Origin of the sequence: Nocardia caishijiensis NBRC 108228 (assembly GCF_001612825.1) — a bacterium.
GTDB lineage: Bacteria > Actinomycetota > Actinomycetes > Mycobacteriales > Mycobacteriaceae > Nocardia > Nocardia caishijiensis.
In genome coordinates, this window is record NZ_BDBE01000030.1 from 513,770 (window position 1) to 571,440 (window position 57,671).

Sequence of the window (57,671 nt, forward strand, 5' to 3'; positions counted from 1 at the left end):
GAACGAAGAACTCCACGACCGGGTTCTGCTCGGGTACGCGCAGCGAGTAGTAGCGGCTCGGCATCCACCAGCGTGGCGAGGCGGCGTGGTAGGCCACCTCGTGGTTCCCGCGTGGCAGCCAGCCGCCGTCGCCGGGGAATACCGAGCTGGTGTCGTGATTGCCGAGCACCATCGCCCACGGGAAGTCCAGGCCCGTGTTGGGGTCTTCGAACTTCGTCGCGAACTGGACGTCGTCGGGTCCGTTCGGGCCGGAGTCGTAGATGTTGTCCCCGAGCCCAACGGCCAGCGAAAACGGTTCGCGCGCATGGAATTCGCGCGCCGCGTCGGCCACCGCCCACTGGGTGCGCGTTCCGGTCCCGGCGTCACCGGTGACCAGCACCCGCACACCGCGCCCCGGCGTGGGCGCGAACTTCGCGACCTCGGCGGGCACCGCACCGGCCGGGGTGAGCCCGACCAGCGTGAGACCGGCGACGACACCGGCCGCTCCCGCGAGAACCTCGCGCCTTCCGAGACCGTTCGACCGCACGTTGAGCTGCTCGTCCATGCTCACCTTTCCGACTCGGGGCGAAACCGCCTAGATCGAAGCACAGCCGGTCCGCCGAACCGACACCAACCTAGGGCGACACGCACCGGTGGCGCAGCCACTCGCCGATGAACAACAGATCAATTTGGACAAACGCCCAGTTGACCCGTCGGATTCGCGGCGGCCTCACACCCGCTCGAAGATCAGCAACTCGCGGGCTCCGGCTTGGAACTCGTAGTCCACCTCGTCGAGGCGGCTCACCCATCCGAGGGTCGTCGTGTCACCGATCAGATCGTCCAGGCGCTCGTACCGCTCCTCGGACCCGATCGGTACGAGCGGAAACAATCGCACCTGCCCGCTCGTCACCCGCATCAGTTCGATGATCGCGGCGCGATGGAATTCATAGCTCAGATCGTCGGCGTAGCTGAACAACAGATGCGAGCTCAGCACGAGGTCGAACCCGCCGTCCGGGAACGGCAGTTCCGGCAAGGCGGCGGCGACATACCGGTGCGGCGCCGTCCGGGCGTCGGCGGCGAACAACTCGGCCGCCGCGCATCGAGCACGCCGATGTTCCTCGGGATCGGCGAAGTAGTCCCAGCGATAGTCGCCCGCGTGTTCACGGACGTAGCGATTGCCTCGCTCAGCCTCCTCGACCGCGGTCGTGGCCACCGCGGCGAGCCCGTCCGCGAAATAGGCGACATCACAGGCGGTGACATCCCCGCCCCTCGCGCAGACCTCGGCGGCGAAACTCGCCGCACCCCCGGGACAATCGAGAATCCGCCGTCGCACATCCTCCTCGGTGAGCGCGAACATCGCCCGATACTCGTCCAGCGACCTGGAACTGACCAGAATGTCCCCGAACCCACCGGTACCCGAACCATGGGCACTGCCGATCATCCATCGACCCTTCCATTCAGGGCCACCCTGAACGGACCAGATGTCGTCACAACAGCACCCGACCGCCCACGAGGCGGCCGACGACACCGCCGACCGCTACTGAACCGGCCACCACTGCCGCGCGAACAACATCACGACCCGAGCACACCATCAAGACCCGGCCGCGCGCAACGGAATTCGACACGTCCCGGTCCTGTGATCATTCCCGACACCGGCCCACCCGAATCGACAGCTCGACATGGGCCGGTGCTCAGCGCTCGACTCGCGTGGCGCGTCGAGCGATTTCATCCGATCGGGTCGTGTCCCAGCAGGACTCGGCCCGTGAAGCGGGTCTGTTTGGGGCGGGGCAGGGGGTGGAATTGGGCACCGAGGATGTCTCGGTAGAGGCGTTCGAGATCGCAGGTGCGGGAGTAACCGGCGCCGCCGGTGGTTTCGATGGCCAGGCTAACGGTGGTGATGAGGGCTTCGGCGGCGACGGTCTTGCGGCTGAGCGCTCGGGCGGCGTAGGCGTCGGTGTTGGGGAAGGTGAGGTCGGCGGAGTCGGTGAACATGGCGGTGACGAGGTCGTCGGCGGTGGTGTGGGCGTTGAGCATCTCGCCGGCGGTCTGCAGGGTGTGGTCGTCGGCTCGGCCGCGCAGCAGGTGGGCGGTGAGGTCGACGGCCGCGTCGGCGATGCCGAGGTAGGCGGCCAGGATGAGCGGCAGCGCGGCGCCCATCACGACGTTCAGCACTGCGGGCCAGGCACCGGCGGGGCGGATCAACGACACCGCGGCGTCGGGCACGAAGACGTCCTCGAGCACCACGGTGTGTGACCCGCTGGCCCGCAAACCCAGTGTGTCCCAGGTCTTCTCGATCCGTACCCCGTCCGCCGATATCGGGATCGCGCAGTGCAGCACCTGCTCGCCCGCGAGTCGGACGCTGGTGACGAGCACATCCCCCACCTCGCATCCGCTCGCGGGCGCTTTGCGCGCGCTCACCCGGTACCCGCCGTCCACCGGCACAGCCATCCCGTTGGAATCCACCCAGTCCGAGGCTCCGGTGCTGACGAGGATCGCCCCGCCGACAACTTTGGCGAACACCCCGGAGGCGTCGATGCCGTGCTTGTGCCGCCACACCTGCGCGGCGACCAGATGCGAGTGCATCGCGAACGCCACCGCTGTCGACGGATCGTGGGCGCCGAGCTCGCGCAGCACGGCACCCATCTCGGCATGCCCGGCTCCGCCGCCGCCGAATTCGACGGGAACGAGCGCGGCCGACAGCCCGGAGGACCGCAGCAGGTCGAAGGCGGCGACCGAGATCTCGCCGGTGCGGTCGCGCTCGGCGACCTCGGTGCGCAGGGTTTCACCGATCGTCCGGGCCAGGGCCACTCGGTCGGTGTCGGAAGTAATCGTGGAAGTCATGTTTCGAAAGGTAGGGACGGACGCGATAACCGGATAGTCCAGAAAGTGGACTCCCCCGGTCCAGTATCTGGACCCCGTCGGTGAGGTGATGATGACGAGCACAGCCCCCAGCTACGCCCAGTACTGCCCCATTTCGCGTGCCCTCGACGTGCTCGGTGAACGCTGGTCGCTGCTCATCGCCCGCGACCTGTTCCTCGGTACCTCCCGGTTCAACGATCTGGCCCGCGGCCTGCCCGGCCTGTCGCGCAGCCTGCTGGCCAAACGGTTGCGCCAGTTCGAACGCGCGGGCCTGGTCGACAAACTCGGCACCGAGTACGTGCTCACCGAAGCGGGCCGCGACTTGGAACCGATCCTGTTCGGCCTCGGTGAGTGGGGTGCGCGCTGGACCTTCGGCGAACCGCGCCCGGACGAACGCGACGCGGCCCTACTGGTGTGGTGGATGCACAACCGCCTCGACACCACGCAACTACCGGGTCGCCGTCAGGTGCTCGCGGTCCGGTTCACCGACGATCCGCGGCGGTTCTGGATCGTGGTCGAGGCAGGAGGGGCGTCGGTGTGCGAGACGGATCCGGGGTATCCGGTCGATGTCACGATCAGCGCCGACGTGACGGGCTTGTACGAGGTGTGGCTGGGTCGGTTGCCGTTGGCACACGCCCAGCACACCGGACGGGTGCGGTTCATCGGCCCCCACGCGGTGACCCGCCGGATGCCCGATGTGCTGCGGTTGAGCCCGGTCGCCGGGTACGTGCGCGCGACCGTCCAGCAGGCCCGAGCCTCCTGAAACCGGACTTATTACGCAAAACCGAACAAAACGTGTCTGTTATCACTCCGTGGCCCATCGTGTTGGCAACGGCCGTGACCACACCGTTATTGTTCGAGTCATGGTACGTACCGGAGCAGAGCAGACAGAACCGGACGAACCGTATGTTCCTCTCCCCCAGCAGCATCCGGCACGTCTCGAACTGGTCGACGATACCGACACCCCAGAACCCTCGGCATCATCGGACGACGGGTTCCCTCGCCTCGGCGACACCAGCTTCCTCACCGGCGCGGCCAAGCACCGCCTCGCCGCGTTCATCCACACCAAGCTCGCCGAACTCGAGGAACTGCCCTGACCCGGATTAAGCTGGGCGCGCCGTAGAACAGCGGCGACGACGCGGGCGAGGAGGGCTGCGATGAGCGAAGCGGTCGTGCTACCCGAACGGGTCCGCACCGAACTACGCCGCGGGGTACGCAGCGTCCTGATCGACACCGCCGCACTACGGCTCGTCGGTGAACGCTTCGACGACGACCAAGCAGATGCGCTACGCCGCTATCTCGAGGCGTCCCAGTCGACCAACACCCTGCGCGCGTACCGCACCGACTGGATCGCGTGGGCGGGCTGGTGCGCGAGCGAACACCGCCAGGCGCTGCCCGCCGACCCCCTGGACGTGGCGGTGTATCTGGCCGCGGCCGCCGACGCCCGCCGCGACAACGGCACATGGGCCTTCAGCCCCGCCACCCTCGACCGCAAATCCGCCGCTGTCGCCGCCGTGCACGCGGCCAACGGTCTGCCGTCCCCGACCAGATCCGACGTCGTGCGCCTCACCCTGCGTGGCATCCGGCGCACGCGCCGCACCCCACCGACCCGCAAACGCCCGGTCCTGCTGCACACCCTCGAACAGCTCCTCGCCGAACTCCCCGCCCCCGGTTGGCCCACCGAACCGGCCCGCCGCCGCGACGCCCTCGCCCTGCTGGTCGGTTTCGCCGGTGCCCTGCGACGCAGCGAACTGGCCGCCCTGCGCATCGGCGATGTCCAGGTGCGCACCGACCACCACACCGGTGAACCACTGCTGATCGTGCACCTGCCGACCACCAAAACCGACCCGACCGGCGCGGGCGAACAGCGCGTCGCCCTGCCACGCGGCAAACACCCGCACACCTGCCCCGTCTGCGCCTTCGCCGACTGGGTCCAGCTTCTCGAAAACCATTCCAGCACAGCCGCTCTGCGCGCGTGGGTCATCGCGAACCCGCTCACAGACACCACCATCCACCGCTGCCACGGCTGCACCGGAACCACCCTGAGCAGCGACCCCGACCTCCCTTTGTTCCCCGCTGTCAACCGGCACGGCACCATCGCCCCCACCGCCCTGTCCGGCCGCGCCGTCGCCGAACTGGTCAAACGCTACGCCGCCCGCGCAGGCCTCGACCCCGACCTCTTCTCCGGCCACTCCCTGCGCGCCGGTTTCGCCACCCAAGCCGCCCTCGGCGGCGCCAGCGACCGCGAAATCATGCGCCAGGGCCGCTGGTCCAACCCCCGCACCGTCCACGGTTACATCCGCACCGCCAACCCCCTCGAAGACAACGCCGTCACCAAACTCGGTCTCTGACCCGCCGACGCCCCGGCCGCGCAGCTGCTCACTTGCCCGGCCGGGCCTTCGTCATCGTGCCGTGGTCGCGCCCGAGGAGAGTATGGCCATGAGGTCTTCCGGGATCGGCATCGGCGTGAACGGGCCGACATCCGACCGGCCGTTGTTGCCCAGTGGTGCCCGCCCGGTCGCGGACGCGATGCCGCCGAAGGCGAGCCGCAGTACCTGGCCGACGACTTCGCGGCGGTCGCGGGATCGGATCGCGAGCCGGAGCATCTCCCAGTGGGCGCGCGTGTGCGGCCACGCCCACTCCTGCGACAGGATGTGGGCCCGTTCGAGCGCGTGCCACCTCTCTTCGATATCAGTGGCCAGGCGGGCGCGGTTCAGTTCGGCTTCGAACGCGGATCGGACGCCGACAGGCATGCGGGACATGGGACCTCCTGAGTTGAATTGCCTCCCAACAGCGTTGCTGTCCACGTCGACGCCTGCTTGAACAAACCTGCTACGGTCCGTCGAGTTCGTCCACCAACCGCAGCCGCCCGAAGTGCGACGGGGCAGCGCCGAACATGCTGTGGCAGACGCGGTTCAGGTGGGCGCTGTCGGCGAATCCGGCACCATGAGCGGCCTCGGTGAGGGTCCGGCCCGCGGCGAACAGCCGGACCGCGTGCTGCATCCGCACCCAACGCACGTACGCCCGGAACGGGAGTCCCACTTCGGCCGAGAACAGGTGCGCCAGTCGGCTCTCCGACAGCCCCGCCCGCTGTGCCAGTTCACCGAGCCGCACCGGGCCCTCGGCGAGGAGCGCGGGCAAATCGGCCAAGGAACGGCGCACCGCCGGGTGCCAGGCGCTACGGTCGGGCTCGGTCGCGCCGGTGACAAGGGCAGCCATCCCGATCGGGCCACAGCTGAACATCGCCCCGTGACGCACCCACACATCGACCACATCCGCACGATCGGGACACAGCACGCTCGCCACCGCCGCTTCGGGCGCCAAGTGGATCAATGTCGCCGAGGCGGTGCCCTCGACCACTCGGTGGCCGGTGTTCGGCGGAATCACCGCGGTGCGGCAGCTCGCGGTAGATCCATGTGCGTCACCGATACGGAACGCGGACTCGCTCTGCATGATCTGCACCGTGTGGTGCGCATGTAGCGCCGTGATTCCGAACTCGCCGGTCAGCACCATCAACCCGGGCCGCAGCAGCATCGTCCCGGTCCATCCGGTCATGTGTTCTGCCCAGGAACGGCCCGACGCGCTGGGCCACCGACTGCACGGTGCGAAGACTGCATGGTCGAAGTATCAGGCCAGCGCCTCCGCGTGGTGTGCCTGCTGGCGTAGATCGTTGCGGTCGAGCCAGTCGGCGATGGCGGACGCCAGCAGATCCGGCTGATCCTCGGGAGTGTGGTGACCGGCGACCTCGTCGTACTGCTGAATACGCAGGGCGGAAACGGTTTTCGCGCACCAGTCGATGACGGCGGGCTCGGTCATCGCACCGTAGGCGGGCGTGAAGTGCACCATCAGCTTCGGCACGTCCGGGCTCGACGCGAGCCATTCGTCGTACGCTTCGGCGCGGGCGACGACGTCGGTCGGCGTTCCGTCCAGCGGCATCGAGCGGGCGAAGCGCAGCACCGGAAGCCTGCTCTCCCGTGTCGGGAACGGGCGCTGATACACCGCCAGGTCGGCGGGCTCGAGCCGATCCGAGATAGTGGCGAGCCCGTCGTGGACGAACGAATCCTCGAGGAAGATGGACTCACCCACGCCGTCGGTCCGGATCGCACGCCACAGATCCCGACCGGCCTCGGGGAACTCCTCCCAGCTCATGGGCTTGATGATGGTCTCGGTGAACGCGACCCCGCGCACCCGATCCGGGTGCCGTGCCGCCCAGTCGAAGGCGAGTGCGCCACCCCAGTCGTGGCCGACCAGCACCACACTGTCCAACCCCATCGCCTCGATCCAGGCATCCAGGTAGCGCGCATGGTCGTCGAAGCTGTAGTCGATCGCGGGCTTTCCCGACTCGCCCATGCCGATCAGGTCAGGAGCGAGCAGCCGACCGGCGCCGACACCGGGCAGAACGTTGCGCCACAGGTATGAGGAGGTGGGGTTGCCGTGCAGGAACACGATCGGTGCGCCGGTGCCGGTTTCACGGTGGTGGATGGTCGAGTCGAGTACACGGGTGACAGGCATGGTGGTCCCTTCAGCGGTGGAGTCAGCGGGCGATCCCGATCGACAGAGTCGGGCAGAACCGGTTATCAGTTAGTTGCCTAACTAATTCAAGAGATTAGCGAGCACCCCGGCGCTTGTCCAGAGTTAGTTGGACAACTCACCCAGAAGGGCGGGCGGGTCCGTCAAAGCCCTGTATGCAACGAGAAGTACTCCGACTGCCGCGGCGGCTGGGCGGCGGTGGCCAGGATGCGTGCCACGTCGTCGATGTCGTCCCGCAACGGCGCGACGGTCACACGCACCGCCTGCGGCTGACCCGCCTCCTCACCCACCAGGAAAGGACCGCCCGGAGCCACCCGAATGCCGTTGGCCGCCAGATGAACCAGCGCCGAGCGTTCATCCGTCACCGGCACCCAGGCGTTGAGTCCATCCCCGTCGGCGACCGCCACGCCGTGTCGGCTCAAAGCACAGGTGAGTGCGCGTCGCCGGTCGGCGTATTCCATACGCGCTTGCGAGACAGTGCTGTTCGCAGTGTCGTCACGCAGGAGTTCGTACAGCAGACGTTGCAGGATGCGCGGTGTCCAGCCGGGACCGAGCATCCTGGTGGCGACGATGCGGTCGATCACGTCCTCGGGACCCGAGAGGGCGGCGATGCGCAGATCGGGGCCGTGGGATTTGGAGAAGCTGCGCACATGCAGCACCTGGTCGGGCAACCAGCGGCCGAGACTGATGTCCGGCGCGGCGACGATAGCCCCCGAGTGATCGTCCTCCACGACCATGCACCGATGCTCGCTGCGGCCGAGGATACGGGCGAGCGTCTCGGCGCGCTCGGCGGTCATCGACGCCCCGGTCGGATTCTGGGCGCGGGGTTGCAGAACAGCCGCGGCAGGCGAGAGCGCGAGGGCGCGGGCCAATTCGTCCGGCAGCACACCGTTCTCGTCCATCGCGACCGGCACGGCGTGCACGCCGATGGTCTCCAGATAGTCGAGGAAATGCGGAAAGGTCGGGTTCTCCACGATCACCCGATCGCCGAAGCGCACCACGGCGGCCAGGCTGCGTGCCACCGCGTCCATCGCCCCGTCGACGACGGTCAGCCCACCCGAGCCGGTCGGCCAATCGGCCTGCAGCAGACGGCCGAGCTCGGGAACCACCGGCGGCTGGTGATAATCGGTGCTCTCCGCACGCGAGGCCACCTGCGCCAGCAGCGAACCGATCTCGGGAAGTAGCGCCGGATCGGGTGTACCGAGCGACAGATCCAGCCGCGCCGCCTCGGCCCCACCAGCCATCCCGCCCGCGCGCGTCGGAGCCGCCCGCGGCACCCCGCTGACAAAAGTTCCGCTGCGCCCCCTGGACACAACGAGCCCCGCCTGGGCCAGCGCCCGCCACCCGTGGCTGACCGTCGCCGGACTCACTCCCAGCTGCGCGGACAGTTCGCGCACCGTGGGGAGCCGATCGCCCGGGCGCAATTCACCGCTGGTGATGAGCCGGGCGATCGCCCCGGCGATACCAGCGGGCGTCGGATCATCGATCCGAATCTTCTTGTCCACTTTTCCCTCGCCGTCCGCCCCTCGAGATTTACACTTCCCGGCATTGGGTGAAACATTCAAGAAATGTTTAGTACTGACGATAACATAACCCAACTCCGAGGTAGGAGATCGACCGGTGACGATCATCAAAGCAGCCATCACACAGGCCACCTGGACCGGCGACAAAGAATCAATGCTCGCCAAACATGAGAAGTTCGTCGAGCAGGCAGCCGCCGACGGTGTGCAGGTGATCTGCTTCCAAGAACTGTTCTACGGGCCGTATTTCGGCAACGTGCAGGACAAGAAGTACTACGAATACGCCGAATCGGTGCCGGGCCCGACGACCGAACGGTTCGCCGCACTCGCCCGGGAGCACAGCATCGTGATCGTGCTCCCGGTATACGAGGAAGACCAGCCCGGCGTGCTCTACAACACCGCGGCCGTGATCGACGCCGACGGCAGCTACCTCGGCAAATACCGCAAGCACCACATCCCCCACCTGCCGAGTTTCTGGGAGAAGTTCTACTTCCGCCCCGGCAATCTGGGCTATCCCGTGTTCGACACCGCCGTCGGCAGAATCGGCGTCTACATCTGCTACGACCGCCACTTCCCCGAGGGCTGGCGCGCCTACGGCCTGGCCGGTGCCGAACTCGTCTTCAACCCCTCGGCCACCAAACCCGGTCTGTCGAATCGACTCTGGGAACTCGAGCAGCCCGCCGCGGCGGCCGCCAACCAGTACTTCATCGCCGCCAACAACCGGATCGGCACCGAGAGCGACGAATTCGGCGACGACGCGGTGACCTTCTACGGCAGCTCCTATTTCGTCGATCCACGCGGCAATTACGTCGGTGAGGTCGCCTCCACCGGCACCGAGGAACTCGTGATCCGCGAAATCGACCTGGATCTGGTACGCGAGGTGCGCGGCGACTGGCAGTTCTACCGCGACCGACGCCCTGACTCCTACTCCTCGATCGTCGCGCCGTAGAACCGGAAAGGATCACCGTGGCAACAACATTGATCACCGGCGGCACCGTCGTCTCGGCCACCGGGCGCGGCGCGGCCGACCTGCTCATCGACGGTGAACGCATCGTCGCCCTCATCGAACCCGGCGCTACCGTGCTCGGCGCGAACCTCACCGAAACGGTCGACACCGTCATCGACGCGACCGGCAAGTACGTCATCCCCGGCGGCATCGACGCCCACACCCACATGTCGATGCCCTTCGGCGGCACCACCGCCGCCGACACCTTCGAAACCGGCACCCGCGCCGCCGCCTGGGGCGGCACCACCACCATCATCGACTTCGCCGTCCAGAAATTCGGCGAACGCGTCCAGGACAGCCTGCAGACCTGGCACGACATGGCCGCGGGCGAATGCGCCATCGACTACTCGTTCCACCAGATCATCGGCGACGTCAACGACGAATCCCTGCGCGCCATGCGGGAACTGCCCGGCGAAGGTATCAGCAGCTTCAAGCTGTTCATGGCCTACCCCGGCGTGTTCTACAGCGACGACGCCCAGATCCTGCGCGCCATGCAGACCGGCGCCGACACCGGCCTGCTCACCATGATGCATGCCGAGAACGGTCCCGCCATCGACGTGCTCGTCGGCCAGCTGCTCGCCCAGGGCAAGACCGACCCCTACTACCACGGCATCGCCCGCGCCTGGGAACTCGAGGAAGAGGCCACCCACCGGGCAATCATGCTCGCCAAACTCACCGGTGCGCCGCTGTACGTGGTGCACGTGTCGGCCAAGCAGGCCGTCGCCCAGCTCGCCGCCGCCCGCGATCGCGGCCAGAACGTCTTCGGCGAAACCTGCCCGCAGTACCTGTACCTGTCGCTGGAGGACCAGCTGGGCGCGCCCGGCTTCGAAGGCGCCAAGTGGGTGTGCTCCACACCCCTGCGTTCCAAGCACGACCACCACCAGGACGAAGCATGGCAGGCGTTGCGCACCAACGACCTGCAGATGGTGTCCACCGACCACTGCCCCTTCTGCATGAAGGGGCAAAAGGACATGGGCATCGGCGACTTCTCCAAGATCCCCAACGGCATCGGCTCCGTCGAACACCGCATGGACCTCATGTACCAGGGCGTGGTCGACGGCAAGATCAGCCTCGAACGGTGGGTGGAGATCACCGCCACCACGCCCGCCCGAATGTTCGGCCTCTACGGCCGCAAGGGCGTCCTCGCTCCCGGTGCCGACGCCGACGTGGTGATCTACGACCCGAACGGCCACACCTCCATCGGCGTCGAGGCCACCCACCACATGAACATGGACCACTCCGCGTGGGAGGGCTACGAGATCGACGGCCACGTCGACACCGTGCTCTCCCGAGGCAAGGTCGTCGTCGACGACAACACCTACCTCGGCCGCAAAGGCGACGGGCGTTTCGTCCGCCGCGACCCCTGCCAATACCTCACCTAGGGAGCCACCATGCAATTCGGAGCGGTCCTACAATGCGACCCGCCTGCGGCGCGCACGGTGCACCTGGCCAAGCTCGCCGAAGCACACGGCTTCAGCCACCTGTGGACCTTCGACTCCCACATCCTGTGGCAGGAACCGTACGTGCTCTACAGCCAGATCCTCAACGAGACCAAACGCATCACCGTCGGCCCTATGGTGACCAACCCCGCCACCCGCGACTGGACCGTCACCGCCTCCACCTACGCCACCCTCAACGAGGCCTACGGCAACCGCACCATCTGCGGAATCGGCCGCGGCGACTCGGCGGTCCGGGTGGGCGGCGGCAAACCGACGACCCTGGCGACCCTGCGCGAGTCCGTCCGCGTCATCAAGGAACTCGCCAACTCCCGGCCCGTCGAGGTCGACGGACGCGTGCTCCAGTTCCCGTGGAGCACCGGCTCGACCCTGGACGTGTGGGTCGCCGCCTACGGCCCCAAAGCCCTCCAGCTCACCGGCGAGGTGGCCGACGGCTTCATCCTCCAACTCGCCGACCTCGACATCGCCGAATGGATGATCCGCACCGTCAAGGACGCGGCCACCGCCGCCGGACGCGACCCCGACGCGGTCAAGATCTGCGTCGCCGCACCCATGTACATCGGCACCGACCGAGCGCACATGCGTGACCAGTGCCGCTGGTTCGGCGGCATGGTCGGCAACCACGTCGCCGACATCGTCGCCCGATACGGCGAAACCGGATCCGTCCCAGCGGCATTGACCGACTACATCGCCGGTCGCGAAGGCTACGACTACAACCAGCACGGTCGCGCGGGCAACACCCACTCATCCTTCGTCACCGACGACATCGTCGACCGATTCTGTGTCCTCGGCACCGCCGAAGACCACCTGAACAAGCTGCAGCGCCTCGCCGAACTCGGTGTCGACCAGTTCGCGGGCTATCTCCAACACGACAACAAGGAGGAGACCATGCGCGTCTACGGCGAAACCGTCATCCCCGGCATGACCCGACACATCACCGCGATGAAGGCCGCGTCATGACCGCCGCCGACACCACGACCGACCTCGACGCGCTCGCCTACCAGCTCGACCGCGATCACGTCTTCCACTCCTGGTCCGCCCAGGCCGCACTGCAACCGCTCGTCATCGCGGGCGGGCGCGGCTGCCGGGTCTGGGACCACGCGGGCCGTGAATACCTCGATCTGTCCAGCCAACTCGTCAACGTCAACATCGGCCACCAGCACCCGGCCGTCACCCGAGCCATCGCCGAGCAGGCCGCCCAACTCGCCACCGCCTCTCCCGCCACCGCGAACCTCACCAGAGGACAAGCGGCGCAACGCATCTGCGCACTCGCCCCGGCGGGGCTCGACAAGGTGTTCTTCACCAACGGCGGCGCCGACGCCGTCGAGAACGCCATCCGGATGGCCCGCCTGCACACCGGCCGCGACAAGGTGCTCTCCACCTACCGCTCCTACCACGGCAACACCGGCGCCGCCGTGGTCGCCACCGGCGACTGGCGGCGCGTACCCAACGAATTCGCCCGCGGCCACGTCCACTTCTTCGGCCCCTACCTGTACCGCAGCGAATTCTGGTCGACCACAGCCGAACAGGAATGCGAACGTGCACTGCACCACCTCGAACGGGTGATCCAGTGCGAAGGCCCCACCTCCATCGCGGCCATCCTGCTCGAAAGCCTCCCCGGCACCGCGGGCATCCTCGTGCCCCCGCCGGGCTACCTCACCGGTGTCCGCGAGATCGCCGACCGTTACGGCATCCTGCTCATTCTCGACGAGGTGATGGCGGGCTTCGGCCGCACCGGCGCCTGGTTCGCGTTCTCCCGCCACGATGTGGTGCCCGACCTCATCACCTTCGCCAAGGGCGTGAATTCCGGGTACGTACCGGTCGGCGGAGTCATCATCTCCGACACCGTCGCGCACACCTTCGACGACACCGTCTTCCCCGGCGGACTCACCTACAGCGGCCACCCCCTGGCCGCCGCATCCATCGTGGCCGCCCTCGATGCCATGGAATCCGAGGGCATCGTCGCCAACGCCGAACGGATCGGCCGCGAAACGCTCGGCCCCGCGCTACGAGCCCTCGCCGACGACTTCCCCATCATCGGCGAGGTGCGCGGCGAAGGCGTGTTCTGGGCACTCGAACTCGTCGCCGACCCACACACCCGAACCCCCGTCCCCGCCGCCACCATGGGCGCGCTCAGAACCGCTCTGCTCGAACGCGGCGTGCTCCCACTCATCGCCGACAACCGCCTGCACGTGGTGCCACCCTGCGTCATCACCGACGCCGAGGCCACCGCGGGCGTGGCCGCGATCCGCGACGCACTCGCCGGACTCTGAAGACAAGGAAAACGACCATGACACAGATTCTCGAGCACTGGATCGACGGCAAGCCCTGGCCAGGCGAATCCACCCGCACCGCACCGGTTTTCGACCCCGCCCTCGGTACGCCGCAACGTGAGGTGCGGATGGCGACCGCCACCGACGTCGGCACCGCCGTCGCCGCGGCCGTCGCCGCCCTGCCCCAGTGGCGCGACAGCTCGATCGCCACGCGCAGCCGGTTCCTGCTCACTTTCCGCGAACTGCTCAACGCCCGTAAAGACGACCTCGCCCAGATCCTCACCGCTGAACACGGCAAAGTCCTCAGCGACGCGGGCGGCGAGATCGCCCGGGGACTCGAAGTCGTCGAATTCGCCCTCGCCATGCCACAACTGCTCAAAGGCGAGTTCAGCCAGAACGTCTCCACCGATGTCGACGTGTACTCGGTGCGTGAGCCGGTGGGGGTGGTCGGGATCATCAGCCCGTTCAACTTCCCCGCCATGGTTCCGCTCTGGTTCTTCCCGATCGCCATCGCCGCGGGCAACACCGTCGTCCTCAAGCCCAGCGAGAAGGACCCCTCAGCCGCGAACTGGCTCGCCGAACTCGCCGCCGAAGCGGGCCTGCCCGCAGGCGTACTCAATGTGGTGCACGGCGACAAAGAAGCCGTCGACGCCCTGCTCGTCCACCCCGACGTGGCCGCGATCTCCTTCGTGGGCTCCACGCCGATCGCGCGCTACGTCTATCAGACCGCCGCCGCCAACGACAAACGAGTGCAGGCGCTCGGTGGGGCCAAGAACCATATGCTCGTGCTGCCCGACGCCGATCTCGACCTCGCCGCCGACGCCGCCGTCAACGCGGGCTTCGGCTCGGCGGGCGAACGCTGCATGGCGGTGAGCGCATTGCTCGCCGTCGACAGCATCGCCGACGAACTCGTCGCCAAGATCGCTGAACGCATGGGCAGATTGCGCATCGGCGACGGTCGCCGAGGCTGCGACATGGGACCGCTGATCACCCGCGAACACCGCGACAAGGTGGCCGACTACCTCGACGTGGCCGCCACCGACGGCGCCACCATCGTCGTCGACGGCCGCGAAACCACTGTCGACGGTGCGGCCGAAGGCTTCTGGCTCGGACCGACCCTGATCGACAACGTCCCGACCAGCTCCGCCGTGTACCAGGACGAGATCTTCGGCCCGGTACTCTCCGTCGTCCGGGTGGACGGCTTCGACGAGGGCATCGACCTCATCAACAGCTCCCCCTACGGCAACGGGGTCGCGATCTTCACCAACGACGGTGGGGCCGCACGGCAATTCCAGCGCCGGGTCACCGTCGGCATGATCGGCATCAACGTCCCGATCCCGGTGCCGGTGGCCTACCACAGCTTCGGCGGTCACAAGGCTTCGATCTTCGGTGACGCGAAAGCCTACGGACCGCAGGGCTTCTCGTTCTTCACCCAGGAGAAGGCGATCACGTCGCGCTGGCTCGACCCTAGCCACGGCGGCATCAACCTCGGGTTCCCCCAGCACAGTTAGCAGTAGTAGAGAGATAGTGCGATGACAGAAACACAGGTCCACGCGCCCGAGGGCGCGGGACGACACTCGCAGCTGGTCAACGACGACTTGGCGCCAACTACCAAGGACACGGCGACCTGGCGCACCTGGGACCTGTTCTGTCTCTGGATGACCTCGGCCCACAGCATCGCCAGCTACGGTTTCGCCGTCGGCATGCTCGCCCTCGGCATGACCGGCTGGCAGACCATGCTCGCCCTGTTCGCCGGTGTACTCATGCTGTGGCTCGGAAGCAACCTCGTCGGTGTCGCGGGTCAGAAGGTCGGGGTTCCGTTCCCGGTCTTCGCCCGCGCCACCTTCGGCGTTTTCGGCGCCAACATTCCCGCCCTGCTCCGCGCGCTCGTCGCGATCTTCTGGTACGGCATCCAGACCTATCTCGCGTCCACCGCGGTGATCGTGCTGGTCCTGCGGGTGTCGCCCGGCCTCGAATCGTGGACCGAACCCAGCTTCCTCGGCCTGTCCGCGCTCGGCTGGATCGCGTTCCTCGTGCTGTGGGCCGTGCAGCTCATGATCATCAGCTACGGCATGGAGATCGTGCGCAAGGCCTCCGACTTCGCCGGGCCGGTCGTGTGGATCGGCATGATCGCCCTCGCCGTGTGGATCATGAGCAAGGCCGACTGGAGCATCGACCTCGGTGCCCGAGCCGGTGAGGCGCTCACCAGCGGGCAGACCGTGTCGGCCTTCATCGGAGTCGCGTTCCTGATGGTCGCGTTCATGGCCGGACCGCTCGTCAACTACGCCGACTTCGCCCGGTTCTCACCGAGCCAGAAGGCCATCCGGCGCGGCAACGCCTGGGGCATCCCCTTCAACGAGACCGCGTTCGTCGTCCTGTCCATCATCATCTCCCTGGCCACCCTGAAGGTGTACGGGGAAGTACTGTCCGACCCGGTGGAACTGGTCGCCCACATCGACAACGACGCCATTGTCATCATCTCGGCCGTGCTGTTCGCCATCGCGACCGTCGGCATCAACGTGGTACTCAACTTCGTCTCGCCCGCCTACGACATCTCCAATGCCGCACCGAAGTACATCTCGTTCCGCACCGGCGGCGTCATCACCGCCGTCCTGTCGATCGTCGTGCTCCCCTGGAAGCTCTGGGCCAATCAGGACTTCATCGTCTACTTCCTCGGCGGCGTCGGCGCCCTGATGGGCCCGGTGTTCGGCATTCTCGTCGTCGACTACTACCTGGTCCGCAAGCAACGGACCGAAGTGCCGGAGCTCTACTCCGGCGCCGCCGACGGTGCCTACTTCTACACCCGAGGCTTCAACCCCCGAGCGCTCGCCGCGCTGCTCGTCGCGGGCGTTGTCAGCGTCGTCGTGGCTCTCGTCCCGGATTCCGCCTCGGTCACGGCCCTGTCCTGGCCCGTCGGTGCGGCGCTCGGCGCGGCCGTCATGTACGGCCTGAGTCGCAAACCCGCGCGAGCCTGAACGCGACTGTGCCCCGGCGACAGCGACTGTCGTCGGGGCACAGCTGTCAGACGATCCGGTCCAGCCGGAAGATTCGGAACTCCCGTCCCCCGGCGAGCTGATACTCCATCTCGTAACCCGGCCAGAACTCGACGACTTGATCCCAGACCCGCTTACGCTCCGCGTCGGTGATCTCCGTGACCGACACCGGGAATGCCGCGCTGCCGTTGAACCGCACCGACGCCGTGCGCGCGGCCCGCAGATTCGCCGACCAGGCCGGATGCTCGGGCTTACCCCAGTTGGAACCGACGAGGAAGAACCCGTCGCCGTCGGGAACGCACAGCAGCGAGGTCGTCCTCGGTACGCCGGACTTCCGGCCGACCACCGTCACCTCGATCGACGGCAGCCCCGCCAGATCCAGCACGCCCCACCGACCACCGGAGAAGCGGCGAACCATCCGCTCGGCGGGCAGCACCACACTCGCACCCCGCATCACCCAGGCTTGTGTTCCGAACACGCGCGCCACACGGGGCAAGGGATTCCAGACCATCTCCGAATCCTGGCTCGAGCTCAGTCGATTCACGAACCGACAGGGTGCGCTCGAGACGCATGTCACTCCCCTCCTCCTTGAAGCCGGTTTGTTCGTATGTACATGTTCGAGAGTTGGTAGATGTGTCATTGTCGAGGCAACATATAGTTAGATGCGCATATCCGCGTAATCTAATGTTATAAATGGTCGTTCGCCTCGCTGGCTGAATCGCCGGATTTCCGCCGGTCAACGTTGCACACTGGACTCCCCTCCCCCCAGCCGCCAGGAGTGCCATGCCCTCCCCCAGTCGCCGCCGGATTCTCGTCACGATCGCCCTCGTCCTCGCCTTCGCGGGCGGCACCTCCCCCACTGCCGCTCGACCACCGGCGCCCACTCACCTGGCACCCATGGGCCCCGATTTCCTCTGGGGCGTGGCCGCTTCCGGGTTCCAAGCCGAGGGCGACGCCCCGGACAGCAACTGGCGCCGCTACGCCGAATCAGGTGGCACCGAGCACCCCTATCTGAACTCCGTCGACTTCCGCCACCGCTTCCGTTCCGATATCGCCTCAGCCGCTGATCTCGGGGTGCGCGTGTACCGCATCGGCCTGGAATGGGCACGGGCGCAGCCTCGCCCCGGGGTCCGGGACGACGTGGAGCTCGCGTTCTACGACGAGGTCGTCGGCGCGATCGTCGCTGCGGGCATGCGACCGATGCTCACGCTCGATCACTGGGTCTATCCGGGCTGGGTGGCGGATCGCGGCGGCTGGCGGAACCCGCGCATCGTGGCCGACTGGCTGACGAACGCGCGGGCCCTCGTCGACCGCTTCGCCCACGCGGACCCACTGTGGGTGACGTTCAACGAACCGATGGTGTACCTGGCCAACGAACTACGCCACGGCGGCCTCGACCCGGTCGACGCATCGAGCATGATCGATCGGATCGCCCAGGCCCACAACAGCATCTACGAGCACATCCACGCCGTGCAGCCGGGAGCCATGGTCACGAGCAATGTCGCACATCTGCCTGCCGTCGACGATCCGGTCAACGGCCCACTGCTCGACCGCATCTCGGCACGCCTGGACTTCATCGGGATCGACTACTACTACAGCTTCTCCCCCGCCGACCCACGTGTCCCCGATCCGGGCAAGCTCTGGACCCTGCCGCTGCATCCCGAAGGGATCTACTACGCCCTCGAGCACTATGCCCGCCAGTTCCCCGGTCGCCCGCTCTACATCGTCGAGAACGGCATGCCCACCGAGAACGGGCTGCCACGCCCCGACGGGTACGGACGCGCGGATTCGTTGCGCGACACTGCGTATTGGCTGCAACGAGCCGTGGCCGACGGCATTCCGCTCATCGGCTACAACTACTGGAGCCTCACCGACAACTACGAATGGGGTTCCTACACACCGCGGTTCGGGCTCTACACCGTCGACGTGCTGACCGACCCGACACTCACCCGTAAGCCGACCGACGCCGTGGCGGCGTACCGGGAGATCACAGCGGCGGGCGGCGTCGGCGACACCTATCGGCCCACGCGCTCGCCGGTCCCCTGTTCGGTGGTGAGCGGGGTGACCAGTTGCACCGATCCGGTGACAGTCCCTCGGTAACAGTTCTATACCGGATCGTGTGCTTTACACTCAGGCGGTGTCGAGCGCAACGTCACGACCAACCCGCGCCGTGAGCGGCAGACAAGCCCGGTGGCAGCCGCACAACGACAGCCGCCGGGAACGGATCGTGCAGTCGGCGGTCGAGCTGATCGAGCAGGCGCCACCGGGCGTCGAGGTGCCGATCGTCCAGATCGCCGAGCACGCGGGACTCGCCAAATCCGTTGTGTACCGGCAGTTCGCGGGTCGCGACGAGCTCGACCGGCGCATCCGCAGCGACATCACCGACCGTTTCGTCGGTGATATCGAAGACGCGCTCGACATCGGTGACGGATCCATCCATCAGATCCTCGTTCGCACCGTCGACGCGGTCGTCACCTGGGTCACCGAGCATCCGCGCCTGCGCGAATTCCTGCGCACCGGACCGTCGGAGGCCGACCCCGATATCGACGCGATGAGCTCGCTGATCGCGACGCTCGCCGCATCGACCCGCGCGCTGGTCACCGGGCTGGCCGGGGTGGTCGGCGTCGCCGACGACGGCTCGGCCGACACGATGACCTTCGCGATCGTGTCGATGACCGAGGCGACGGTGACCCGCTGGGCCAACGACCCCGCGCCGGTCCTGTCGAGACAGCAGCTGATCGAGGAAGTCGCGTCCTACGCCTGGCACGTCGTCGACGGCGTCGCCCGGCGCCACGGGCTCACCCTCGACGCCGAACAACCCCTCACCACGGTGCTCAACCAACTGATGACCCACACCGACTGAGAACGACTCACGCGGCCTTGCGCGCACTCCGCTCCGGCTCGCTGCGGTACCGCGACAGCGGCCCATCGATGCCGAGCGTTTTCCACACCTGCTTGGCGATCGGGTTCATCATGCCGAGTTCGTCGGCCAGCTTGCGGACATCGCCGAAGTAGCCCGCCAGAACCCGCTGCGAATGCTCCGACTTCCAGAAGGCCTCGCGAATCACCTCGCGCGGGATGTCGAATCGTGTCGCGAACGACCGTGGCGGAGCCATGATCTCCCCGGCCAGCCAGCGCATGGCGATCGGGAACGCCACCGAACACACGCCACGATTGACCCTGCCCATTCGGCCGATGTGCGCGGCGAGGAAATCGTGGGCGAAGGAGATGTGGCGCGCCTCCTCGGCGATGTGGATCTCCATGGTGCGCACCACCATCGGCGGCAGATTCGCGCCCGCGCGCAGCATGGCCTTCTGATAATGATCGATCGGTTCCTCGCCGCCGAGGATGCCGATGAACAGAATCGTGTGCGCGTAGCCGCCCGCCACGCCGATGAACGGCGAGAGCGCCTTGAACAGTGGTCGCATGCCGGGCACGTCGACACCGATGCGGTTCACCAGTTCCTGGAACATCTGGATGTGGTTGCACTCTTCGGTCATCTCGTGCAGGCAGTACCGGAATTCGGGTGAGCCGTTCGGCAGCTTCATGATGTACTGCATCATCCCGCGGATCAGGATGCTCTCGAATGCCGCGCCGACCTTGATCGCGTTCGCGGTGCGCCACTTGCCGATCTCGATCCGCCGTTCCAGCGGCTGCTCCCGGTACCACTGCGTGGCACCGAGCGGATCGTATTCGGGCGACAACACCCAGCGCGGGTCGTTCGGGTCCAGAGCCAGTTCCGGCGAATCCCAGTCGATATCGAGGTAGGGGTCGAAATGCCGGTCGACAGACCCCTGAGACAGGGTCGCCAGGGCATCTCGGTATTCCTCGGTGATGAGTCCGCCACGGCTCGATTCGGTCAGCGTCATCGGTGCCTCCTCGGTTCGCGTCGACGCGCACGGCAGTGTCGGCCGTCACATCGTCGTACTCAGAGTAACTGAGACTCGAGGTCTCACACAACCCTGGTGGACGGCGCGTCCGAACCGAGATCGGCGATCTACTCGACCAGCAGAACCACCAGTTGACGGGCCAGTTCGGCATCGGCGGGACCGCCACGCCAGATCAGCGGCCGACGCGGATCCAGGCGGTCCAGCGCGTCGGGCAGGGAGCCGAAGACGCGGTCGGCGCGCACCACGCACACCTGCGGCATGTCCTCCGACACGGCGGGCCCGCCGTCCACCTCCAGCGCGAGCGAACCGGTCGAGGCGTCGCCCGCGACGGCGTCACGCACCACGGCGTCGCCGCTGCCTACCGACGCGGCACCGTGCACCACGGCGTGCCCCGGCGCACCTGCCCAGTGATCGAGCCATGCCGGGCCGGGTTCCACGGCGGCGAGGACGGTCCGCACGCTCATCCCGTAGAGCACATCGGCCACCGCGGCGGGCAGGCCGACGGTGTCGACCTGGCGCACCAGCGAGCCCTGCTCGCGCAGGCGCTCCACGAACCGGGTCAGCACGGCGGCGCGTTCGGCCGGGTCGACGTCGGCCGTGCGGCCCCCGGAGCGGCGAACTGTCACTCGTCGCGCGTCGTCGGGTAGGTCGAGCAGCCCGTCGCGGACGCGGCGCAAGATCTCCTCGCGAGAATTCACTCGGGCACTCCCCGTTCGTCGGCGGCACCGGTGGGCCCGCCGTTCACACATCTCTCACCCCACATACCGCAGGAATCACCTCCTTCGCTACCGTACCGACCGGTCCCTCGGAAGTTGCGACGGCGCCACGTGGGGAAACTCATGTCGATCGCCGACCGGGGGCGAGCCCGCCGTCTCGCGGCGTGCCTCGGCCGCCTCCTCGGCGGCCCGGTTCACCTCGGCGGCCAAGGTGGCACCGCCGACCTCCCAGGCCATCGCGAGCAGTCGTTCGCGGAAGCGGGCGAGATCCACGCCGAGGTCCTCGCCGACGTATCCGTCGGCCGTGTCGCGCACCGCGCGGACCACCTCGTCGGCGAGCGCCGCGATGCGCGAGCGGATCATGGTGCGCAGTTCACCGCTGAGCGGGATGTCGATGCCGACGTCGTAGAGCACGAGCGCCCCCTTGAGCATGGGGCGATCCGGCACGTACCACCGGTCGGCGCGTCGCTCGAGATAGCCCACGGCGATCAGTTCGGTCAGCACGTCGGAACCGCGATCACCGAGTAGGGCGCCGAGTTCGGTGTCGTCGATCTCCGCGCCGCGCTGGGCAGCCTGGGCCGAGCGCGGGTCGAACAGCGCGCGCCAGTCGCCGCTGGCCGGTTCGGCGTCGAAGACCTCGCGGATGGCATCGAGCCGCAGGCCTCGGCTCTGCATGGCGACGATGTCACGCAATCGATCCAGGTGCTCGTCGGAATACACCACCTCTTTGCCCGCGCGCCCGGGCTTGGGCAGGACACCGAGTGAGTGGTAATAGCGGATCGTGCGCGCCGCGACGCCGCTGGCGTCGGCGAGTTCCGCGCGGGTGTATCGAGGCACGCGACCAGCATAGGGGCCGACCGCCGTCGAACTTTGACAGTGCTGGCTGTCGGCGTTAGCGTTACCGGCGTCACTGTCGACACCATCGAGGAGCTCTTCTATGTCCGAGCGAACCACCGACTTCGACGTCTTGATCGTCGGTTCCGGATTCGGTGGCAGTGTCACCGCGCTGCGACTGGTGGAGAAGGGCTACAAGGTCGGCGTGCTGGAGGCGGGCCGCCGCTTCGCCGACGACGAGCTGCCCAAGACCAGCTGGGACCTGCGCAAATTCGTGTGGGCGCCCAAGCTCGGTTGCTACGGCATCCAGCGCATCCACCCGCTGCGCGATGTGCTCATCCTCGGCGGTGCCGGTGTCGGTGGCGGTTCACTGAACTACGCCAACACCCTCTACGTTCCGCCGGAGCCGTTCTTCCAGGACGCGCAGTGGCGCGACATCACCGATTGGCGCGCCGAGCTCACGCCGTACTACGAGCGGGCCAAGAAGATGCTCGGTGTGGTGCAGAACCCGCACATGACGCCCGCCGACGAGATCTTCAAGGCCGTCGCCGAGGACATGGGCGTGGGTGACACCTTCGTGCAGACGCCGGTCGGTGTCTTCTTCGGTGAGCCGGGCAAGACCGTCGCCGACCCGTACTTCGGCGGGGCAGGACCGGAGCGCACCGGCTGCATCGAATGTGGCGACTGCATGGTGGGCTGCAAGTTCGGCGCCAAGAACACACTGGTGAAGAACTACCTCTATCTCGCGGAAAAGGCGGGCGCGCAGGTCATTCCGATGACCACCGTGTCGGCGCTGCGTCCGCTGCCAGACGGCACGTGGGACGTCGCCACCGAGCGCACCGGCGCCTGGGTGCGCAAGAACCCCAAGACCTACACCGCCAAGCAGGTGGTGCTCGCCGCTGGCACGCTCGGCACCCAGAAGCTGCTGCACGCGATGCGCGACGAGGGCGCGCTGCCCAAGATCTCCGACCAACTCGGCCTGCTGACACGCACCAACTCCGAGTCCATCGTCGGTGCGGCGACCAAGACGCTCGCGCCCGGCCAGGACTTCACCAAGGGTGTCGCGATCACCTCCTCGATCCACCCCACCCCCGACACCCACGTCGAGCCGGTCCGCTACGGCAAGGGCTCCAACTCGATGGGCATGCTGCAGACCCTGATGGTCGACGGCGGCGGGCGCGTGCCGAGGTGGCTGCGGTTCCTGTGGTTGGTGATCACCCATCCGCTCACGTTCTTCGGCTTCATGAGCGTGCGGAACTGGAGCGAGCGCACCATCATCTCGCTGGTCATGCAGCACCTGGACAACTCCATCACCACCTACACCAAGCGCGGACTGTTCGGGCGCAAGCTCACGTCCAAACAGGGCCACGGGCAACCGAATCCGACGTGGATCCCGGCGGGCAACGAGGTGACGCGCCGGGTGGCGGACAAGATCGGCGGCGTCGCGGGCGGTACCTGGGGCGATGTGTTCAATGTGCCGATGACGGCGCACTTCCTCGGGGGTGCGGCAATCGGCGCCGATCCGGAGCACGGCGTGATCGACGCCTACCACCGTGTGTTCGGCTACCCGACGCTCAGCGTTGTCGACGGTGCGGCCGTCTCGGCCAACCTCGGCGTGAATCCCTCGCTGACCATCACCGCGCAGGCCGAGCGGGCCGCCGCCTACTGGCCCAACAAGGGCGAGGTCGACACCCGTCCCGAGCAGGACGCGGGATACCGCCGAATCGAGCCGGTGGCGCCGAAGCAGCCGGTGGTCCCGGCGGGTGCGCCCGCCGCGCTGGTGCTGCCGATCGTCGAGATCCGCAACCCGGAGAAGACAGCGGGCTGACAGTCGAAACAGGCCCCGGACAAGTGGGTTCGCACTATCTGTCCGGGGCTTCGTTCGTTCAGAGTGCGTTGATGCGTGCCAACGCCTCGAACGCCAGATCGGCGGCCTGCCACAGCGCGGCGACCTCGGCCCGGATCGTCGGCGCCAGCGCGGGGTCTTGCAGCGCGAGGCCGTTGCCGAAGATCACCACGTTCGCACCGAGGTCGGCGGCGATCAGCATCTGATCGGTGGCCACACCCGCGCCGAACAGCTGATCGAGGCCCTCCCCCACGAAATAGAACCGCCACAGCGGCCCGAGGTCGGCACCGTAGACAGCTTTGGTCCGGTCGACGATCACCTCACCGACCGAGGCGATGCCCGCGACGATCTTGAAATAGTCCGGTGCGTGCTCGGGACGGCTCCCGACCGCGGCCACCGAATACGTCAGGTCGACTGTCAGATGCGCGTTGTATCCGGCCATCGCCGTGCGCGCCCGCGAGGCGCCACAGTCCTTGGCGAGGGCGAAATAGTGCGCCCACTGCGGTTCGACGACGCCGCCGGAGAATTCGGCGTGCAGATTGTCGAGGAAGCGGCGCAACAGTTCGAGGCTGATGGAGTGCGCGTATTCGCGGTCGAGGAAGGCCGCCGGATCTCGTTGCATCGGCATCACCGCGGTGGATTCCACGCCGTCGAGGCCGATCGCGAACAGCCCACGCAGATCCCGGTGCTCGATGAGGATCTCGGTGATGCGGTGATGCCTGTCGACGGCGTCCTCCAGCCGGGCCAGGGTATCGCCGCCCGCGATCTGGGACGTATCCGCCAGCCGCGCGATCTCGGCAATGTTCCCGGTCGACAGTGTCGACCCACACGCGGTATCGGTCACCGCGCCTGCCGGTACCGCGACCAACCCGGGCAACGCCATGATCCCGACCGTGACAGCCGCGACTATTCCAATCCCGATACGCATCCTGCGATTCCACCACCTCACACCCCGATCCGCTGTCCGACGCACCCGGCGCGGCAGCCCGGCGAGGTGTGCGAGTGCCCCGCGGTGGGCGCCGACCAGCGGACCGTTCGGCGGCTCGATCAGCCGCGCGGATCGGGCGGCGGCCAGGCGTTCGCGACGGTCAGATCAGGCGGATGCTCGCGATCATCTTCTTGGCATCGTCGGCGGACAGCTCGCCGGTGGTACCCCGGTCGACCAGGATCGCCATGACCATCGGCAGACCGGCCGCCTTCTCGAAGGCGAAGGTGTACACCGAGTACGTGGTCGTGGTGCAGCCCGGGCGTGCCGGTGTCCACGAGCCCGAGCTCTCGACGAACTGCCCGGTCAAGCCGCTCTTGGTGGTGAGCGACGTGGGGGCGGTGATTTTGCCACCTGTCGAATCGGAGTAGCCGCCCTCGGCCGCGATCCTTGCCGCGGTGGTCGCGGCCTCAGGCAGTGTGTTTTCCGTACTGAGAGCGACCCCCGCCAGTCCTCGGTAGGCCGAACCGGGACAGTAGTTCTCGCCGTCGGAGGCCTTTCCGGTACCCGCGAACATTCCGCTCAGACCGAGGATCACCACCGAGTCCGACTCCGAGGCGATCTGCCAACTCGACGGCACGTCGTAAGCGACGCGCTCGTCAGCGAGCAGCACCCCCTTCCACCCCGGCGTCACCGGTGCGGTGCTGGTACCGGTGGGCGGGACCGTCTGCGTGGTCGTCGTCGGCGCGGCAACAGCCTGCTCGTCGTTGCCTCCGGTTCCGATCACCACGGCGGTGACGATCACCACCGCGAGCACCACGACGACCGCCCCGATCCCGATCAGCAGACCTGCATTTCCCTTTCGCGGCGGCTGCGGCGCATACCCATACGTCTGCCCGTGCTGCGGAAACGGCAACGACATGCTCGGCCCGAACCCCTGCTGCCCGGATGCCTGCGGGAAGGCCTGCGGCGCACCGGGCTGCGGAAACACGCCCGATCCCTGCGGCGCACCCGATTGAGGGAAGACCCCCAAGCCGTGCGGTTGCTGAAACGGACCAGGCCCCTGTGAAGCGAGGATCGTCGGATCCCCGTGCGGTGGTTGCCGAATCGCGGGCTGAGAAGTAGACCCGGACGACGCCGGATACTCGCCCGGCGGCGGCGCGAACGCACCCGGCTGCCCGCCCACACCCTCCGGCGGATCCGCGGGTGCCCCCTCTGACGCACCCGCCGACTCCCACCAGCGATCGACGTTGTCTGCCACGTCCCAGTCCTTCCTCACACCCGCCTCGCTGATCTCTCTCGAGCAGGCGTCCCGCTCAGCGTAACGGCGCGACCCCAGCGGCGAGACCCGTGCGCTCCAACGGTGAGCACCGGCAGTCGAGCAAGCCCGGTCATGGACAGCCGATCACCACGCGCTCATGGCACGACTTCGGCTGAAATACCGCCACGAGCGCGTGGTGATCTTGGTCGGGGTTCGCATGTCTGCCCCGGCGTGCGAGAGACAGGGAGGAGCCGCTCGGGTGACTATCCCGTCGCGGCCGCGATGTGCTCGGCGGCGGTGGTCGTGGCGGTTCCCAGGGCCGTGACCTGTGCGGCGGTCAGGCGGGAATCTGGGCAGGCGACGACCGAGGCGATGACGGTGCCGGTGGAATCGCGGATGGGGGCGGCGACGGTGAGGACGGCGTTGTCGGGTCCGAGCTCGCCGGGCAGGTAGTCGATCGTGATGAGTTCGGTGATCACGGAGCCGAGCTGGGCGCGCAGTGCGGCGGTGATCGGTGTATTACGCAGGGCCGCAAGGGCTTCCAGCATCGGCGTCGAATCGTCGACCAGGCGCTCGACGGAATAGCCGCGGGCACGGATCTCAGTGAGGACGTGCGCGAGGCGCTCACGGTGCGTGGGGTCGGCGCCGCTGAGCCAGGCGCGTTGCTCGGATCCCGGTGCCCAGGCGACGAATTCGCGGCAGACGGGCGGGGCGAGCGGCAGTCGGCGACCGGGCCGTATCCAGGTCGCCGACGGGTCGCCGACGAGTTCGGTGACCACGATGTTCGCCCCGTCGCGTTCGGCCAGGAAGACCGGTGCCGACACCTGGTCCGACAGCGCGCGCAGGACCGGGGCGGCGCTGCGGCGCAGCGGGAACGCGGCTTCGGCGCGACGGGCGACGGTGAGCAGCCGCAGACCGATGCCGTAGCAGCCGTCGCCGTCGCGCACGGTCCATCCGTCGGCGGTGAGCTGGGTGAGCACGGCGTGGGCGGTGGCGCGGGAGATCCCGGCTTCGCGCACGATGCGGGCCAGCGTGAGCCGCTCGGTGGCGTGGCGCGAGAGCAGCTCGAGCACCTTCACCACCCGCTGGGTCGGGGCCGAGACGACGCTCGAATCCGGTTCGGCCGACGCCGGATCCGACGTCACCTCTTGACCGGCGCTCTGGGCCCGGCTTATCGTCGGTGTCACAATACCGAACGATAGCGTCGATTATTCGACAGCGCAACCCCGGGCGTGAGCCGCCGGGAAGGTGGACAGTGCAGACGGGATACGAGTTGACGCACCTGGCGGCCCTGGAGGCCGAAGCGGTGCACATCCTGCGCGAGGTCGCGGCCACCTTCGAACGGCCGGTGCTGCTGTTCTCCGGCGGGAAGGATTCGGCGGTGCTGCTGCATCTGGCGCGGCGCGCGTTCTGGCCCGCGCCGCTGCCGTTCCCGCTGCTACACGTGGACACCGGCCACAATTTCGACGAGGTGCTCGCGTTCCGCGACCGCACCGCCGAGCGCACCGGCGCCCGCCTGCTCGTCGCGAAGGTCCAGGACGACATCGACGCGGGCCGCGTGGTCGAACGCCCCGGCGGCACCCGCAACCCCTTGCAGACCACCACCCTGCTGCGCGCGATCGGCGAGCACCGTTTCGACGCCGTGTTCGGTGGCGCCCGCCGCGACGAGGAGAAGGCACGCGCCAAGGAGCGAGTGTTCAGCTTCCGCAATCGTTTCGGCGAGTGGGAGCCGCGCGCCCAGCGTCCGGAGGTGTGGAACCTCTACAACGGCAGACATCAGCCGGGTGAGCACATCCGGGTGTTCCCACTGTCGAACTGGACCGAGCTCGACGTGTGGGAGTACATCGATCAGGCGGCCGTCGAACTGCCCTCGCTGTACTACGCGCACCGCAGGCGGGTGATCGAGCGCGACGGAATGCTGTTGTCCGCGACCCGTTTCGTCACCGAAGCACCCGGCGAGCGCGCCTTCGAGGCCACTGTGCGTTTCCGCACCGTCGGCGATGCCACGTGTACCGGCTGTGTCGAGAGCACCGCCACCACCCCGGCACAGGTGATCGCGGAGGTCGCGGCCACCCGGCTCACCGAGCGCGGCGCCACCCGCGCCGATGACCGGATCTCCGAGACCGGGATGGAAGACCGCAAGCGAGAGGGCTACTTCTGATGCGCCGCAACCTGTTGCGCCTGGCCACCGCGGGCAGCGTGGACGACGGGAAGTCCACCCTCATCGGTCGCCTGCTCTACGACTCGAAATCCCTCTTCGACGACCAGCTCGCCAACATCGAGCGCCTGAGCACCGAAAGGGGCAGTGCCACCACCGATCTCGCGCTGCTCACCGACGGCTTGCGGGCCGAACGCGAGCAGGGCATCACCATCGATGTCGCCTACCGCTATGTGACCACCCCGCGCCGCAAGTTCGTCATCGCCGACACGCCGGGCCATGTGCAGTACACCCGCAATATGGTGACCGGCGCGTCCACCGCCGATCTCGCCCTGATCCTGGTCGACGCCCGCACCGGCGTCAGCGAGCAGACCCGCCGCCATGCCTTCCTCGCCACCCTGCTCGGCGTCCCGCACCTGGTGGTGTGCGTGAACAAGATGGACCTGGTCGACTGGTCGGAGGAGCGTTTCACCGAGATCAGGGAGGAATTCTCCGCGTTCGCCGCGAAATTGACCGTCGGAGACCTCAGTTTCGTACCCGTCTCGGCCCTGCACGGCGACAACGTGGTCGACAGTTCACCGCATCTGGCCTGGTATCCGGGTCCGCCGTTGCTGCGTCACCTCGAGGACGTGCACATCGCCTCGGACCGCAACCTCATCGACGCACGGCTCCCCATCCAGTACGTGATCCGCGCCGAGCAGGGGTCGGCGCAGCGCAGTTACGCGGGCACCGTGGCGGGCGGCATCTTCAAACCGGGCGACGAGGTGGTGGTCCTGCCCGCCGGTCACGCCTCGCAGGTGCGCGAGATCTGGGGGCCGGGCGGTACCAAGGTCGAGGAGGCGTTCACGGGGATGGCGATCTCGCTGACCCTCGACGACGACATCGATATCGGCCGGGGCGACCTGCTCGCCCGCCCGGGCAACTCCCCGCACCAGAGCATCGAACTCGACGCCATGCTGTGCTGGTTCTCCGAAACCGCGCCGCTACGCGCAGGCGACAGCCTGCTCGTCCGCACAGCCGCGCAGACCGCGCAGGCCGAGGTCGTCGCCATCGACTACCGGCTCGACGTGAACACCCTGCACCGCGTGTCTGAGGTGGAGGCGTTGTCGCTCAACGACATCGCAAGGGTTCGGTTGCGCGCCCGTCGCCCGCTGCTGTCGGATCCGTACCGGGAGAATCGGCGCACGGGCAGCTTCATCCTCATCGATCCGCGCACCGACGAGACGGTCGCGGCGGGAATGGTGACGGGCCGCGAAACGGTCGAGGTGTCGGGCCCACGCACCGGTCCGGTGATGTGGCATCGCTCGGCGGTGACACGTGCCGAACGCACGAACCTCGGGGCGACGATCTGGCTGACCGGCCTGTCGGGTTCGGGGAAGTCGACCGTCGCCGTGGAGCTCGAACGCCTGCTCGTCGAAGCCGAGCGCCCCGCCTACCTGCTCGACGGTGACAATCTGCGCCACGGCCTCAACTTCGGACTCGGCTTCTCCCCCGCTGATCGGGACGAGAACGTGCGCCGGGTCGCCGAGGTCGCCGCCCTGTTCGCCGACTCCGGAACCGTCGCGGTCGTGTCGGTCATCAGCCCGTTCGCCACGCAACGCGACCACGCCCGCACCGCGCACACCGACCGGGATCTGCCGTTCCACGAGGTGTTCGTCGACACCCCGCTGGCCGAATGCGAACGCCGCGACCCGAAGGGCCTCTACGCCAAAGCCCGTGCGGGCGAGCTGCCCGGTTTCACTGGCATCGGTTCCCCCTACGAGCGGCCCGCGCAACCCGACTTGGTCATCACCCCCGACCTCGGCTCCCCCGCCGAGATCGCCGCCCATATCCTCCGAGAGCTAGGGATCACAGTCCGTTGAACCGACCGAGTACCACCACCGCCGACACGGGCGCACCGCCCGATTCGCTCACCGCCCCGTTTCTCGCCGCGGTCGCGCAGGCCGAAACGCTCATCGCCGGTGCGGAATTCGTGCGCAGCGACGCCGACCGCGCCGAAGGCTACGACTATCTGGCCGCCGGTATCGCCGCCTGCCTTCGCCTCTCGGGTGCCCACGGCACCTCGCACCCCTACTTCGTGTCTTCCACCGGGCCGTACGCCAAGATGGGCCTGGACAACCCGGACACCCTCTACTACCACGCGAATATCGAGCCGACGGCCGAGTATGTGGTGAGCGGGGTGCGTGGCAGCACCGTCGACCTGAGTTTCCAGGTACTCAAGGGTGACTACACGGCCACCGACGTGCCCGGTGGGGCCGATGCCTTCGACGACCGTCGGATCCCGATCGCCCCGGACGGCAGCTTCTCGATCCGGTTCGGTCCGGCGAAAGCCGATGCGGGCGAGGACTATTTCCCGCTCGGCGAGGGCGCCTCGATGCTCGCGGTCCGCGAGGTCTACAGCGACTGGACCGAACGCAAGGGCTCCATCCGCATCGAACGCGTCGACACCGTCGGCACCGCACCGGACGAACCGGATCTGGCCCGGTTGCGCAAGCGCTACCGGGCCGCCGGGAACATGCTGCTCACCAGGGTGCACACCTGGTTCAACTTCCCCAAGTGGTTCTATCTCGACCTGCCGGTGAACACTCTCACCGCACCGCGGCTCACGCCGGGCGGTCTCAGCACCCAGTACTCCTCGGTGGGACATTTCGACCTCGCCGACGATCAAGCCCTGGTGATCACGGTGCCGAAATCCGACGCGCCCTATCAGGGGTTCCAGCTGGGCAGCCTCTGGTACATCTCGCTGGACTACGTGAACCATCAGACGAGCCTCAATCATGCCCAGGCACAGGTGGATCCGGACGGCATGATCCGCATGGTGGTGAGCAACCGCGATCCCGGCATCACGAACTGGATCGAGACCACCGGCCGCACGCGGGGCATCCTGCAGTTCCGATGGCAGCGCACCGACCGACCGATGACCGAAACCGACGGCCCGGGTGTGGAACTGATCGACATCGCCGATGTTCCCGCGCACCTGCCGTACTACGACAACAACCGGATCGACGCCGCCGCGTGGCGTGACCGGATCGCCGCCCGACAGCGGGCTTTCGCCGAGAGGATGCTGGGATGAGCCTGCTGGACGGGAAGGTTGTCGTCGTCTCCGGTGTGGGACCGGGGCTCGGCCGGTCGATCTGCACGGAAGCCGCGGCGGCGGGTGCGAAGGTGGTCCTCGCGGCTCGCACCGAATCGCGGCTGCAGGAGGTGGCCGCCGAGATCGATGGCGAAACGCTCTGTGTGCCTACCGATATCACCGACGACACCGCGGTGAAGCACCTCGTGTCGCGCACGGTCGAGAAGTTCGGCCGAGTCGACGCGCTGGTGAACAACGCGTTCTCCGTGCCGTCGATGAAGCCGCTCGAACGCACGGACTACGACCAGATCCGCGACAGCCTCGATCTCACCGTGCTCGGTGGTCTGCGGATGACGCAGGCGTTCACCCCCGCCCTGTCGGAGTCCAACGGCGCCGTGGTGATGATCAATTCGGCGGTGGTACGCCACAGCGAACCCCGCTACGGCAGCTACAAGCTCACCAAGGCCGCGCTGCTCGCGATGTCGCAGACCCTCGCCACCGAACTGGGCGGCAAGGGCATCCGGGTGAACAGTGTGCTGCCCGGCTACATCTGGAGCGACCAGTTGAAGTGGTACTTCGGCCAGATCGCCGAGAAGTACGGCATCACCGTCGACCAGGTCTACGAACAGACCGCTGCCCGCTCCGATCTGAAGCGGCTGCCCGAGCCCGCCGAGATCGCCCGTGCGGTGGTGTTCCTCGCCTCGGACTGGGCGAACGCGATCACCGGCCAGACCCTCGACGTCAACTGCGGCGAATACCACAACTGATCAGGAGTTTCTCTCGATGACTGTGCGAACCGATGTCGGCACTGTAGCCGACCTGCACGCCTCGGCAACCAAACTCACCGGCCTCACCGAGTTCGGCTCCGACGATTACACCGAAGCCCTCGGGGTGCTGCTCGATTCCTATCGCGACGAGGCCGGACTCACCGAGCTCGGGTCCAAGATGTCGCGGTTCTTCCTGCGCGGCACCTTGATCGCTCGCGCCCTGAGCGAGGCAGCGTGGGCAGCGAATCCGGGTTTTGCCGAAACACCGGTCACCCGGCCGATTTTCGTCACCGGGCTACCACGCACCGGCACCACCGCACTGCACCGCCTGCTGGCGGCCGACCCCGCCAACCAGGGGCTGGAGATGTGGCTGACGGACTTCCCGCAGCCCCGGCCACCGCAGGAGAGTTGGGCGGACAATCCCGCCTATCAACAGATCGACGCGGGGCTGCGTCAGCATCAGGTGCAGAACCCGGAGTTCATGGGCCTGCACTACATGAGCGCGGCCGACGTCGAGGAATGTTGGCAATTGCTCCGCCAGTCGGTGATGTCGCACTCCTACGAGTGCCTGGCGTACCTGCCGAGCTATTCGCAATGGCTCACCACCCAGGACTGGACGCCCGCCTATACCCGGCACCGGCGCAACCTGCAGCTCATCGGGATGAACGACGCCCGTCGCTGGGTGCTCAAGAATCCCAGTCATCTGTTCTGTCTGGACGCCCTGCTCGCCGTCTACCCCGACGCCGTCGTCATCCAGACCCATCGCGACCCCGCGACCGTGATCCCTTCGGTCTGCAGCCTCAACGAGCACGCCACTCGTGGCTGGTCGACCGTCTTCACCCCGGAGGTCATCGGCCGCACCCAACTCGACCTGTGGTCGCGCGGGTTGCGCGAGTTCACCGCCGCACGCGCCCGCCACCCCGAGGCCCACTTCATCGATATCGACTTCGATGACCTGCGCTCCGACCCGGTCGGGACCGTCGAGACGATCTACCGGTCGATCGGCATCGACCTCACCCCGCAGGCCCGCGCGGCCGTCCTCGCTCTGGACGCCGAAAGCCGCACGGGCGCACGCAAACCCACTCACCACTACTCGCTCGCCGACTACGGACTCACCGAGGACACGGTCGCCGAGCACTTCTCCGGCTGATCGGGGATGCCGTGGTCGAGGGCCTGATCGGCGATCTGCTTGTCCACCGATGGTGTTCGCACATACCCCCGGCTCACGGGTTGCAGGTGACACCGTGCGGGCCGCCCTCGAGCGCCGTCACCTTCGACAGGCCCTCGAGCCCGTGCCAGGCCGTGACGTGGGCGACCTCGAACCGGGAGGCGCGCAACCCGGCGCCGACAACCGGAACGCGACCCGTTAACCCCAGGCAGGAACGTCGCCGCGCCGACGAGCACGAGACTCGTCCACAGCAGCTTCTTACACCCGTATCGGTCACCGAAACAGCCGAAGGCGATGCCGCCGAGTGGGCGCGCCGGGGAACGCATTCCCCCGCACCGGTCGCTCAGGCGGAGTAGTAGCGAGCGACGAGGACGGTGCGTGTCGGTGCCGGATCGACCTCGGAGGCGACCAGTGGGGTCGTGTGGTGTTCCAGCCGGGTCGCTTCGAAAAGGACCGCGTCGCCAGGAGAAAGGAACAGCTCCGCACCCTCGAGGATCAGCGACCCACCCTGACTGCTCGTGAGTGGGGACTTCAGGCAGAGGAGCAGCTGTGCTGTTCCGCCGCGGTCGCGGTGCGGATTGATGTACTCGCCGACGCTGTAGCACGAGGTCCAACACACCGGCGGGCCGACCGTGGTGCCGACCAGCATCCGAATCAGCTGGGTGAGCCGAGGGCTGCGACAGAATTCGTAGCCGGGGTCGCCGACTACGAGTTCTTGTTCATCCCAGGAAACATTCTCCAGTCCGCATTCCACGCGTCGGCGGGCGAGGCCTTCCGTCGATTCCAACAACCGGGCCGCGCGCTCCGCCCGGACCAATCCCGGCAGATGAACGTAACGCCGCCTGGTGAAATGCGAGGCCAGCCGGTGGATGTCGACGGATCGCGTGTAGGCCCGGTCGAGAATGTCCTCGTTCATTTCATTTGAACGGATTGCAGATCAAGCCGGGCGCGCAGCGAGGCCCACAACCGGGATGACAACCCGGATTACAGGTGGGGTTGCAGTCCCGACTGTTTTCCGTCGCATTCCGAATAGCGGCCCGCGCCGTCACCAATTCCTGACTTTCGATGACATCGCGCAAGCTGGATGTCAGAACATCACCCACTTCGAGTGTGCGGGTGAAGACACAGGGACGGACCGCACCGTCCGGATACACCGCGAGAACATCGCCCGCGCATTGTCCGCACAGTTCTTCCAGCTTCACGTCCGCGTCCGCATTGGCGCGACCAGCGCGGCGAACGTGGTCGACCTCGATGTCCTCGACGCCCAGATCGGTGAGCAGCCGACGCGCTTGCTCGACCCGCTGGTCCGCGAGCACGGTCACGATCCCGACCCGGATCGGCACGCCGAGCCGAACTGCCTTACCGATGTTCGCGGTGGTCCGCTCCAGCGCCCGAGCGTTTCCGGTGATCATCCTGTGCTGCTCGGCCTGATCGGAGTAGAAACTGGTGGCCAGGCGCACGCGGCACTCGACCAGCAGATCCCAGATATCGGCGCGGATATGGACCAGATTCGAGTAGACCTCGGTGGCGATCCCCCGCGCGGACGCGTGCCGGATCAGCTCCGGGAGCGCGGGATGCAACGTCGGCTCGCCACCGATGAACTGGATGACTCCGACACCGATGGCGGCAGCGTCATCGATGACCGCCAGCCAGTCGCCGGTCGTCATGGTGCCGTGCGACTTCGTCGGTCCGCTGTCGGCATAGCAGTGCGTGCAGTTCAGTTGACACTTTTCGGTGAGTTCCAGCCAGAGAAAGGACGCGCCGTGCCTGGTCACGTCGTATCCGGTTCGAACTGTCATCTTTTCCCCATTCTCAGTATCGGTGGAGTCGGCTACCGGCCGAGGTTCTGGATGATGTAGAGCAGATTCGCCAGCGCGGCGGTACCGTTGGCTGCCAGTGAGGAACCGAGGTTGAGAAGGTCGAGGCCGAGAAACAGTCCGTACATCTGACGTCCCTTTTCTGTTCGTCCGCATTCTCGATGTCGAAATGCGTTGTACCAAAAGAGATGCGACGGACGGCGGATCCGGTTCGTCTCCGGGACAATCATTTTCGCCGCAGCGTCGTCAATCGATCAGCAAGGCCGCGATCGTCAACGCTGCGACGGCTGTCCAGACGAGGTAATCGAGACGAATCCGTGCGTCCCGGATGGCTTCATCGAGGCTCCTCGCCGCGGTGATACGACCGGTGAACTGCGGGGGTGCCGCATCGAGCGCGTCGTCGAGACTCTCGGCGGCGACGATCACCCGCAGCGAGTTCCGTTGTGCGGCACGCAGTTTTCCTCGGTATCCGCCGACAGCGGTCAACCGATCGCCGACCAGACCTGCGGTGATGGCGCAGGACGGGTCGATCCGGCGGCGGATCACTCGCCCTCGGCGCAGCAGGTAGGCGAGGGCGACGGCGAATGCCGCACCGGAGGACGCGCCGCTGATGTCGTTGGCCGGAGCACCACCTTCCAAGGTGAGTGACCACAGCACGCTCACACCGGTGCCGGTGAGTCCGCTGACGTCCCAGGCATCGGCCAGCGCGCCACGGAAGTCCGCGTCGGCCTGCAGGAAACTCATGCGTGCCGGATCCGGATGCAAGCCGCTCGGACCATTCTCGACCTGCGTCAATCGCAGGACGGCGACGTGTCCCTCGCCGTAGGCATCGACGAACAGCACGCGCACCTCACTGGTGCGGGTGGTGGTCGGTCGACGCCCGGCCAACTCGAGTGCGGTGAGCAGAGCGAAGTCCCGCGCAGGGTGGTCGCGATGTGCGGACAGTTCGTCCAGCACCGAGGCGAGTTCAGCGTCGCCGGTGTCGAAAAGTGCGTCATCGCCACCGGACCGGGAGCCCGCGGAGCCCAAGCCCGCACGTTCGGCGTGCGCGAGGAAGCGCACGACGGCGGGACCGGCATCGCTCACCCCGGCCAGAGCGCAGGCCAGCGCACCGAGCGCACGCGCGGCCGAGAGTTCGGCGGTGTCGCGCCTGTCGTCGCCCTCGGGTGACTCCGCTTCCTCGACGAGCAACTCGTCCTCGTCGAGGCTCTTCCAGCGCGCCAGCGACGCACGCGCCAGCACCTCGGTCTCCCGTCGGGGCGCGAACAGCGCCCGCGCCGCGTCCGCCCCTGCGGCGACGGCGGATCGACAGCACCGCAACCATCGCTGTTCGGCTCCGACCAGCATGTCGAGAACAACGTGGTCACGCAGACCGCTCAGATCGTCCGACGTGGCGGTGGGTCCGTACGCGGTGTTCGACGAGCCAGGGAGACCGACGGTATCGGTCGAAAGTCCGAGCATGTGTGCGCTCCTTTTCGAGCCGGGCTGAGATCCCGCGAGCGGGCGAACTCAGTGTCGCGCCGCAGCAGGACCGCGCCACAGTCCGTCAGTGCCAAAGCTCTGACGTCCAGTGCCAAACTCCGCCCATCGGAAGCAGCGTCAACACGCACCCGTGCGAGGAATCCGCGCGAGGTAACGTCGCCATTCCTCGTCATCGATCGTCGCGGTACCCGAGTCGCAGATGCTGTGGGCCGCCGCGTCCGGGTCCGTCGCCCACACCGACAACGTGCCGCTGCGTTCCGCGAAACCGCTGACCGCCACGAACCGACTGTCCTCGGTGAAGCTCACCCCGAGTTCCCGGCCACCGCCCGAGTCGAGCACCGCGTGCACAGTGGGGTTTCCGCGATCGGTGACACGCCATAGCTGGATGATGCCACTTTTCGAGCCCGTGCTCGCCAACAGCGAGCCGTCTGGACTGAACGCGAGCGACCGAACAGCGTCCCACTGGCTGGGACCGGTCAGCCGTACCCCGAGGTCGCGCGGCACCGACGGATCGGTGGTGTCGAACAGCGCGATCCGGGCGCCACCGGTGACCGCCAGAAGCCCGGTACTACCCGAGAACGCGACCGCTGCAGCGTGGTCGGAGATCGACAACGTCGCGAGCTGTGGCAATGTCCCTCGGCGCCCGGTGTCGAAGAGATGCACGACTCCGCTGGCTGTACCGACCGCGAGCAGACCGCGGGGATCGAAGGCCAAGGTCGTGGTCGACACCGGCATGGGCAGGCTTGCGGCGGCGTACGGTCGGGGCGCGCGCGGATCGCTGATGTCCCAGACGCCGATCGATGATTGCCCGAGAAGAACCGCCAGAAGCCTTCCGTCAGCGCTGATCCGGAACGACCCGACAGCGTTGCGGGATATCGCCGTCGACATCCTCGAATACACCTGCGGATGAACAGAGTCACTCGTATCGACCAACTCCATGTTGCCCCAGCCGTCGCGTGTCACGGCCAGTGCCTCCGTCGAGAACTCGACACTGCGCAACACCACGCCCGGCGATCGCCGCAGCCAATCCATCCCGGTCGCGCTGTGCGGCGGCAACACCGGAATACTGCCCGAGATCGCCGGATTCTGATAGTAGTCGCCGGGTATGCCGCGCTGAATCGGCCGTTGTGTCGGCCACAAGCGCAGATAGCCGTCGGCTGCCCCTGTCGCCACGAAGGAATCGGCGGCGGTGAACGAGATCGCGTCCACATCCACCGGTGCGCGCAGCACCATCGGTTCCGAGGTGTCGGCGAGGCGCCACACCCTGGTCGACCGGTCACTGCCCGCCCCGGCCAGTCGCCGCCCGTCCGAGGAGAAGGCGAGGCCGCGCACTCTGTTGTCGTTGTCACCCGCGCCGACCAGGCGGGTGGATTCCCACTCCCCGGCCCGACGGTCGATGATCTCGACCCCCGCGACCTGGCTGGAAATGGCCAGCAGGTCGGCGTGCGGGGCGAAAGTCACGGCGAGGATCCATTCGCCTTCGAACGGCTGGGGTGCGCGGTCGAGAAGCACCGGTGGCTGTGCCGTGTTCGCGTCGACGTCCCAGACCCGCAGGCCGCCGCGATGACCGCCTGCCGCAAGGCTTTTCCCGTCATGGTTGTAGGAGACCTCGAGGTAGGCGATCTGGAGCGGGAGGGCGGTTTCGGTCACCGGGCGGCGCCGATCGGTGACATCCCATCGGAGTACACCCATCTGCGTGAATTGGTCCCCTTTCAAACCGGCGGCCAGATGTCTGCTGTCGGGGCTGAATCCGAGGCTTTCCACCCGGCCGTCGCTCAGGTCGGCGAGTTTCGATATCCGTCCCGGATCCGCGATGTCCCAGAGTTCGAGACCCCGAGCGCCCGCCACCGCGACCGTCTTCTCGTCGGGGCTCAGCGCGATGTCACCACTGACGGCATAGCCGACGTCGAATTCCGCGACCTTCTCCGGCCCGGCGCCGGTGACTCTGATCAGCGTGACGACACCGCGCGAACCAGCGGTGACCACCAGCGAACCCGTCTGGTTCGACGCGATGAGCAACCTGCCCGGGTCGGCGCGCACCCGGATCGGCGCGTCGAGTGCCGTGGTTTCGAGCAATCGCGAACGTGTGTCGACGGTGTCGTCGGTGCGGTAGGCCGCCACCGCGAGCTGTTGCGCCAAGGCCGAATCGGTGTGCTGCAGCCCGGCGGCCGCAGCGGCCATCATCTGGGCCTGGGAGGCGGTTCGCTCGGCGCGCAGCCGTGATTCGGCGGCCCAGGCCTCGATGCCCGCGAAGACCGTCGATGCCGCCAAGGCGACGACCAGGGCCACGGTCGCGTACAGGCGGCGATTCACTTTCGAGCGTGCCTCGCGGATGGCCTCGCCGACCGTCGCGGCTGGCCGCAGACCGGGGTATCGTTCTTCGCCTTGACGACCGGCTTCCTCGTAGGCATCGGCCGCGACCACGACCCGCATCCGCCGTTCGCGCGCGGCCGCGACTTTGGCCGGATAGCCGCGCACCACCGTCAGGTCGCGACCCGACAAACCGGCGCTGACAACACAGTTCGGGTCGATTCGCCATGGGCGCAGCGAACGGAAACGGCGGCGGCGCGGTGCGAGATCGTCGAGTGCCACCGCGAGCGCGGCCGCCAGCGAGCCACCGCGCACCCCGTTGGCGGGCGCACCGTTGTCGAGCTCGATCGACCAGACCACACACGACCCAGTGCGCTCGAGTGACGAGACCGCCCAGGCAGCGGCCAGACCGTCGGTGAAGGCGGCGTCGGTGTGCAGGAAATGCATGCGCGCGGGATCGGGATGTAGTCCGCTCGGGCCGTCGGCGAGCAGCTCGAGCCGGAGTGTGCCGATCTCTCCGACATGCCCGTCTGCCAAGAAGGTGGAGAACGCGACCCGGATGCGGGATTCGGCCAGCCGTGCGGGACGCCGCCCACCGAGTTCCAGCACCATCAGCACTGCGTAGCCGCGCGCGGGGGATTCGCCCCGACGCAACAGCTCGAGTACCACCTCGGTCGATCGCCCCGGGTCTGCGGTGGCCGGGGTGCCCGCCCCCATCAGCAACGAGCCGACCGACGACAGCCCGGCCCGATCGGTGTGTGCGAGGAACTCACCGCACGCGGTGTGGATCTCGGCGGCACCGGTCAGCCCACGGGCGAGCGCGGCCAGCGCTCGCGCCGCGGAGTATTCCGGGTTGGCGACCCCGTTCGCCGCTGTCGGCTCGGGTTCGTCGGCCAGCAGGTCGTCGGGGTCGTCGAGGACGGCGGCCGGTTCGGTCTCCGCCCAGCTCGATCGCGACTGCTCGATGAGAACACGAGCCTCCCGGCTGCCGTCGGCGAGTAGGGCACCCGCGGACCCCGACCCGACACTGCTACGGCACAGTGCCAGCCAGTGCTGGGACGCACCGGTCAGCTGCCGCAGGAACTGTTCGTCGGATGTCGTGCTCGAACGCACTCAGACCCCCTTTTCGAGCATCACACCGTCATCCTGGCAGTCGCCGCGCTACAACGGTTTTCGTCCCAGCCCGGCCAGTACCGCCGCGCGCACCGGATGTTCGGTCGGCAGTGCGCGGGCGACTCGTCGCCACGCGTTCCGCCCGGCCGTCGTCGACGCGCGGACCGCGTGTTCGACCGAGACCGCCGCCTCCTCGGTGAGCGCGGCGGCACGGCCGACCGTGATCTCCAGGTCGTCGTTCATCCGCAACAGCGGCGTGATGATCTGGCCACCGAATGTGCCGTCGTCACCGCGATGGATGAGGACGAGGAACTGCGGTGAGTCCGTGGCGGCGGACAGTCGGATGACGAGGACGTCGTCGGCCGAGAGCACCGAACCGTCGCTGGTGACCACTACTTGCGTCTCCCGCCCGTCGGTGGTCGACCGGGTGATCTCGATTCCGAATTGTTCGTCGCCGACATGCTGCACGGGCGACCTCGCCGCGGTCGCGGCGGCGCGAATCTCCGAACGCCAGCCGGGGATCGAGCGACGGTATCCGCTCAGCGACACGGCCTCCGCCTCCGCCGACGACCTCGACAGCGCCCGCAGGGCGCCCGCGACAACGCGTCCGGCGGCCGCGTCGACCTCCGGATCGTCGATCGACTCGAGCGCGGTAGTGACGGAATCGACCGTCGTTGGCCAGGAATGGCGGTCGACAGCTCTCTCTCGTGCCATCACAGGACTCCCATCTGGTCGACATCGTTCTGAAGCAGTTCTCTGAGTCGTCGCGTTCCCGCGCTGCGCAACCGTTTCACCTTCGACACGTGCACACCGAGGATGTCGGCGACTTCGCGCGTGGTGCGCAAGTCGAAGCCGTGCTCATCCATCGCGAAGGTCGCGCGCAGCACCGCTCGCTCCGCTGCGTCGGGCAACTCCGCCAACGCCTCTTCGAGCCGATCCCTGGTGACGAGGTCGTCCACGAAATCGGTGCCCGCGGCCGCCGTGTTCCCCTGTTCGCCGACCTCGTCGAGCGAGCTGAGCAGACGCTCGTCGTTCTTCTGCCTGGTCCGGCTCGCACGTGATTCCTGGATCTTCCACCTCGTCCGTCGCAGCAGGTAGGCGCGCCAGGCGGTGAGCCGGAATTCCGGGATCCCCTTGTCGAACAGGGAGACCAACACCTCCTGCGCCAGATCCTCGTAGGTCTGATAAGCGGACGGGTCGGACTTGCGCAGCTCGTACCTCGCGGTGACGACCAGATACCGCGCGACCTCGACCAGCGATTCGCCGACCACGTACTCCATCACGGCGAGCCGGTCGGACTCGGGCACTTCCGACAGTGTTCGGCCGAGCCACTTCTCCAGTCCCTTGTCGTCTTCGGTCATGCCACCCAGCCCTCCGGCATTCTCGCTATGCCACCTCGATGGTGCGGTCGCCACTAGAGAAGCGAAGCGAGGCTCCGGTGGTTCGCCACTCACCCGAAAGGGCAGGCTTCGACGAACGCGCGGCCGGGCAGGGTGTGTGACCACTCCGGTCGGGTGATCGGCGCGGTGCCGGAGGCACAGATGCGGGCCGCTTCGGTGGCGGCGTCCGTGCGCCAGCGGCGCACCGTGCCGTCGGTGGCGGATTCGACGAGTACGGTTCCGGCGCCCGCGAAGGCGAGCATCGTTTTCTGCCAGTGTCTCGCGCGGCGGTCGAGGGTGGCGTAGACGGTGGGGGCCGCGGGGTCGGTGTAGTCCCAGAGGTCGATGCGACCGTGGGTGCGGTCGTCGACGGCGAGTCGCGTGCCCGTGTGGTCGAAGGCGACCGAACCGACCGGGCCACGCGCGGTGACGGGGATCGGCAGGGGCCGGGGGCCGCCTGGTTCGCCGAGACGGTAGACGAAGGCTCCGGCGCGGGTTCCGACGGCAAGGGTGTCGTGTGCGGTGACGGCCAGCGACATGTCCTGCCCGGCGGTCGGCAGCCCGGACAGTTCGGCGACGGACGGGGTGCCGTGAGCACGCAGGTCGAAGACCGTGACGTGCCCGGTGCGGTGACTGCCGACGGCCAGCCGGGAGCCGTCGGGGCTGAGGGCGAGGGCGGTCGGATAGCCGTGCCCGAATCGCAGCGTCGACCGCAGCTCGGGGCCACCGGGCCGGGTCAAATCCCACAGTTCCACCGAGGATGTCAGGCCACGCCCGACCGCCAGGGTGCCGTCCGGGGCGAAGACGACACCTCGGGTGTCGACCAGGCTCTGGTCGATCGGCCGACCGAACGGCGTCGGAGTGGATTCGCTGAGATCCCAGACCTGGATTCCGCGTTCGTTCAGGGTGGCGGCTCGCGTCCCGTCCGGCCCGATCACGACCGTGTCGAACAAGCCTGACGGGTCACCGTCCGCCAGGTTGTCGAGAGCGCCCGCTCTCGACAGCGCGCGAAGACGCGGCAGCAGCGCATCGGGCAGCACGCCAGGCGAAGGCACTGATCGGTCCTGGGGAAGTCTGAACAGCGTGCGCTGTCCGAGTTCGGCGGACGGGCTCGCGAGGTCGAAAACATGGACCGCACCGTCGAATCCGGAGGTCACCAGTGCGCGTCCGCCACGGAACACCTCGGTCCGCGCCACCGATCCTCCGGGAAATCGGGCGAGCACCGCACCGGTGTCGAGATCGAGCAGCCGCGCACGGGCATCACCACCGACCGCCACTGCCGCGCGCCCGTCGCCGACCAGCGCGACATCGAAGTACTCGTTGGCACCGCGCGCTGTGCCAGGGAGCGGTTCCGGCCGGGTGAGGTCGGCACCGATGCGCCATCGCGCGATCTCACCGGGGTTGAGTCCCACCGCGAGCATGTCGCCGTCGAAGTCGACCGACCTGATCTCGGCGCCACCCGACCGGTCGACGCGCACGTCGAAAGCGGGGCGGTGCGGATCCGCTGTGTGCCAACCCCGTACAGTCGTCGTCCACGTCCCGCCGACGATCCGGGCACCGGCCGCCACGAGGACCCGATCGTGCACCGCCACGAACGCGTGGTTTCCGGGAACCGTCACCGCGGGCAGTGGTACCGGGTGCGCGGGGTCGGCGCCCAAGCGCCAGGACAGCACCGTTCCCCCGTGGGTACCGATCGCCAGCAGGTCGCTGCCCGGGGCGAACGCCAGCGACCAGGGCAGATGCTCGGCAAGCGCGAATTCGGTTGTGCGCGACGGGTTCTCGGCGATATCCCACAGCAGGACCGACCGTTCACCGGCGACCGCGAGCCAGCGCTGGTCCGTACTGACGGCCAGGGCTCGCACCGGACCGGTCATCGCCGGGAACGGCGGCATTCTGGTCACCCCGGCATCACCGACGCGCACGAGCTGCACGAAGCCGTCGTCACCACCGATCGCGATCAGGTCGCCGCCCAGGCTCGTCGCCAGGCGCGGCGCGTCGGCACCAGCGGATACCTTGTCGCCGGTGGTACCGGGCCGGATCCGGATCGGTGTGCCGAGAGCCGAGAATTCCAGCAGTGCCGAGCGGGCGTCGACCGTGTCGCTCGTGCGCACCGCGGCCACGGCGACCAGTTGCGCCAGCGCGGGGTCGAAGTCGGCGCCACCACGGGCAACACCAGCGAACAAGCGTGAATTCGATTCGGCTCTGGCAGCGGCGTTCTCGGCCCGAACACCGTTCAGGCCGGTCACCGAGACCACGGCCGACAGCACGGCGAGCATTCCGGCGACGGAGACGAGCCACAGCGCCAGGTTCGGTCGGCTGCGGGTCCGCGACACCGCTTCGGAGACCGTGGCGGCCGCCGCGACCCGGTCGAGGTAGTCCTCGGGCGCCTGTCGCCGCGCCTCGTCGAAACCGGTTTCGGCGACCACCACCCGCAGCGAGGCCCGTTGCGCGGCAGCGAGTTTGCCCGCATATCCACCGACCGTGGTCAGCTCCGTGTTCGACAGTCCCGCCGTCACCGCGCAGGCCGGGTCGAGCCGACGCACCCGCAGCCACCGCACCATCTGGTGGCGCGGTGCCAGGTCGTCGAGCGCGACGGCCATCGCGGCCGCCATCGACGCACCGTTGATGTCGTTCTCGGGCGCGCGCCCCACACCGGTCACCGACCACAGCACGCAGGCGTTCGTCGCGGCCGGTCTACTGACCTCCCACGCCCGTGCGAGACTGTCGGTGAAATCGCGATCCGCCTGCAGGAACGACATGGCGGACGGGTCCGGGTGCAGTCCGCTCGGCCCCTCGCGCAGCTGCTCCAACCGCAGCACGCCGACTCGTCCGGCACCCCCGATGTCGACGAACAGCACGCTCACCCGAGTGGTCCGCACTGTCGGCGGGCGTCGTCCGGCCAGCTCCAGCGCCGTGAGGATGGCGTAACCACGCGACGGTCTGCCGCCCTGGCCGAGCAGATGCAGCACCATCTCGGCCACGGGGTCCTCGCCGCCGGTGATCGGACCGGCGGGCAGCAATTGCGTACCGGCCGAATGCAATCCGGCCCGTTCGGTGTGCCGCAGAAAGACCTCGCACGCGGCGGCGATGTCGAGAGCGCCGGTCAGAGCTCGGGCGAGGGCGGCCAGCGCGTGCGCCGCCGACACATCGGCGGTGACGCGCTCGCCCTCGAGGTCGGGGTTCTCGGATTCCTCCTCCAGCGGATCGTCGTCGGCGTCGAGACGTTTCCACCGCGCGAGCGAATGCCGAGCCAGCACACCGGTTTCGCGCCGCAGCTCGAGCAGCCCGCGTGTGGCGTCCGGCCCGTGGGCGACCGCGGCACGACACAACGCCAGCCACCGCTGGGGCGCCCCGGTGAGCTCGGACAACAGCGCGTCGTCGCGCTGGAACTCCGACGTCCCGCTCACCTGACTCCCTCGGCGGCCCGGGGACGGACGCTGCTCACCGCGGCCGGATAAACTCGACACCGACGCGTATCAACGACCTTCCCGGGGGAACCATCTTGTCGGAATCACTCCTTGTCGGTGCTGCGCTGTCCAGTCTCACGGTCGCCGCCCTGCTCACCGCCGGGTGCACCACCGGAAACAGCTCGGCCACCCCCGTGGCCGGTGCCAACACTCCCACATCGGCGCCGACGCCACCACTGCTGTCGGCGGCCGAGGTCGAGCAGTTGCTCGGGCGGATGCTCGACCCGCGAATTCCGAACTCCGAGAAGCTCGGCCACGTGCAGGACATCGCCGACGATCCGGGTCTGCCCAATCGCATCGCCGAGGCCCCGGGCCGCAACAACGCGACGGTCACCGTCAGCATCGCGGCGACCCGACTCGGCGCACCCGGCATGCTGGCCGAGGGCACCGGGACGATGAACACCACGACCAGTCCACTGATCGTGCCGTTCGTCGCCGAGAACGGGATGTGGAAGATCCAGAAGGCCTGGTACTGCCAGATCGCGTTCTCGATGATGGTGTCCTCCCCCACCTGCCCGGCCTAGCTCAGGCGTCTCGGCGAACCGGTCGGGTGGGCAACGGCATCTGTAGAGGAGCCCGTTCCCTACCGCAGGAGGCTTCCGCTGTGACCAGCGTCGTTCGGTCGTTTCCTGGTGCGCCGCTCGGCGCGCGGGCGGTCTCGCATCGCAATTCTCATCGGGCACCGCGGCATCCGATACTGTCGCCGACGAAGTGGGGGCACGGGTTGACTTCTGGCACCGTGGACAGGTGGCTCGGCGCCGCCTGGAACGAGATCCCCTCGGCGCTGCGGCTCGCGGTGGTGGAACACATCTTCGGCGCCGACCTGGTCACCATGTCGGCCTACGCGGCGGCCAAGGCACGCTATGTGGTGGAGCGGGTCGACCCCGACATGCGTTCGGACTTCGAGGACGTCGCCCAGGACACCATGGTCGCGTTGACGGCGACACTGCCGACCGAACGCATCCGGCACTGGAAGACCCATGTTCTCCAGCAACTCCAGTGGCAGGTGCTGCAGAACAGGCGGCGCCGCACGGCCGACAAGCGGCACCCGGGCCACCGTGTCGACTACGAATCCACCGTGCTCTTCGTCGAGGACCGCACACAGGCCGACGGTGCGGACCGGCTGGCCGATCGCACCGCACTCCAGGGCGCACTCGACGCGATCCCCCATTCCGAGATCGCCGCGGTTCTGCGCGCGACATTCGTGCTCGCCCCCGACGGCACCTACACCGACGTGCAGACCACCAAGGAGGTCGCCGAGGACCTCGATTTCAGCCAGGAGAAGGTGAAACGGCTGCGCGCGACGGGGACGAAGATGTTGCGCGAAGCCCTGCGCGCCCAGCTCGACGCCCGCGATCCGCACACCGAGGAGGCGTCGTGACGGCGCGCAATCAACGACCGGACCGGCTGAACCTGCCTGCCGACATCGACGTGCTGCTCGCGCTCGTCGAGGACGACGTCGAACCCGACGCCGAGGCGGCCGCCGCCGGTGCCCGCATCGCGCAGCGCCTGCTGGCAGCGGAACACAGCGCGATCCCGCTGTCACCGGCCGCCCGACGCGGGGTGATGCGAGTGCCCGGATGGACGGTGCGCCCCCTGGCCGCCTCGTCCCGGGACGCGGCGGCATCGAGCCGGGTAGTCCAGAAGCAGACTGACCAGGAGCTCGGCATCGAATTCACGCGTACCCCCGCCGGTGCCGAGCAGACCCGGATCTCGGTGCAGTCGTTCGGACCCGGCACGGCCGCCGGTGACGTGGTTCGGGTCGCGGTGCACATGGGCGAGGAACGCACCGAGGTTCTCGTCGTCCTGTACATCGATGCCGATGGATCCCTGACCGGTCAGATCGTCACTCGCGCACTCTCGTTGGCGGAACATCTGGAGATCTCCATCCTGCCGGGCGCCGCGCTGGGGAATTCGCACACCGGGGCGATCACCGACGCTGTGCGGTGCTCGTTGACGGCGGGAAGGAACGCGTGGCGGCGAGTCGCGAAGGGGCTGCCGGTCGGCGACCCGGTTCGCGCGGCGATTGTCACCGGATTGAGCTGACGGCGTCGCCGAGCAGCACTCGCCCGGCAGTGCACCGTGGGTGAGGAGACCCCCCAGCGATCTCCTCACCCACGGCACGAGACGCGTCGGGCCGAGGCGACGACTGGTCTCGCCATCACTGATGCAATACGGCCACCGATCGGTTCGCCGGGGCGGGGCGACATTTCGGCACAACTTTCGCGGGCGCCCGCACCCGACGAACCGATCGCGCCACGGATCGCATCGGTAGCGGTGGTAGGCGAACGATCTCGGGGGCCGCAGGATGACGAGTGATGCTGATCGACGGCTGGAAATGGCTGCGACGGCGGTCTTTACGCTGGGCTCCTACGCTCGTATCCGGCTCGACTCGCTCGCCGCATCCGCGACCGCTCGGGCATGCCTCCAGCGCAGGGAAACGGAGGCGGCGCATACACGCCGGATCGCGGCCGCACACGTGGTCGCCGATGCGCTGGTGCGTGAGCGTTGCGTCCGCGCGCGGGCGGCGGTGGCGGAGGGAGCGGTCGGATCGCCGTTCGACGGCTGTTCGGTTCAGGTGGGCGAACTGTCGTTCGGCGCCGGTGATGTCGTCCCGGTAGTCTTCCCGCTGATCGGCCGGGGGAATCTGGTGATCTCGGGTGGCGCACCCGAGGTCGTCGCGGAACTCTTCACGGCCGTCGTGGACCGGGTCGAGGCGATCGTGCCGTCGCTGGATACGCATCGCTTCGACCCAGCGGGGCGGGGGCATCGGGAGGTGTCGCGGACCCCGGAGCGATTCGCGGAAGTGGTGCGTACGCTTGCCCGGTCGCGTACGACGCGAGCCGACATCCCCCGGCTGCTGGTCGTGCTCGACTACCCGCGAGGACTGGCCGACGAGACCGTGGTCGCGCTCGGTGAACTGATGAGGACGGGACCCGAGCACGGTGTGAGTGTCGTGCTCCACCATGACCCGGACCTTCTCGGTTCGATCGACGGACTCGCGCCCGCACTACCCCTGCGCGGGTACGGTGGCGACTTCCTCTGGCAAGCCTGCCCACCGGGACGAGTTCGCCTCGATCCGGCGACTGTGTCCGCGTCGATGACGCCGTCACCCCACCGTTACGACGAGTACCTGAGCGAACTCACCGAGATCGTGCGGATTTCACGCACACGTGACGACGAGATCACCGCCGCGGAGCACCAACTGCAAACCGGCACCGCCGCTCTCGCCCGCCACCTGCTCGAGGTGGACGACCGGGAACGCGACCATCGGTCGGTCCTCGAGGCGCAGGAGCGCTCGGCCGGTCGACTCCTGCTCGCCGCACGGCGCGCCGACCTGATCCGCGTCGCCGAACCGACCCGGCCGACGCCCCTGCTGTCGATCGAGGAGCTCCTGCGCGCCCAGGAGATGGCAGTGCACGAACTGCGCCGTCAGGTCGAGGCCGTACCGACAGCCGACAGGACCGGACGGGAGCGAGTTCCCGACGAACGTGCCGGAAGCACGTCGATCTAGGGCCGCGTCCCGGCGGCGGGCTCGCCGCTCAGCGCGGTCAAGTCCTCGGCCACGGCGTCCCACAGCGCGCCGTACTCGGGCACAAGGGCACGAACGTGCGCGAGCGTCGGGTAGTCGTTCGGGTCGAACGCCAGATGCCCGGGGCGGCCGCCCGGCATGGCGGTGTCGGGCCAGCGGCGGGCCGGGGTGCTCGACGTGGAGTCGTCGAGGAACAAGATCTGCGCCTGTCCCTGTGCGCCGATCTTCCACACGGCGCGTGTCGACGCGGAAATGGTCACGGGCATGAAGTCCTCCGATGGCCATGGATACCGACAACGGAATCGTAGGACAGCCAACGCGTTTCACGGAGTGTCGCGCCACGCAGCGACGCCCCATCGCACCGACCCGGCCGAACCGCATCCGACCATTTCTAGAACACGTTATAGTTCCCGGATGCGGCCGGACGACCCCGCCGCACGAAAGGTGGTACCGGTGCGGACCTGGGACGATGAAGCCGATGTCGTCGTTGTCGGATACGGGGGCGCGGGCGTCACCGCCGCGCTCACCGCTCGCGAACACGGTGCCGACGTCCTCGCACTCGACCGATACCTCGGCGGCGGCGCGACCGAGTTGTCCGGGGGCATCATCTACGCCGGGGCGGGCACCTGGGTACAGCGCGCCGCCGGAATCGACGACGACGCCGACAACATGTTCGCCTACCTGCGGGCCGAAGTCGGTGATGCCGTGAGCCCGGAAACGCTGCGCCGCTTCTGCGAGGAGTCCCCCGCGCTGATCGACTGGCTCACCGAACACGGTGTGCCGTTCGAGGCGTCGGTGTGCCCGTACAAGACCTCCTACCCCACCGACGACTACTACCTCTACTACTCCGGCAGTGAGAATGCCGGTGGCTATCGCGACATCGCGAAACCTCGTCAGCGTGGGCACCGAGCCCACGGGCCCGGCGTCTCCGGCAAGGCGGTGTTCCGTCCACTGGCCAGGTCGGCCGCCGCGCGCGGGGTCCGCGTCCGAACCGGGACCACGGCGAACCGGCTGGTGGTCGAGGACGGCCGGGTGACCGGCGTCGAGGCCGTCACCCTCGATGGCGCGCCCGTAGCCGTACGTCGCCGTTTCGCGGTTCTGGCACGGATTTCGTCGAAACCCGGTGTCTATCATCAGGGCCTGCGCCGGGCGGTGCAAGTGTCGATCGACCGGATCGAGCGCAAACACGGTGTGCCGGTGCGTATTCGGGCGCGATCCGGCGTCGTCCTCACCACCGGCGGATTCATCGCCAACGCGGCGATGGTCGCCGAGCACAACCCCGAGTACCCCTGGTCGCAGGGTCTGCCGCTGGGGTCGGCCGGTGACGACGGCAGCGGCATCACGATGGCCGAGGCGCTCGGCGCGGCCACCGGGAAGATGGACGCGATGTCGGCGTGGCGTTTCATCGGCCCACCCAGCGCCTTCTACGGCGCGATCGCGGTGGACACCGACGGCAGGCGCATGATCGACGAATCCAGCTACGGCGCGGCGCTGGGCGCCGCTGTCGCCACCGCGCCGGGCCACCGCGCCTGGCTGCTCGTCGACGCCGAGGTCGCCGCCGAGGCCCGTGCTCAGATCCCGCGCCAGTCCGTGTGGTTCCAGCGCATGCAGACCGAACGACTGCTCCGATTCGGACGCAGCACAGGCCGCACTGTCGAAGAGGCCGCCACCCGCGCGGGTGTCGACCCCGCAGGCCTGCGTGCCACCGTGGACGCCCACAACCAGGCCATCGAACACGGCACCCCCGACCCTCTGGGCAAACCCGACGACATCCGCCGCCCGATCCGCACCGGACCCTACGCCCTCCTCGACATCTCCTTCGCCGCCCGCCTCACCTATCCGATGCCGATGCTCACCCTCGGCGGCCTCCTCGTCGACGAGCAGACCGGTGCGGTCCGCACCGAAACCGGCGACACCATCCCCGGCCTCTACGCCGCCGGTCGCGCGGCGGTCGGCATCTGCTCCAACGGCTACGTCAGCGGCCTGTCCCTGGCCGATTGCGTGTTCGCCGGTCGACGCGCGGGAAGTCACAGCGTCCAGCAGGCCCAACAGACTCGCCCACACTCTCGTCCTGTCACCGACGAGCCTGAGCGTCCCGACCAGAATCGCGCGACAACCCGGTGATCAGCCCTCGATCGACACTTTCGTGAGCTCCTCGGAGACCCGCCGGAGCCGATCGGCGTTCTCGGGGCCGCGGAGGCGGGAACACTGGGGCCGCTGACCTGACACCACGGCGATCGGTGCTGCCGCGCACCGAATCGTGTTGCGCCAGCCGGCGACTCACGCTCCAGCTGGTCGACGGGGTTTCCCGCGTCCGGATAGTCGGCGAGACATGAAGCGAATTTGCGTCGATCTGTGTGAACTCGCGATGGCTGGGCATTCGGCCGCTGACTGGACGAATTCAACCTGAAGGAGGCAGCCAGTGAGCACCGTCATCGAAGCCGTCGACGTGCACGTGCCGGTAGCAACCGTCTACAACCAGTGGACCCAGTTCGAATCGTTCCCCCAGTTCATGCACGGGGTGGATCGCATCGAACAGCTCGACGACACCCACACCCGCTGGACCGTCGACATCGCCGGTGTCACCCGGACGTTCGACGCCACCATCACCGAGCAGCATCCCGAGGAACGCATCGCCTGGAAGTCCGACGACGGCCCCCAGCATGCCGGGGTGGTCACCTTCCATCGGCTCGACGACGCCACCACGAGGGTCACCATGCAGATGGACGTCGACCCGGAGGGTTTCGTCGAGAACGTCGCCGACAAGACCGGTGTGCTCGATCGGCGGATCAAGGGCGACATGCGACGCTTCAAGGACTTCATCGAGGGCCGTGGATCGGAGACGGGGGCGTGGCGAGGCGACGTCGATCGTCCGCGTCCCTAGTCAGCGCGGCCGTGCTGATCGGGGACCGGTAATGAGCGAGCAGGAAGGCTGAGCGCCGTGCGGTGTGTAGTCTTCGGCGTGACCGGCTACATCGGCGGCCGGTTGGTGCCCGAGCTGATTCAGGCCGGTCATGAGGTTCGGGTCGTGGCGAGGACACCGGCGAAATTGGCCGAAGTGCCGTGGCTCGAGCAGGTCGAGGTGGTGCGGGGTGATGTCACCGACGGCGATCAGGTGCGTTGCGCCGTGGCCGATCAGGAGGTCGTCTACTACCTGGTGCACTCGTTGGCCCGCCGCGACTTCGCCGACGTCGACCGCGCGGGCGCGCAGCTCGTCGCGAGGGCCGCGAAGTCGGCGGGGGTGCGGCGAATCGTCTATCTCGGCGGGATCGTCCCACCACACGCCGAACTCTCGCGCCACCTGGCCTCCCGTGCCGAGGTCGGCGAGATCCTGCGCGCGTCCGGCGTGCCCACGGTGGAGTTGCGTGCGGCGGTGATCATCGGCTCGGGGTCGGCGAGTTTCGAGATGCTACGGTATCTGTCCGAACGCCTTCCCGCGATGGTCACCCCTCGGTGGGTGCACAACAGGATCCAGCCCATCGCCGTTCGCGATGTCCTGTACTACCTGGTACACGCGGCGGAGTTGCCCGCCGAGGTCAACCGTGCGTTCGATGTCGGCGGCCCCGACGTGCTGACGTACTTGACCATGATGCGCGAATACGCCGTCGTGGCCGGGCTGAATCATCGAGTCGTGCTGCCGGTTCCGGTGCTCACGCCGTGGCTGTCGGCGCAGTGGGTCAATCTGGTCACGCCGGTACCCCGGGCGCTGGCCGTGCCGCTCATCGAGTCCCTCGTCCACGAGGTCGTCCGCACCGAGCACGACATCGCCGCCTACATCCCGGACCCGCCCGAGGGCCTCACCCCGTACCGGTGCGCCGTGGAGCTGGCGCTGACCCGCATCCGCAACGCCGACGTGCCCACCCGCTGGTCCGATGCCAGCACCGAAGGCGCGCCGTCGGATCCGCTGCCCACCGATCCGGACTGGTCCGGCGGCTCCCTCTACGAGGACGTGCGCCAGCACCACACCTGGGCCGACCCGGACACCGTGTGGGCGGTGATCGAATCCATCGGCGGTGAGAACGGGTGGTATTCGTTCCCCCTGGCATGGTCGCTGCGCGGCTGGATCGACCGGATCACCGGCGGCGTCGGACTCCGTCGGGGACGCAAACACCCGCAACGCCTGCGCTCCGGCGAGTCGTTGGACTGGTGGCGTGTCGAGCACATCGACCGTCCACATCTGCTGCGCCTCCGCGCCGAAATGCGTCTGCCCGGCCTTGCCTGGCTCGAACTCGGGGTCGAACCCGCCCCACACGGCGGTTCCCGCTACCACCAACGCGCGATCTTTCAACCGCACGGTCTCGCCGGACACCTGTATTGGAAGGCGATCAGCCCCTTCCACAGCGCCGTGTTCGGCGGCATGGTCCGCAACATCACGAGCACGGCCGAACGCACGGTCGCCGATCGCACCTCGCCCTGAGGGTCGGCCGGTCGCCGCGTTCCGATCCTCTCAGCCTTCGGCCGGAGTCAGCGCGCGGGCGCGGCTGCCTCGTCGCGCCCACCACGCACGGGCCAACGCCGAACCGGCCACGCGACCGCGGCGCGCGTTGCCAACGGTCGCCCGCACGGTGAACACCGCGAATTCGCTCTCCTCGATGCGGTCGAGAATCTCGGAGTACAACACGGCCGCGGTGGCGACGCACGGTCGCGAGACCGGATGCAGCAACGCGATTCCGGCGTCCGCGTACCGATACCAGTCTCGGGCGATCGCGTGTTGCGCGGCCAGCGCCGAGCGCACCTTGGGGTCGGTCCGGCGATGCGTGCGGCACCACTGCAAGCGGGCGCGGTCGACACCGAAGGCGGCCAGCTCTTCGGCGGGCAGGTACACCCGGCCGCGATCGAGGTCTTCGGCGACATCACGAAGGAAGTTGGTGAGCTGGAACGCCTTTCCCAATGCCGCCGCGTAGGGCGCGGCCTCGGCGCGGGGTCCGACGGTGCCGAGTACCGGCAGTACCTGCAGGCCGATCACCGCTGCCGAACCGTGGATGTAGCGGTCGAGCGCGACCCGATCCGGGTAGTCGGTCACCGTCAGATCCATCCGCATCGAGTCGAGGAAGTCGTCGAACAGGACGTGCTCGATGCGGTATCTGGCAGCGGTGTCGGCAAGCGCGGCCAGGATCGGGTCGTCGCGGCGGGTACCGCGCAGGCCGTCGTGCAGCGCCTGCGCCACCGCGTCCAGTCGTGCCGCGGCGGGGGCGGTGTCGGCGGCGGTCGCGGGTTCGTCCACGATGTCGTCGGCCCACCGCGCGAACCCGTAGAGGGCGTGGACAGCGGGGCGTTGGGCGGGCGCGAGCAGCCGGGTCGCGAGGAAGAAGGTGCGGCCGTGACGGGCGTTGAGCTCCCGGCACCGCTGATAGGACTCGCGCAGCCCGGTGTCGCGGATTCCGGCGGCGTCGAGTTCGGTGCGCGTCATCGTCGTCCACCTTCGGTCGCGATGGTGGCCGAAGACCGCGAAGTGGTCACCGGCCCGGTGACCCGATCGGCGGCGAGACGCCCCGACAGCAGGGCCGTCGGCACCCCGACGCCGGGGACGGTGCCGCACCCGGCCAGCACCGCGTTGCTGACCCCGCGCGGCAGATTCGCCGGACGGAACGGTCCGGTTTGGGCGAAGGTGTGCGCGAGCGAGAACGGCGTACCGGCCAGCAGGCCCTGGCGTGCCCAATCGGCGGGGGTGTCCACATGGACGACCGTCGCGTCCTTCACGAAGCCCGGAACCAACCGGTCCTCGACGATCGCCGAGAGTTCCTCGCTGTACGCGGTGGCGCGGCGGTCCCAGTCCAGTTCCTTGCCGCGGTGGAGGTTGGGTACCGGAGCGAGCACGGTGAACAGGTCCTGCCCGCGCGGGGCGAGGCTGGGGTCGGTCGCGGTAGGCCGCGTCACCAGCAGCGACGGGTCCGTCATCAGTTCACCCCCGTTGATCAACTCGTCGAAGGTCTGCTTCCAGGCACCCCCGAAGACGAGGTTGTGATGCGCGGTCGGCGTCCCGGCCGGAAAGCCGACATGCATGACGACCGCGGACGGCGCGGGTCGCCAGCTGAGCGGACGGCGCGGAGAACGGTCGAGCAACTGGTAGGCGGTGGGCAGTTCGGTGGCCACAACCAGTGCGTCACAGGGGATTCGACGCCCACGATCGGTGAACACCGCCGTGATGCGGGAACCGTCGCGTTCCAGGTCGTCGACGGTCTCGTCGTAGCAGAACCGCACACCGGCATCGACGGCGGCGGCCGCAAGGGCGTCCGGAAGCGCGCGCATTCCGCCACGCGGAAAGTAGACCCCGCCCACGGTGTCCATGTAGGAGATCACCGCGTACAGCGCCAAGGCTCGCTGCGGTGCGACGCCCGCGTAGAGGGACTGGAAGGTGAACACCCGACGCAGCCGTTCGTCGGAAAGGAACGATCCGACCGCCCGGTCGAGGCGACGAAACCCGCCCAAGGCGATCAACCGCGCGAGCGCCGGAGTCAGCAGCGAGAACGGCGAGTCGACGTTCGCGGCGACGAAGCGGTCGAATTCGACGCGGTACAGCTCGCTCAACCAGGCGCGCAACCGGCGATACCCGACGACTTCCTCCGGTCCGGCGAACGCCAGAACCGATTCCTCCATCGCGGTGGCGTCGCTGTGGATGTCCAACGCACTGCCGTCGGCGAAGTGCGCGCGATAGGCGGGGATGACCGGCAACAGCTCCAGTCGGGAGTCGAGGCTGTCCCCGACCGCGGCCAGCGTGTCCTCGACGATGTCGGGCATGGTGAGTACCGATGGCCCGGTGTCCAGCAGCAGGCCCGCCACATCGCGCCGTCCGGCGCGCCCACCGGCGACCGAGTCGCGCTCGACCACCGTCACCCCGCGACCGCGCCCCGCCAGATGCAGCGCCGCTGCCAGGCCCGCCAGACCAGCCCCGACGACGACCACCTCATCGGTTCGTCCCGATATCGTTCGCATCTCTGCCTTTCAGTCAGTGGAACGGACGGTCAATAGGTACGTCGGGTGCACAACAGCGCCATGCGGTGCAGCGCGTCGGCCGCCGACGGTGCGAGATCTGCGCGGTCGACCAGTTGACGCGCATGTTCGACGCGGTCGTGGATCATCTGTTCGGCCCGCTCTCCCGCCCCGCTGTCGACGATCACGGCCTGCGCGAGGGCGACGCCCTGCTCATCGATCCGCTTCTCCCGCCACAGATCTCGCAGCCGGGCCCGGTCCGACGGCTCGGCGAGCTGGTCGGCCAGCGCGACGACTGTGGTCGCCTTGCGTTCTCGCACATCGTCACCGGAAGGCTTGCCGGTGGTCGAGGGGTCGCCGAAGACGCCGAGCAGATCGTCGCGGAGCTGGAACGCTTCGCCGATGAGTTCGCCGTATTCGCCCAGAACATCCAGCACGGTGTCGTCGCAGTCGGCCATCGCCGCACCGAGTTCGAGGGGTCGGCGCACGGTGTAGTTACCGGACTTGCGACGCGCGATGTCCATCACCGCGTTCAAGGTCGGCACTCGGTTCGCGTCGTTGGAGATATCCGCGAGCTGACCGACCGCCAGTTCGCTGCGCATCGCGTCGTAGCGTGGCCACGCGCGATCCAATGCCGAGGCGCCGACGCCACTTTCGCGCAACATCCGCTCGGCCCACACCAGGTACAGGTCGGCGATCAGGATCGCCGCGGATTCCCCGAATCGAGCCGCCGATCCCGACAGCCCCTGCTCGGTGTGCCACGCGGCCAGGCGCAGGTGCGCCGACTGGCGACCCCGGCGGACGCGGGACTCGTCCATCACATCGTCCTGCACGAGCGCGAACGCGTGCAGCAGCTCCAGACTGGCGGCCGCGCGCAGGGCGGGTTCGGACTCGCCGACGCCACCACACAACCACCCGAGGTAGCCGAACACCGACCGCACACACTTGCCGCCCGCGGCGAAGTCGACCATCAGCTGACCGGGCAGCCAGCACCCCGCCGGGTCCAATTCCGCGACACAGCGCGCACGCACGAATCCGTCGACGTGGTCGCGTATCGACCTCTGCGTCTGCGCCAGCCACTGTGCGAACCGCGTCGAGCCGTCGTCACCGGTGGAGAGTCCGCAAGGTCCCGCTGCGATCGCGGCTCGCTCTGCATTCACGCCTTGATTGTGACACCGTTCGACCCAAAATGCATCGTTTGTGCGTCGAATGTTCGTCTAGGAGGCGGCAGCGGTGATTCAGTGGGCGAGTTTGAGGCCGACGACGCCGGTCACGATCATCGTCAGGAACACGAGCTTGAAGATCGTCACCGACTCCTCCCCCGTGACCATGGCGAAGGCGACCGTGAGGACCGCGCCGATACCCACCCAGACCGCATAGGCGGTGCCCACCGGAAGTTCGCGCATCGCGAGCGCCAATCCGGCCATACTCGCCAGCAGCGCGGTGAAGAACAGCACCGACGGTCCGAGTCGGGTGAACCCTTCGGACTTGCCGAGCGCGGTCGCCCACACGGCTTCCAGGAATCCCGACACGACCAGCAGAATCCACGACATCGCAGCCCTCCTCGGGCCGTCTTGTCGCACTCCGGGTACGGCACCCCTCGTCCGGAAGCCCGCTCACCGGGCTCACTTCCACCCTGGCACGCCAGCTATCGAGCGGCAAGCGATGGTGGTTCGACTCACCGGCGGCGATCACCGCCCGTTCCGCAGGCCGACCATTCAGTAGCGGCGCAGCGGTGCGGCGTCGGGAATGTCGTCGTCGGGGTAGGCCGGTTCGCCGAGCGCGGCGGCGATCGCGTCCCGGTGCCCGTCGTAGAGGTGGGTGACGCCGAGTCGGGACAGCAGGGTATGCACCCGATCGGCCTCCCACTGCACCTTCTGTTCGTCCAGCCGATGCAGGTAGTAGCGGAACACGTCGAAGTCTTCGACGATGATGTCGGTCTTCTCGGGATGGGAGTGGACCTCCAGCGACGGAACGTCCTGGCCGGGCAGCAGCATCACCACCACCAGACCCCAGACGAAGCAGGGCCGCCGGGTGACGCCGGTGGCCCAGTTCTTCATGGCCAGGGAGTTCGTACGCACCTGACTGACGGGATCATGGTCGTAGCCGTTGCCGTAGAGGTCGGCGACCTCTCCGTCATCCAGCAGCCACGGCCCGTTCGGCGGAATGACCAGCGTCCCGTGCTGCACACTGCGAAATCCTTTGACCTCGACCGCGATACACCGTTGCCGGGTGAAGATCAACGCGTCGAGCTGGCGACTGTTCCCTCGGTACGGCACGTTGACGTTCATGAGCACCACGCCGGGCTGAGCGGGACTCCACTCGACCCATTCGGCGAACCGCTCTTCGGCGGGTGACAACTCCGAGTCCTGGTTGACCAACAGCA

Annotated in this window: 51 protein-coding genes, 1 pseudogene and 1 riboswitch (2 of these 53 running past the window's edge); of the genes and pseudogenes, 24 read left to right on the forward strand and 28 right to left on the reverse strand. The window is 68.0% G+C overall.

Annotated features, from left to right (window positions below):
* The 3 genes from NC7_RS15520 to NC7_RS15530 form a co-directional block, all read right to left on the reverse strand.
* On the reverse strand, nucleotides 1-544 hold the 5' portion of the coding sequence (locus tag NC7_RS15520; RefSeq protein ID WP_067983559.1) for a metallophosphoesterase. Its footprint begins 542 nt before the window's first position; only the first 544 of its 1,086 coding nucleotides appear in the window; the start codon lies at nucleotides 542-544; the stop codon falls past the left edge of the window.
* Between the two features lie 165 nt (nucleotides 545-709).
* Nucleotides 710-1,420 (reverse strand): methyltransferase domain-containing protein, encoded by a 711-nt coding sequence (locus tag NC7_RS15525; RefSeq protein WP_067983561.1) that lies wholly within the window; start codon nucleotides 1,418-1,420, stop codon nucleotides 710-712.
* A 284-nt stretch (nucleotides 1,421-1,704) separates the two neighbouring features.
* A complete protein-coding gene (locus tag NC7_RS15530) occupies nucleotides 1,705-2,820 on the reverse strand; it encodes an acyl-CoA dehydrogenase family protein (protein ID WP_067983563.1) in 1,116 nt (371 codons plus the stop codon).
* 88 nt (nucleotides 2,821-2,908) lie between these two features.
* Between NC7_RS15530 and NC7_RS15535 the strand changes: the two genes are divergently transcribed.
* The 3 genes from NC7_RS15535 (at nucleotide 2,909) to NC7_RS15545 (ending at nucleotide 5,189) form a co-directional block, all read left to right on the forward strand.
* Entirely contained in the window at nucleotides 2,909-3,601 is a 693-nt protein-coding gene (locus tag NC7_RS15535; RefSeq protein WP_236573457.1) for a winged helix-turn-helix transcriptional regulator, read from the forward strand.
* A 100-nt stretch (nucleotides 3,602-3,701) separates the two neighbouring features.
* The gene (locus NC7_RS15540) at nucleotides 3,702-3,935 is read left to right on the forward strand and encodes a hypothetical protein (RefSeq protein WP_067983564.1); all 234 of its coding nucleotides are present in this window, start codon (nucleotides 3,702-3,704) and stop codon (nucleotides 3,933-3,935) included.
* Between the two features lie 60 nt (nucleotides 3,936-3,995).
* Nucleotides 3,996-5,189, forward strand: coding sequence for a site-specific integrase (locus NC7_RS15545; RefSeq protein ID WP_067983566.1), 1,194 nt, complete (start codon nucleotides 3,996-3,998; stop codon nucleotides 5,187-5,189).
* A 51-nt stretch (nucleotides 5,190-5,240) separates the two neighbouring features.
* Here the strand turns inward: NC7_RS15545 and NC7_RS15550 are convergent, their stop codons facing one another.
* The 4 genes from NC7_RS15550 to NC7_RS15565 form a co-directional block, all read right to left on the reverse strand.
* The gene (locus tag NC7_RS15550) at nucleotides 5,241-5,600 is read right to left on the reverse strand and encodes a DUF3703 domain-containing protein (RefSeq protein WP_067983567.1); all 360 of its coding nucleotides are present in this window, start codon (nucleotides 5,598-5,600) and stop codon (nucleotides 5,241-5,243) included.
* A 70-nt stretch (nucleotides 5,601-5,670) separates the two neighbouring features.
* Nucleotides 5,671-6,393, reverse strand: coding sequence for a helix-turn-helix transcriptional regulator (locus tag NC7_RS15555; protein ID WP_067983568.1), 723 nt, complete (start codon nucleotides 6,391-6,393; stop codon nucleotides 5,671-5,673).
* A gap of 72 nt (nucleotides 6,394-6,465) precedes the next feature.
* Nucleotides 6,466-7,350: a haloalkane dehalogenase gene (locus tag NC7_RS15560; protein WP_067983569.1), complete on the reverse strand. Its 885-nt coding sequence runs from the start codon at nucleotides 7,348-7,350 to the stop codon at nucleotides 6,466-6,468.
* 161 nt (nucleotides 7,351-7,511) lie between these two features.
* Nucleotides 7,512-8,873 carry an aminotransferase-like domain-containing protein gene (locus NC7_RS15565; protein ID WP_067983571.1) on the reverse strand — a complete coding sequence of 454 codons (1,362 nt, stop codon included), beginning with the start codon at nucleotides 8,871-8,873 and terminating at the stop codon, nucleotides 7,512-7,514.
* A gap of 121 nt (nucleotides 8,874-8,994) precedes the next feature.
* Between NC7_RS15565 and NC7_RS15570 the strand changes: the two genes are divergently transcribed.
* Genes NC7_RS15570 through NC7_RS15595 form a run of 6 tightly spaced genes read left to right on the forward strand, consistent with a single transcriptional unit; the run spans nucleotide 8,995 to nucleotide 16,599 of the window.
* Complete coding sequence (locus tag NC7_RS15570; protein WP_174550232.1) at nucleotides 8,995-9,837, forward strand: nitrilase-related carbon-nitrogen hydrolase; 843 nt, start codon at nucleotides 8,995-8,997, stop codon at nucleotides 9,835-9,837.
* A 17-nt stretch (nucleotides 9,838-9,854) separates the two neighbouring features.
* Entirely contained in the window at nucleotides 9,855-11,276 is a 1,422-nt protein-coding gene (gene hydA, locus NC7_RS15575; protein ID WP_067983575.1) for a dihydropyrimidinase, read from the forward strand.
* A 9-nt stretch (nucleotides 11,277-11,285) separates the two neighbouring features.
* Nucleotides 11,286-12,311 (forward strand): TIGR03842 family LLM class F420-dependent oxidoreductase, encoded by a 1,026-nt coding sequence (locus tag NC7_RS15580; RefSeq protein WP_067983577.1) that lies wholly within the window; start codon nucleotides 11,286-11,288, stop codon nucleotides 12,309-12,311.
* Nucleotides 12,308-13,624, forward strand: coding sequence for an aspartate aminotransferase family protein (locus NC7_RS15585; protein ID WP_067983579.1), 1,317 nt, complete (start codon nucleotides 12,308-12,310; stop codon nucleotides 13,622-13,624). Before NC7_RS15580 ends, NC7_RS15585 begins: the two co-directional genes overlap by 4 nt.
* A 17-nt stretch (nucleotides 13,625-13,641) precedes the next feature.
* Entirely contained in the window at nucleotides 13,642-15,135 is a 1,494-nt protein-coding gene (locus NC7_RS15590) for a CoA-acylating methylmalonate-semialdehyde dehydrogenase (protein ID WP_067983581.1), read from the forward strand.
* 21 nt (nucleotides 15,136-15,156) lie between these two features.
* Complete coding sequence (locus NC7_RS15595) at nucleotides 15,157-16,599, forward strand: NCS1 family nucleobase:cation symporter-1 (protein ID WP_067983582.1); 1,443 nt, start codon at nucleotides 15,157-15,159, stop codon at nucleotides 16,597-16,599.
* 46 nt (nucleotides 16,600-16,645) lie between these two features.
* On the opposite strand, the gene NC7_RS15600 is transcribed toward NC7_RS15595, so the two are convergent.
* Complete coding sequence (locus tag NC7_RS15600) at nucleotides 16,646-17,128, reverse strand: nitroreductase family deazaflavin-dependent oxidoreductase (RefSeq protein WP_067983585.1); 483 nt, start codon at nucleotides 17,126-17,128, stop codon at nucleotides 16,646-16,648.
* A 272-nt stretch (nucleotides 17,129-17,400) separates the two neighbouring features.
* Between NC7_RS15600 and NC7_RS15605 the strand changes: the two genes are divergently transcribed.
* Together NC7_RS15605 and NC7_RS15610 are read left to right on the forward strand one after the other, a co-directional pair.
* Nucleotides 17,401-18,717 carry a family 1 glycosylhydrolase gene (locus tag NC7_RS15605; RefSeq protein WP_067983586.1) on the forward strand — a complete coding sequence of 439 codons (1,317 nt, stop codon included), beginning with the start codon at nucleotides 17,401-17,403 and terminating at the stop codon, nucleotides 18,715-18,717.
* A 37-nt stretch (nucleotides 18,718-18,754) separates the two neighbouring features.
* Complete coding sequence (locus NC7_RS15610; RefSeq protein ID WP_236573458.1) at nucleotides 18,755-19,480, forward strand: TetR/AcrR family transcriptional regulator; 726 nt, start codon at nucleotides 18,755-18,757, stop codon at nucleotides 19,478-19,480.
* 7 nt (nucleotides 19,481-19,487) lie between these two features.
* On the opposite strand, the gene NC7_RS15615 is transcribed toward NC7_RS15610, so the two are convergent.
* The 3 genes from NC7_RS15615 to NC7_RS15625 all read right to left on the reverse strand — a co-directional run bounded on the left by NC7_RS15615 (nucleotide 19,488) and on the right by NC7_RS15625 (nucleotide 22,060).
* Nucleotides 19,488-20,486 carry an AurF N-oxygenase family protein gene (locus tag NC7_RS15615; protein ID WP_067983590.1) on the reverse strand — a complete coding sequence of 333 codons (999 nt, stop codon included), beginning with the start codon at nucleotides 20,484-20,486 and terminating at the stop codon, nucleotides 19,488-19,490.
* Between the two features lie 128 nt (nucleotides 20,487-20,614).
* Nucleotides 20,615-21,205: a hypothetical protein gene (locus NC7_RS15620; RefSeq protein WP_067983592.1), complete on the reverse strand. Its 591-nt coding sequence runs from the start codon at nucleotides 21,203-21,205 to the stop codon at nucleotides 20,615-20,617.
* Between the two features lie 87 nt (nucleotides 21,206-21,292).
* The gene (locus NC7_RS15625) at nucleotides 21,293-22,060 is read right to left on the reverse strand and encodes a MerR family transcriptional regulator (RefSeq protein WP_084458512.1); all 768 of its coding nucleotides are present in this window, start codon (nucleotides 22,058-22,060) and stop codon (nucleotides 21,293-21,295) included.
* A 100-nt stretch (nucleotides 22,061-22,160) separates the two neighbouring features.
* Between NC7_RS15625 and NC7_RS15630 the strand changes: the two genes are divergently transcribed.
* A complete protein-coding gene (locus tag NC7_RS15630; RefSeq protein ID WP_067983594.1) occupies nucleotides 22,161-23,885 on the forward strand; it encodes a GMC oxidoreductase in 1,725 nt (574 codons plus the stop codon).
* Nucleotides 23,886-23,943: 58 nt separating this feature from the next.
* On the opposite strand, the gene NC7_RS15635 is transcribed toward NC7_RS15630, so the two are convergent.
* The 3 genes from NC7_RS15635 to NC7_RS15645 form a co-directional block, all read right to left on the reverse strand.
* Nucleotides 23,944-24,831, reverse strand: coding sequence for a DUF5995 family protein (locus NC7_RS15635; RefSeq protein ID WP_067983596.1), 888 nt, complete (start codon nucleotides 24,829-24,831; stop codon nucleotides 23,944-23,946).
* Between the two features lie 160 nt (nucleotides 24,832-24,991).
* Nucleotides 24,992-25,819 carry a DUF8017 domain-containing protein gene (locus tag NC7_RS15640; protein WP_157102021.1) on the reverse strand — a complete coding sequence of 276 codons (828 nt, stop codon included), beginning with the start codon at nucleotides 25,817-25,819 and terminating at the stop codon, nucleotides 24,992-24,994.
* Between the two features lie 533 nt (nucleotides 25,820-26,352).
* Entirely contained in the window at nucleotides 26,353-27,276 is a 924-nt protein-coding gene (locus NC7_RS15645; RefSeq protein ID WP_236573459.1) for an IclR family transcriptional regulator, read from the reverse strand.
* A 68-nt stretch (nucleotides 27,277-27,344) separates the two neighbouring features.
* On the opposite strand from NC7_RS15645, the gene cysD reads away from it, so the two are divergent.
* The 5 genes from cysD to NC7_RS15670 are packed head-to-tail and all read left to right on the forward strand — an operon-like array spanning nucleotide 27,345 to nucleotide 33,237.
* Nucleotides 27,345-28,250, forward strand: a complete 906-nt coding sequence (cysD, locus tag NC7_RS15650) for a sulfate adenylyltransferase subunit CysD (RefSeq protein WP_067983600.1) — start codon at nucleotides 27,345-27,347, stop codon at nucleotides 28,248-28,250.
* Nucleotides 28,250-30,109, forward strand: a complete 1,860-nt coding sequence (gene cysC / locus NC7_RS15655) for an adenylyl-sulfate kinase (protein ID WP_067983602.1) — start codon at nucleotides 28,250-28,252, stop codon at nucleotides 30,107-30,109. The genes cysD and cysC overlap by 1 nt, the downstream gene beginning before the upstream one ends.
* The gene (locus NC7_RS15660; RefSeq protein ID WP_067983603.1) at nucleotides 30,106-31,320 is read left to right on the forward strand and encodes a hypothetical protein; all 1,215 of its coding nucleotides are present in this window, start codon (nucleotides 30,106-30,108) and stop codon (nucleotides 31,318-31,320) included. The genes cysC and NC7_RS15660 overlap by 4 nt, the downstream gene beginning before the upstream one ends.
* Nucleotides 31,317-32,087 (forward strand): SDR family oxidoreductase, encoded by a 771-nt coding sequence (locus NC7_RS15665; RefSeq protein ID WP_067983605.1) that lies wholly within the window; start codon nucleotides 31,317-31,319, stop codon nucleotides 32,085-32,087. The genes NC7_RS15660 and NC7_RS15665 overlap by 4 nt, the downstream gene beginning before the upstream one ends.
* Nucleotides 32,088-32,103: 16 nt before the next feature.
* Nucleotides 32,104-33,237 (forward strand): sulfotransferase family protein, encoded by a 1,134-nt coding sequence (locus NC7_RS15670; RefSeq protein WP_067983607.1) that lies wholly within the window; start codon nucleotides 32,104-32,106, stop codon nucleotides 33,235-33,237.
* On the opposite strand, the pseudogene NC7_RS28555 reads toward NC7_RS15670, so the two are convergent.
* From NC7_RS28555 to NC7_RS15705, 8 genes and pseudogenes are all read right to left on the reverse strand, one after another.
* Nucleotides 33,234-33,451: pseudogene (locus NC7_RS28555) on the reverse strand (SDR family oxidoreductase); the annotation flags it as partial. The gene NC7_RS15670 and the pseudogene NC7_RS28555 overlap by 4 nt on opposite strands.
* A gap of 147 nt (nucleotides 33,452-33,598) precedes the next feature.
* A complete protein-coding gene (locus NC7_RS15675; RefSeq protein WP_067983610.1) occupies nucleotides 33,599-34,171 on the reverse strand; it encodes a hypothetical protein in 573 nt (190 codons plus the stop codon).
* 1 nt (nucleotide 34,172) lies between these two features.
* Nucleotides 34,173-35,030, reverse strand: a complete 858-nt coding sequence (locus NC7_RS15680) for a radical SAM/SPASM domain-containing protein (RefSeq protein WP_159372876.1) — start codon at nucleotides 35,028-35,030, stop codon at nucleotides 34,173-34,175.
* A 288-nt stretch (nucleotides 35,031-35,318) separates the two neighbouring features.
* Nucleotides 35,319-36,533 (reverse strand): hypothetical protein, encoded by a 1,215-nt coding sequence (locus tag NC7_RS15685; RefSeq protein WP_067983614.1) that lies wholly within the window; start codon nucleotides 36,531-36,533, stop codon nucleotides 35,319-35,321.
* 138 nt (nucleotides 36,534-36,671) lie between these two features.
* Complete coding sequence (locus NC7_RS15690; RefSeq protein WP_067983616.1) at nucleotides 36,672-39,977, reverse strand: WD40 repeat domain-containing protein; 3,306 nt, start codon at nucleotides 39,975-39,977, stop codon at nucleotides 36,672-36,674.
* A gap of 48 nt (nucleotides 39,978-40,025) precedes the next feature.
* The gene (locus NC7_RS15695; RefSeq protein WP_067983618.1) at nucleotides 40,026-40,691 is read right to left on the reverse strand and encodes a hypothetical protein; all 666 of its coding nucleotides are present in this window, start codon (nucleotides 40,689-40,691) and stop codon (nucleotides 40,026-40,028) included.
* Nucleotides 40,691-41,338, reverse strand: coding sequence for a sigma-70 family RNA polymerase sigma factor (locus NC7_RS15700; protein WP_067983620.1), 648 nt, complete (start codon nucleotides 41,336-41,338; stop codon nucleotides 40,691-40,693). The genes NC7_RS15695 and NC7_RS15700 overlap by 1 nt, the downstream gene beginning before the upstream one ends.
* 89 nt (nucleotides 41,339-41,427) lie before the next feature.
* On the reverse strand, nucleotides 41,428-44,763 hold the full coding sequence (locus tag NC7_RS15705) for a WD40 repeat domain-containing protein (RefSeq protein ID WP_067983622.1): 3,336 nt from the start codon (nucleotides 44,761-44,763) through the stop codon (nucleotides 41,428-41,430).
* A gap of 95 nt (nucleotides 44,764-44,858) precedes the next feature.
* Between NC7_RS15705 and NC7_RS15710 the strand changes: the two genes are divergently transcribed.
* The 4 genes from NC7_RS15710 to NC7_RS15725 all read left to right on the forward strand — a co-directional run bounded on the left by NC7_RS15710 (nucleotide 44,859) and on the right by NC7_RS15725 (nucleotide 48,337).
* Nucleotides 44,859-45,347, forward strand: coding sequence for an MTB12 C-terminal domain-containing protein (locus NC7_RS15710; RefSeq protein ID WP_067983625.1), 489 nt, complete (start codon nucleotides 44,859-44,861; stop codon nucleotides 45,345-45,347).
* Nucleotides 45,348-45,547: 200 nt separating this feature from the next.
* Complete coding sequence (locus tag NC7_RS15715) at nucleotides 45,548-46,204, forward strand: sigma-70 RNA polymerase sigma factor region 4 domain-containing protein (protein WP_157102022.1); 657 nt, start codon at nucleotides 45,548-45,550, stop codon at nucleotides 46,202-46,204.
* A complete protein-coding gene (locus NC7_RS15720) occupies nucleotides 46,201-46,869 on the forward strand; it encodes a hypothetical protein (protein WP_067983629.1) in 669 nt (222 codons plus the stop codon). Before NC7_RS15715 ends, NC7_RS15720 begins: the two co-directional genes overlap by 4 nt.
* A 262-nt stretch (nucleotides 46,870-47,131) precedes the next feature.
* Entirely contained in the window at nucleotides 47,132-48,337 is a 1,206-nt protein-coding gene (locus NC7_RS15725) for a hypothetical protein (protein WP_157102023.1), read from the forward strand.
* Here NC7_RS15725 and NC7_RS15730 read toward each other — a convergent pair.
* A complete protein-coding gene (locus tag NC7_RS15730; RefSeq protein ID WP_067983633.1) occupies nucleotides 48,334-48,621 on the reverse strand; it encodes a hypothetical protein in 288 nt (95 codons plus the stop codon). The two genes, NC7_RS15725 and NC7_RS15730, sit on opposite strands and share 4 nt — an antisense overlap.
* A 148-nt stretch (nucleotides 48,622-48,769) precedes the next feature.
* Between NC7_RS15730 and NC7_RS15735 the strand changes: the two genes are divergently transcribed.
* From NC7_RS15735 to NC7_RS15745, 3 genes are all read left to right on the forward strand, one after another.
* Nucleotides 48,770-50,479: an FAD-binding protein gene (locus NC7_RS15735; protein WP_084458514.1), complete on the forward strand. Its 1,710-nt coding sequence runs from the start codon at nucleotides 48,770-48,772 to the stop codon at nucleotides 50,477-50,479.
* Nucleotides 50,480-50,777: 298 nt separating this feature from the next.
* Entirely contained in the window at nucleotides 50,778-51,239 is a 462-nt protein-coding gene (locus tag NC7_RS15740; RefSeq protein ID WP_067983635.1) for an SRPBCC family protein, read from the forward strand.
* Nucleotides 51,240-51,287: 48 nt separating this feature from the next.
* Nucleotides 51,288-52,772 carry an SDR family oxidoreductase gene (locus tag NC7_RS15745; RefSeq protein ID WP_201449892.1) on the forward strand — a complete coding sequence of 495 codons (1,485 nt, stop codon included), beginning with the start codon at nucleotides 51,288-51,290 and terminating at the stop codon, nucleotides 52,770-52,772.
* 30 nt (nucleotides 52,773-52,802) lie between these two features.
* On the opposite strand, the gene NC7_RS15750 is transcribed toward NC7_RS15745, so the two are convergent.
* The 5 genes from NC7_RS15750 to NC7_RS15770 form a co-directional block, all read right to left on the reverse strand.
* Nucleotides 52,803-53,765, reverse strand: coding sequence for a phytoene/squalene synthase family protein (locus tag NC7_RS15750; protein WP_067983639.1), 963 nt, complete (start codon nucleotides 53,763-53,765; stop codon nucleotides 52,803-52,805).
* Entirely contained in the window at nucleotides 53,762-55,288 is a 1,527-nt protein-coding gene (gene crtI, locus NC7_RS15755; protein WP_067983641.1) for a phytoene desaturase family protein, read from the reverse strand. The genes NC7_RS15750 and crtI overlap by 4 nt, the downstream gene beginning before the upstream one ends.
* 29 nt (nucleotides 55,289-55,317) lie before the next feature.
* Nucleotides 55,318-56,445, reverse strand: a complete 1,128-nt coding sequence (locus NC7_RS15760; protein WP_236573460.1) for a polyprenyl synthetase family protein — start codon at nucleotides 56,443-56,445, stop codon at nucleotides 55,318-55,320.
* Between the two features lie 78 nt (nucleotides 56,446-56,523).
* Complete coding sequence (locus NC7_RS15765) at nucleotides 56,524-56,838, reverse strand: DMT family transporter (RefSeq protein WP_067983643.1); 315 nt, start codon at nucleotides 56,836-56,838, stop codon at nucleotides 56,524-56,526.
* A gap of 10 nt (nucleotides 56,839-56,848) precedes the next feature.
* Nucleotides 56,849-56,915: riboswitch (guanidine-III (ykkC-III) riboswitch) on the reverse strand.
* A gap of 88 nt (nucleotides 56,916-57,003) precedes the next feature.
* Nucleotides 57,004-57,671, reverse strand: the 3' portion of a protein-coding gene (locus NC7_RS15770; protein ID WP_067983645.1) for a nuclease-related domain-containing protein. 73 nt of this gene lie beyond the right edge of the window; 668 of the gene's 741 nt are visible here — the last part of the coding sequence; the start codon falls outside the window, past its right edge — the gene reads right to left on this strand; it ends in the stop codon at nucleotides 57,004-57,006.

Coding starts and splice junctions, on each gene's coding strand:
- NC7_RS15550 (WP_067983567.1), bottom strand. CDS start 5,600: ATGTCCCGCATGCCTGTCGGCGTCCGATCCGCGTTCGAAGCCGAACTG.
- NC7_RS15765 (WP_067983643.1), bottom strand. CDS start 56,838: ATGTCGTGGATTCTGCTGGTCGTGTCGGGATTCCTGGAAGCCGTGTGG.
- NC7_RS15545 (WP_067983566.1), top strand. CDS start 3,996: ATGAGCGAAGCGGTCGTGCTACCCGAACGGGTCCGCACCGAACTACGC.
- NC7_RS15595 (WP_067983582.1), top strand. CDS start 15,157: ATGACAGAAACACAGGTCCACGCGCCCGAGGGCGCGGGACGACACTCG.
- NC7_RS15530 (WP_067983563.1), bottom strand. CDS start 2,820: ATGACTTCCACGATTACTTCCGACACCGACCGAGTGGCCCTGGCCCGG.
- NC7_RS15750 (WP_067983639.1), bottom strand. CDS start 53,765: ATGACGCGCACCGAACTCGACGCCGCCGGAATCCGCGACACCGGGCTG.
- crtI (WP_067983641.1), bottom strand. CDS start 55,288: ATGCGAACGATATCGGGACGAACCGATGAGGTGGTCGTCGTCGGGGCT.
- NC7_RS15580 (WP_067983577.1), top strand. CDS start 11,286: ATGCAATTCGGAGCGGTCCTACAATGCGACCCGCCTGCGGCGCGCACG.
- NC7_RS15590 (WP_067983581.1), top strand. CDS start 13,642: ATGACACAGATTCTCGAGCACTGGATCGACGGCAAGCCCTGGCCAGGC.
- cysC (WP_067983602.1), top strand. CDS start 28,250: ATGCGCCGCAACCTGTTGCGCCTGGCCACCGCGGGCAGCGTGGACGAC.
- NC7_RS15695 (WP_067983618.1), bottom strand. CDS start 40,691: ATGGCACGAGAGAGAGCTGTCGACCGCCATTCCTGGCCAACGACGGTC.
- NC7_RS15555 (WP_067983568.1), bottom strand. CDS start 6,393: ATGACCGGATGGACCGGGACGATGCTGCTGCGGCCCGGGTTGATGGTG.
- NC7_RS15665 (WP_067983605.1), top strand. CDS start 31,317: ATGAGCCTGCTGGACGGGAAGGTTGTCGTCGTCTCCGGTGTGGGACCG.
- NC7_RS15605 (WP_067983586.1), top strand. CDS start 17,401: ATGCCCTCCCCCAGTCGCCGCCGGATTCTCGTCACGATCGCCCTCGTC.
- NC7_RS15675 (WP_067983610.1), bottom strand. CDS start 34,171: ATGAACGAGGACATTCTCGACCGGGCCTACACGCGATCCGTCGACATC.
- NC7_RS15560 (WP_067983569.1), bottom strand. CDS start 7,350: ATGCCTGTCACCCGTGTACTCGACTCGACCATCCACCACCGTGAAACC.
- NC7_RS15585 (WP_067983579.1), top strand. CDS start 12,308: ATGACCGCCGCCGACACCACGACCGACCTCGACGCGCTCGCCTACCAG.
- NC7_RS15600 (WP_067983585.1), bottom strand. CDS start 17,128: ATGGTCTGGAATCCCTTGCCCCGTGTGGCGCGCGTGTTCGGAACACAA.
- NC7_RS15735 (WP_084458514.1), top strand. CDS start 48,770: ATGCGGCCGGACGACCCCGCCGCACGAAAGGTGGTACCGGTGCGGACC.
- NC7_RS15700 (WP_067983620.1), bottom strand. CDS start 41,338: ATGACCGAAGACGACAAGGGACTGGAGAAGTGGCTCGGCCGAACACTG.
- NC7_RS15730 (WP_067983633.1), bottom strand. CDS start 48,621: ATGCCCGTGACCATTTCCGCGTCGACACGCGCCGTGTGGAAGATCGGC.
- NC7_RS15615 (WP_067983590.1), bottom strand. CDS start 20,486: ATGACGCTGACCGAATCGAGCCGTGGCGGACTCATCACCGAGGAATAC.
- NC7_RS15685 (WP_067983614.1), bottom strand. CDS start 36,533: ATGCTCGGACTTTCGACCGATACCGTCGGTCTCCCTGGCTCGTCGAAC.
- NC7_RS15635 (WP_067983596.1), bottom strand. CDS start 24,831: ATGCGTATCGGGATTGGAATAGTCGCGGCTGTCACGGTCGGGATCATG.
- NC7_RS15525 (WP_067983561.1), bottom strand. CDS start 1,420: ATGATCGGCAGTGCCCATGGTTCGGGTACCGGTGGGTTCGGGGACATT.
- NC7_RS15670 (WP_067983607.1), top strand. CDS start 32,104: ATGACTGTGCGAACCGATGTCGGCACTGTAGCCGACCTGCACGCCTCG.
- NC7_RS15535 (WP_236573457.1), top strand. CDS start 2,909: ATGATGACGAGCACAGCCCCCAGCTACGCCCAGTACTGCCCCATTTCG.
- NC7_RS15630 (WP_067983594.1), top strand. CDS start 22,161: ATGTCCGAGCGAACCACCGACTTCGACGTCTTGATCGTCGGTTCCGGA.
- NC7_RS15540 (WP_067983564.1), top strand. CDS start 3,702: ATGGTACGTACCGGAGCAGAGCAGACAGAACCGGACGAACCGTATGTT.
- NC7_RS15725 (WP_157102023.1), top strand. CDS start 47,132: ATGACGAGTGATGCTGATCGACGGCTGGAAATGGCTGCGACGGCGGTC.